This is a genomic window from Pseudomonas sp. DCB_BI (assembly GCF_026240995.1).
Taxonomy (GTDB): Bacteria; Pseudomonadota; Gammaproteobacteria; order Pseudomonadales; family Pseudomonadaceae; genus Aquipseudomonas.
Window position 1 is genome coordinate 57,672 of sequence record NZ_JAPFCG010000015.1, and the last position, 55,674, is coordinate 113,345.

The following is a 55,674-nucleotide window of genomic DNA, read 5'->3' on the forward strand; positions in this document are numbered from 1 at the left end:
CGGCACAGCCGACCGTTGCGAGAAACATTAATCAGCGGGCGCAGGTGACGCAATTCACCGGGAGCGACACTGTGCGTTTATCGCACAGAGATGGCTTTTACCTGTTCTATTTTGGGGCCGCTTTGCGGCCCCGGCCAGATCAACCAAACAATTGATGGCAAAGGTCGCGGCTGGCCGCCAGCAGAATCGGCAGGAAGCGCTGCTCCAGCTCGCTGCGCGTTACCCGCCCAACATGGGTGCTCACGTTCAACGCCGCCAGTACCTGCCCCGAAGCGTCATACACTGGTACTGCAATCGACCGCAGCCCCTGCTCCAGTTCCTGGTCCACCACGCACCAGCCCTGGGCACGCACCTGCTGAATGCAGGCAAACAGCGACTCAGGGTCATGCAGGGTACGGCTGGTCCGCGCCTTCAGGTCGGCGCGCTCCAGATACTCGCGCAAGCTGGTGTCATCCAGCGCCGCCAGCAGGATGCGCCCCATCGACGTGCAATAGGCCGGCAGGCGCCCGCCCACCGACAGGTCCACCGAAATCAACCGCTCGACCGTGGCCGATCGGGCTATATAAAGGATGTCATCGCCTTCGAGGGTGGCCATGTTGGCCGCCTCATGCAATTGGTCGCTGATACGGTCCAGGTAAGGCTGGGCCGAAATCGCCAGGGGCGTCGACGACAAGTAGGCATGCCCCAAGGTCAGCACTTTCGGCAACAGCGAATAAGTACGCCCATCGGTGGTGGCATAGCCGAGCTTGATCAACGTGTGCAGGCAGCGGCGCACGGCGGCACGCGGGATTTCCGTGCGATGGCTGATCTGGGCGATGGTCAGGTGGCGCTTGCGCTCCTGGAAGGCCTGGATGACGGCCAGCCCACGCGCCAGCGATGTCATGAAGTCCGGATCGCCGGTAAAAGCCTGGATGCGCTTGGCCGGGGAGGCCACGATTGGCGGCGCCATGGCCGCAGACGCAGGTCGCCCCGCCTCCGGATTGGCGGAATCGTTGTCCACGGTTTGGTCACTCATCGCACACCTCAAAAAAAACGCCGGTTCGTGCGATTATCGAACAAACGGCCGATAATCGCAATTGACCGCTGACACTTTTGCTTATACCTTTCTCATGCCACTTGTGGCTTCTTTGGAGAGACTGGTCAGGTACCCACCGTAGAAGTCCCCAGGCAACGGCCTCGCCTTGCGGCGAGGCCGTTTTTCATAACTACCCCGCCCGTACATTTCAGCGAACTTTTATCCGCGTTGCCTTTCCAAGTTGTACGAAAGGCCCAAATTGTTTGCGGGCACCTTCTACTCGTTATGTCAGGCGATGTCAGGCGATGTCAGGCTTGGTTAAATAACGCTGTTCGGCGATTTATCGATTGCTATAATCAAGTGCACAGGCCCCACTGTACGTAGTGGCAGTGCAACCTTGTGGTCATGAAGCCGTTGCGGCCTGCGAGGGGTGTGCGTACTGCACATCGCCTGACATTAGCCATTACTCTTAATTCAGGTACTGCATGTGACGAAAGATGAACTGCGCGCAGAACTCGAGCGCCAGGCTGAACGTTACAAGGATGTTTACGGCGGCGAAGTGACCACTTATGCCGCGCAACCCGATCCGGAACGCAAACCTTGGCGCAAACGCGCCAGTGTGCGCGACCAGGCCTTCAGCCAGGAACTGGAACGTATTGAAAAGGAACTGCGCAGCGACGCTCCCTGACCCGGGACCACGCCAGCGCGTCGTCGCCCGGCCAGCCCGGGCGCGGTCGATCTTTACTGCTCGGCCGATGATGAAATGGAATTACACAAATTTCATACGACCGTTTGAATCTCGATGGCACTGTTTTTTTTGGCATTTTTTGCCTAGTTTCGGCATTTTTCGCGCTTTTTGAACGATTTTTACCTGCCTGAACGCCCCGCCTTGCACCACGCCTTGCGGCCATGAAGATTGCCATCGGTCTGTAGCGGGTGCATCGATTGCCAAGGTTTTCTGGCATAATCCCGCCCCCCTATGACCGCCAGACAACCTTCATGATCGATTTATTCAGCGGACTGGATGCCTGGGTGTTGGTGAGCTTGCTGCTCGCCTTGACCTTCGTACTCGCCTTCGAGTTCATCAATGGCTTTCATGACACCGCCAACGCGGTAGCTACCGTCATCTATACCAAAGCCATGCCGCCGCACCTCGCCGTGTTCTTCTCCGGCGTGTTCAACTTCCTTGGCGTTCTGCTGGGCGGTGTCGGGGTGGCCTATGCCATCGTGCACCTGCTGCCGGTAGAGCTGCTGATCAATGTGAACACCGGACACGGCCTGGCCATGGTTTTCTCGCTGCTGGCTGCGGCCATCACCTGGAACCTGGGCACCTGGTACTTCGGTATCCCCGCCTCCAGTTCGCACACGCTGATCGGCTCCATCCTTGGTGTCGGCCTGGCCAATGCGCTGATCAACGACATTCCGCTGGGCGACGGCGTCAACTGGCAGAAGGCGATCGACATCGCCATGTCGCTGGTGGTCTCGCCGATGGCCGGCTTCGCCGTTGCAGCCCTGGTACTGATCGGCCTGAAATGGTGGCGCCCGCTGTCGAAGATGCACAAAACCCCCGAGCAGCGCCGCAAGCTCGACGACAAAAAGCACCCGCCGTTCTGGAACCGCATGGTGCTCGTGGTCTCGGCCATGGGCGTCAGCTTCGTGCACGGCTCCAATGACGGTCAGAAAGGTATCGGCCTGATCATGCTGGTGCTGATCGGTATCGTCCCGGCCAAGTTCGTCCTCGACCTGAACAGCACCACCTACCAGATCGAGCGCACCCGCGACGCCACCCTGCACATGAGCCAGTTCTACCAGCGTAACGCCGCTACCCTGGGCGACTTCCTGGCCCTGGGCAAGGCCAAGGCCAGCGACCTGCCGGAGCAGTTCAGCTGCAACCCGCAGCAGACCGAGCCGACCATCGCCGCGCTGCAGTCCTCGCTGCAGGGCGTAACCGACTACCACAGCCTGGATACCGAAAAGCGCATCGAAGTACGCCGCTACCTGCTGTGCCTGGATGACACGGCGAAGAAGGTTGGCAAACTGCCTGGCCTGGATGCCCGCGAAAAGGCCGACCTGGAAAAACTGCGCAAAGACCTTACCGCCACCACCGAATACGCCCCGTTCTGGGTAATCGTGGCCGTCGCCTTGGCCCTGGGCCTTGGCACCATGGTTGGCTGGAAGCGCGTGGTGCTGACCGTTGGCGAGAAGATCGGCAAGCAGGGCATGACCTATGCCCAGGGCATGTCGGCACAGATCACCGCAGCCTGCGCCATCGGCATGGCCAACGTGTTCGCCCTGCCGGTGTCGACCACTCACGTGCTGTCGTCCGGTGTGGCCGGCACCATGGTCGCCAACAAGAGCGGCCTGCAAGGCGGCACCGTGAAGACCATCCTGCTGGCCTGGGTCCTGACCCTGCCGGCCTCGATGGGCCTGGCTGCTGGTCTGTTCTGGCTGGCGTCCAAAGCCATTGGCTGAGTGACACCGCTATTGAAAAAGGCGCCATCGGCGCCTTTTTCATTGGTGTAACCCCTGCACCGGCACTACTTCTTCTTGCTCCCCAACAACGACCCCATCAAGCCTCGCATCAACTGCCGCCCCAACTGATTGGCCGCCTGGCGCACCGCCGACTTGATCGCCTGCCCCGCCGCGCTCTGCAAGAAATCACCGGCCTTGTCGGCAAAGCTCTCTTCATCGACCTTCGGTTGCGGCGCCGGCTCCACCGCCTGGCCTTTACGCTGAGTCAGCATTTCATAGGCCGACTCACGGTCCACCGGTTTGTCGTAACGCCCCGCCAACGGCGAAGCGGCCAACCGTGCACCGCGCTCCGCAGCACTCAACGGCCCGATTCGCGATTGCGGCGGTGCAACCAGTACCCGCTGCACCATGGCCGGCGTGCCCTTCTCTTCCAAGGTACCCACCAGCGCCTCGCCGATCCCCAGCTCGGTGAGCACTGCCAGGGTGTCGAATGCCGGGTTGGGCCGGAAACCATCAGCCACAGCCCGCAACGATTTCTGCTCCTTGGCAGTGAACGCCCGTAAGCCATGCTGAATGCGCAAGCCCAGCTGGGCCAGCACTGCATCCGGCAAGTCGCCGGGTGACTGGGTAACGAAGTACACGCCAACCCCCTTGGAGCGGATCAGCCGCACCACCTGCTCCAGGCGGTCCTGCAAGGCCTTGGGGGTACCGTTGAACAGCAGGTGCGCTTCATCGAAGAACAACGCCAACACCGGTTTGTCGGCATCGCCGCGCTCGGGCAACTGCTCGAACAACTCGGCCAGCAGCCACAAAAGAAAGGTCGCGTAAACCTTGGGCGCCTCATGCACCAGCCGGGTGGCATCAAGCAGGTGGATACGGCCTCGGCCATCCGCGTCGGGGCGCAGCAAGTCCTCAAGTTGCAACGCCGGCTCGCCAAACAGCGCCTCGGCGCCCTGCTGCTCCAGGGTCGCCAGCCGCCGCAACAAGGCCTGGGTAGAAGCCGTAGTCATCAACGCGCTGTCTTCGCCCAGCAGCTGTGGGTTGTCCTTCAGGTGCGCGAGCAGTGCCTTGAGGTCCTTGAGGTCGAGTAGCAGCAGGCCCTCGCGATCGGCCACCTTGAACGCCGCATACAACGCCGCCTGCTGGCTGTCGGTCAGCTCCAGCAAGTTGCCCAGCAGCAGCGGCCCCATTTCGCTGAGTGTGGTGCGCAACGGGTGGCCGGACTGCCCGGCGATATCCCACAAGCTGACCGGATAGGCCTGCGGCACATGCCCCAGCCATGGCATGCCGGCGATCCGTTCCGCCACCTTGCCCTGTGGCGCACCGGCAGCACCCAGGCCGCAGAGGTCCCCTTTGACGTCGGCGGCAAACACTGCCACCCCGGCGTCGCTGAACACTTCCGCCAGGTGTTGCAGGGTGACGGTCTTGCCAGTACCCGTCGCACCCGCCACCAAGCCGTGACGGTTGGCAAGTCGCATGGCCTGCCCGACTGGCTGGCCATCCGGGCCAGCACCTACAACGATGGTCGAAGTTTCCGGCATCTCATCAATCCTCTGCTCAAGCTTTAACTAAATTCGGCCGATACCTTTGGGTGATATTCGCCTTAATAGAGAGGAACAACCGAAAAGGGACTTTTCGGGATGTTGCACTGGCTACAGCTCCACTCGTGCGAACGCCTGATATAAAACCTTAGCGGAACCGATTACGCCATGAACAAAAGCCTTCGTTTCAGCCACAAGATTCTATTGGCAGCATCACTGATCGTGATACTCGCCTTCAGCCTTTTCACCCTCTACAACGATTACCTCCAGCGTAATGCGATCCGCGAGAACCTGGAAAACTATCTGGCTGAAATGGGCACCTCCACTTCCACCAATATCCGCAACCTGTTCGAAGGCCGGATCAAACTGGTGGAAAACCTGGCGCAGAACATTGCCCAAGACCCGGCCAACGCCGAGACCCTGATGGGCCAGAATGCACTGGTTTCCAGCTTCCTCACCGTCTATCTGGGCAAGGTCGATGGCGGTTTCAGCGTGCGCCCTGATTCGAAGATGCCGGACGGCTACGACCCGCGCACCCGCCCTTGGTACAAAGATGGCATGAATGCCAGCGGGGCGACCCTGACCGAGCCGTACATCGACATGACCACCAACAAGATGGTCATCGGCATCCTCAGCAAGGTCTCCAGCAGTGTTGGCGTAGTCGGTGGCGACCTGGCCCTGGACGGCCTGGTGCAGATCATCAACTCGCTGAATTTCGGCGGCATGGGCTACGCCTTCCTGGTCAACGACCAAGGCAAGGTTCTGGTGCATCCGGACAAAGACCTGGTGATGAAGTCGCTGTCGGACCTGTTCCCGCAGCACACGCCTAAATTGACCGGTGAGCTGACCGAAGTACACAGCGATGGCCAGACCCGCCTGCTGACCTTCAGCCCCATCACTGGCCTGCCATCGGCCAACTGGTACATCGGCCTGTCGGTGGACAAGGACAAGGCCTTCTCGATGCTCAGTACTTTCCGCACCTCGGCGGTGATCGCCACGGTGGTGGCGGTGGTAATCATCATCGGCCTGCTCGGCCTGCTGATCCGCGTGCTGATGCAGCCGCTGCACACCATGACCCGTGCCATGGAAGACATCGCCGAGGGTGAAGGGGACCTGACCAAGCGCCTGCGCATCCACAACCACGATGAATTCGGCATCCTCGGCAACGCCTTCAACCGCTTCGTCGAACGCATTCACAGCAGCATCAGCGAAGTTTCCTCGGCCACCGAGCAAGTCAACGAAGTGGCCCTGCGGGTCATCAGCGCTTCCAACTCGTCGATGACCAACTCCGACGAGCAGTCCAACCGCACCAACAGTGTTGCCGCCGCCATCAACGAACTGGGCGCCGCAGCCCAGGAAATTGCCGGTAATGCCGCCCAGGCTTCGCAGCACGCCAGCTCGGCACGCCTGCTGGCTGAAGAAGGCCAGCAGGTGGTCGAGCGCAATATTGCAGCCATGAACCGCCTGTCGGACCTGATCGTCACCTCCAGCGAGCACATCGAAACGCTGAACAGCAAGACCGTGAACATTGGCCAGATCCTCGAAGTGATCACCAGCATTTCCCAGCAGACCAACCTGCTGGCGCTGAACGCCGCCATCGAAGCGGCCCGCGCCGGGGAAGCCGGGCGAGGTTTTGCCGTGGTCGCCGATGAAGTGCGCAACCTGGCACATCGCACCCAGGAATCGGCGCAACAGGTACAGACCATGATCGAAGAACTGCAGGTCGGTGCCCGCGAATCGGTCGAGACCATGGACCAGAGCCAGCGCCACAGCCAGGACAGCATGCAGATCGCCAACCAGGCCGGCGAACGCCTGGACAGCGTGACCGTGCGCATTGGCGAGATCGACGGCATGAACCAGTCGGTGGCCACGGCCACTGAAGAACAGACCGCCGTGGTCGAGGCGATCAACATGGACATCAACGAGATCAACATGCTCAACCAGGAAGGCGTCGAGAACTTGCAAGCCACCCTGCGTGCGTGCGCCGACCTTGAACAACAGGCCGGGCGCCTGAAGCACTTGGTGGGCAGTTTCCGCATCTGACAGGCACTCCACCGCCCCCCTGCAGGAGCAGCCTTGTGCTGCGAGCGGGCACTTCAGCCTAAACAGCTGTACTGCCCGTTCTGGCCCTTCGCAACACACGGCTGCTCCTGCAGAACAACGGGTCTCCTTCCCGTTACACCCCGCCCAACCCCGATCGAACAAACTATCCTTCACAAAGGTCAACCTTTAGGCGTGTCATCGCCGGCAATCCAGCGCCGGATGACAGACCCGAAGACGATCCCGGAGGGATGCTGATCGTGCACATCGCCGACATCACCATGTTCTACGCCCCGGCCAGCGGGGGCGTACGTACCTATCTTGATGCCAAACACCGCCGCCTCGACGCCATCCACGGCGTACGCCACAGCCTGTTGATTCCCGGCCCCAGCGCCCAGCACGCTGATGGCGTCTACCAGGTACCCGCCCCCCCTCTGCCGTTTGGCAAGGGGTACCGCTTTCCGGTACGCCTGGCCCCGTGGTGCAAGACACTGCGCACCCTCAAGCCCGACCTGATCGAAGTCGGCGACCCTTATCTGACCGCCTGGGCAGCGCTGGAGGCACGGCGCCAGCTCGATGTCCCGGTGATCGGCTTCTACCATTCCGATCTGCCGCTGCTGGTCAGCAACCGTATGGGCAACTGGTTCACCCCCAATGTCGAAGCCTATGTCAGCAAGCTTTACGGCAATTTCGACCGGGTGCTGGCCCCCAGCCAGGTCATGGCCGACAAGCTGCGCCGCCTGGGTGTACGTGACGTCCACGTGCAGCGCCTGGGTGTCGACCTGGCCACCTTCCACCCCGAACAGCGTGACCCGGGCCTGCGCGCGCAACTGGGCATTGCCGACACCAGCCGGCTGCTGATCTACGCCGGTCGCGGCTCGCGGGAGAAGAACCTGCCGGTTCTGCTCGACTGTATTCAGCAGCTTGGTCAGCCCTACCACCTGTTGCTGGTGGGCTCGAACATGCCGGCCAATGTGCCGCACAACGTCAGCGTGATCGACCACTTCTGCCCCGCAGCAGAGGTCGCCCGGCTGATGGCCAGCGCCGACCTGCTGGTGCATGCAGGTGACCAGGAAACCTTCGGCCTGGTCATTCTCGAAGCCATGGCCAGCGCCACCCCTGTGGTCGCAGTGCGCGCCGGTGCGTTTGGTGAAATCATCAACGAGCAGTGCGGCCGCCTGTGTCGCCCCAACGATGCCCAGGCCATGGCCACGGCAGTGCGCGAGGTATTCGAAACCGGAGTAGACGAACTCGGCGCACAGGCCCGTCGACATGTAGAACAGCACTACTCCTGGGAGAATGTGGTCACCGGCCTGCTGCAGCACTACCAGGCTGTGCTTGGCCACCAACCGCAGGTACTCGCCCATGGTTGAGCCACTACCGGCATCGCGCAGCCTGATGCTGGTGCTGCACGATGTCGCGCCCGAGACCTGGCCCGACTACCAGCCCTTCGTCCAGGCCGTCGATGCCATCGGCGGCGTGCCCATGACCTGGCTGGTGGTACCGGACTTTCACCAGCGCAACCCGCTGCTGCGCTCACCGGGCTTCTGCAGCCTGCTGGAGCGGCGCCTGGCCCAAGGCGATGAGTTGGCCCTGCACGGTTATCACCATGCCGACAATGGCCCGCCGCCGCGCACCCCCGGCGAATACTTCATGCGCCGTATTTACACCCACGAAGGCGAGTTCTACGGCCTCGACCAGCAACAGGCGCTGCAACGCCTGAAACACGGCCTGGCGCTGTTCGACCAGCAGGGCTGGCCGGTGGCCGGCTTTGTCGCGCCGGCCTGGCTGATGAGCGAAGGTACCCGCCAGGCCCTGCGCCAGCTGCCCTTGCGCTACACCAGCACACCGCAGCATCTGTACCGCCTGCCGGAGTTCACCCCGATCAAAGCCCCCGGGCTGGTATGGAGCGCCCGCAGTGCCTGGCGCCGCGGGCTGTCGAGGGCGCTGTGCGACTGGCAATGCCGGCGCTGGCAGAATGCCGAAACCTTGCGCCTGGGCCTGCACCCGGTGGACATGCGCCACCGCACCTCCCGTGAATACTGGCTAAGCACCTTGCGCAGCCTCATGGCACAAGGCCGCGAGCCACTGACCAAGTCGGCCTGGCTGGACCGCCAGGCCAGCGCATGAATCGCCTGGCCTGGCTCGGCCTGGCGCTGATCGGCGCCGTGCTGGTGCCAACCTTGCTCGGCGGCAGCGAGCTGCTGCCCAGGCTACAGCGCTTCGACCCCGGGCTGATGCTGACGCTGCTGGGCATGATCCTGTTGTGCTGGGTAATCAACGCAATGCGCCTGCGCTTGCTGCTCGGCCAGCAGGGCTCAAGGCTTGGACGCATTCGGAGCCTGGGCGTGGTGATGGCCACCGAGTTCGCCATCTGCACGACCCCCGGCGGGAGCGGTGGGCCACTGACCCTGATGGCCCTGCTGGCGCGTGAGCGTATCGGCCCCGCGCGCAGCGGCGCGGTATTCGCCATGGACCAGCTGAACGACCTGGTGTTTTTCTTTTGCGCCATGCTGGCAATCGCCGGCTATGCGTTGTTCCACAGCCTGGGGCGTAGCCAGGAAAGCATGTTGCTAGGCAGTGCACTGCTGCTCTGCAGCGCGTTGGCTGGCGTGATCGGGTTGTTGCGCTACCGACGCCCGCTGATGCGTCTGAACGGCAAGCTACTGCAACGCCTGGGCGTAGGCCACCCGCGCAAACGCCGCTGGGCGCGCAAGGTGTTGCATTTCATCGACGCGCTGGCACAGACCTGGGGGCTGCCTAAACGCACGCTGACAACGGTGTTCATCCTCACCTGCGTCCACTGGGGGCTGCGCTACAGCGTGCTGTATCTGGTATTGCGCGGGTTGGGCGTGGACCTGGCGTGGATCCCCAGCTTCCTGGTGCAGATGGTGTCGCTCAGTGCCGGCCAGTTCAGCTTGCTACCCGGCGGAGCAGGTGCTGCCGAGCTGACCTCGGCCAGCCTGCTGACGCCACTCGTGGGCAGTTCCACAGCAGCTGCTGCGATCCTGATATGGCGAGCGGTTACTTATTACTTCTACCTGTTGGCCGGTGGGCCGGTGTTCGTATGCCTGCTGGCGCGTCCGTTACTGGAGCGCTGGCGGCGTCAGGCGGGTTGAGCTGTTGCCAGAGCTCGGCAGCACCGGGGAAGTCGGTGCCGTCGGTGTCGGCCAGGGCTTCGGGGTCATAGCGGGCAAGGCAACCTTCGCCCAGGGTGGGAGGGGGTGAGGCATGGGGTTGGTTGCGCCGCTTGGCCATCGGGATCTCCCTCAAGGTTGCCGGGGGCCCTTCCCACCCCAACCGCCGGCAAGCCAGGTGCAATACCTGTGAAAGCTTGCCGACGCTGGGCTGCAAGGCAGCCCCCTACACCATCAATCAAACACCACAGTCTTGTTGCCATGCACCAGTACGCGGTCTTCCAGGTGATAGCGCAAGCCACGAGCCAGCACCATCTTCTCGACATCGCGGCCAAAGCGGACCATGTCCTCGATGCTGTCGGCATGGCTGACACGTACCACGTCCTGTTCGATGATCGGGCCGGCGTCCAGCTCTTCGGTGACGTAGTGGCAAGTTGCGCCGATCAGTTTCACGCCACGCAGCGAGGCCTGGTGATAAGGCTTGGCGCCCACGAACGACGGCAGGAAGCTGTGGTGAATGTTGATCACCTTCTCGGCATAGTCCCGGCACAGTTGTGGCGGCAGAATCTGCATGTAGCGGGCAAGCACTACAACGTCGGCAGCATGCTCCTCGACCAGGCGCGACACTTCGGCAAAGGCCGGGGCCTTGTCCTTGGGGTCGACCGGTACATGGAAGAACGGAATACCGTGCCACTCGACCATGCTGCGCAGGTCGTTGTGGTTGGAGATCACACAGGGAATCTCGCAATCCAGCTCATCGGTGTGCCAGCGGTGCAGCAGGTCGGCCAGGCAGTGCGATTCACGGCTGGCCATCAATACCACGCGTTTTTTTTGCGCCGAGTCGGTAACACGCCACGTCATCGAGAACTCTTCGGCGATGGGGGCAAACGCCTCGCGGAAGGCTTCAATACCGAACGGCAGCGATTCAGCGCGGATTTCATGGCGCATGAAGAACCAACCGCTCTGCTCATCGGAGTGGTGGCTGGCTTCGTTGATCCAGCCATTGTACAAGGCCAGAAAATTACTGACTTTCGCCACGATGCCTACACGGTCGGGGCAGGCGATCACCAGACGATAGGTGCGCATGAATGAGACTCCAGAACTTCGCAAAGGCGCCTATTCTAGCGGCCCGCCAGGAAAAACGCAGTATCGATTGCAGCAGCCGGGCCGGAGTGGCGAAGGCGACGTACTGTAGCCGTGTGTGACAGACATGACCAAACACAGGGCTTTATGTAAATTTTTGTTCACCTGAGAAATATTGTCACAGCTTAATTAACAGTTAACTGGCCAATATTAGGTTTACTTGCGAGTATCGCGTGTCTATTATTGCCTCACACATTTTCCGAACACGCATTAAGGAACACTCCATGTCCCTGATCAACGAATACCGCGCTACCGAAGAAGCCATCAAGGAACTTCAGGCCCGCCTGGCCAACCTGTCCCAGGATGACAAGCTGAAGAAAGAACTGGAGTTCGAAGGCAAACTGCGCAACCTGATGGGCGAGTACTCCAAGTCGCTGCGTGACGTGATTGCCCTGCTGGACCCAGAGTCGAAACTGAGCAAGGGCCCGCGTGGTGCAGTCAAGGCTGTTGCCACCAAGCGTGCGCGCAAGGTCAAGCAATACAAGAACCCGCACAACGGTGAAGTGATCGAAACCAAAGGCGGCAACCACAAGACCCTGAAAGAGTGGAAAGCCAATTGGGGCGGTGATGTGGTTGAAAGCTGGGCTACCCTGCTGGACTGATTGTCCGCCTACGCCCTTGCTTATCGCAGCAACAACGCCGGCACATTGCCGGCGTTGTTGTTTCTGGCCTTCAGCCAATTGCAAACTGCTGCTGCAACTGCCGGGCATGCACTTGCCAGGCCTCCAGCACACGCCGGCCCGCCTCGTCGGCGCCCTCCCAGGCTTGCTGGCGCGCCTGTTCGAAGTCGCCCAGCGTGTTTGGCGCGCCCCATTGCGGCTCGCTCAGGCGCTGCCGACAGAAGCCATGCCAGCGTTGCCGCTCTTCGCCACTTAGGGTCTCGGGGAAGTTGCGCGCCCGATAGCGGAACAACAGTTCCGGCAATCGCGGGTCGTCGAACATCCAGTGGCCGTGGCTCAACTGCGCCGGTTCCAGGCCCCGAACTTGCTCGCACAAACGGCGGTCACGGTCACCGATAAAACCGTCATACAACTGCTGTTCAGGATCTTCACTCGGGGCGAAGTCTTCCGTGCAGTAGATGTGTTCCAGCTTGTCTTGCCATTGCGCCTGTTGATTGGCCAACTGTTCGCCACGCAATTGTAACAACGTCAAGTCCAGGCCTAACCGTTGTTGATCGGCTGGTCGTAATACCGACAGCGGCGCCAGTACCGGGCAGCGGTTGATCTGTACCAGTTTCAACGGTACCGGTAATTCCCCGTCGGCCAATTCATCATGCCGGGTGTACAAACGCTGGCGCAAAACTTCGGCACTTTCCCTCAGTAACGGTAGGGTTTCCTGATGCAGATCGCACACAATCAATGCATTGCGATTGCGGGGGTGCCACGCCAGTGGCAATACGACACCCAGGTAATTACGTGCTGCTGAAAAGCGCCCGGAAATATGCACCAGTGGCTGCAATAAACGGATCTGCTCCATCACTTTGTGCTTGCTGCGCAACTGGAACAGCCAGTCATACAACTTGGGCTGCTTCTGGCGGATCAGGCGGGCCAGTGCAATGGTTGCCCGCACGTCGGAAAGCGCTTCGTGGGCATGGCCGTGGTCAATGCCATTGGCCTTGCTGAGCAATTCCAGGCGCAGGCTGGTGCGCCCGTCCTGCTGCGGCCATTGAATGCCGTCGGGGCGCAAGGCATAGGCGGTGCGCACGATGTCAATCAGGTCCCAGCGGCTGTTGCCGCCCTGCCATTCACGGGCATAGGGGTCAAAAAAGTTGCGGTACAGACTGTAGCGCGTCACTTCGTCATCGAAGCGCAGCGTGTTGTAGCCAGCGCCACAGGTACCCGGCTGCGCCAGCTGTGCGTGCACCCGGGTCATGAACTCGGCTTCGCACAGGCCCTTTTCGGCCAGCAGCTGCGGAGTGATGCCAGTGACCAGGCACGCCGCCGGGTGCGGAAGGATGTCGTCGGAGGGGCGGCAATAAAGGCTGATCGGCTCATCGATCTCGTTGAGGTCGAAGTCAGTGCGCACGCCGGCCACCTGCAGCGGCCGGTCGCAGCGCGGGTTGATGCCGGTGGTTTCGTAGTCGTGCCAGAAAATGCTGGAGGTCACGGGGTCGTCCTGTATCAAGGTCGACCCGATTCTAGCGCGATTCCTAGCGAACCAAGGCTCAGACGGAGGCGTTGGCGGGGCGGAAGCTGAAATAGTCGCGCAGCGAATGCACGAAATCATCGTACTCACGGGGCGCTTGCAGCAGCATGAAGCCCGAATCGTAATGCCCTGGCGTCTGGTCTTCGCTGCACCACAGGCAACTGGCGGTAAGGTTGACGAACTGATGGCCGCCGCCAACCAACGGCATGCGTAATTGCAGCTCGTAGTCGGGCCCGACCAGCACAGGTAGCTGGCTGATGACCATCAGGCCGTCTTCGGAGGCATTGCCCAGCTGGCCGATCTCCTGACCGGTAAAGCGGTTGAACACCTTGAGGACGCAAGGCAGCTGATGGCGTTCGATGTGGCGCTTGTTGAACATGATCGCGAGTGTATTCCGTACCTGATGCCAGGAATACAAGGTACTGGCGGTTGTTGTAACAGCTGAGTTACAGATTAGCGCAGGGCGCGCGGCAAATCCCGTGAAATAAATCACACCTTGGCATTAACGCCAAGGTGCACTCGTCACCGGGCTGGCCACGGCAGCTTCGCCGCGACGGTAATGCCCCAGTTTCTCGAGGGTCTGCAGGCGTGCCTGGGCGCGGTAGGCGTATTCGTTGCCCGGGTATTTCTGGATCAAGTACTGGTAGGTCTGCGCGGCATCAACGTACAAGGCCTGCCGCTCGAGGCATTGGCCGCGCAGCAGCGACACCTCGGGGTGGATGAACGGCCGCGCACGGCTGGTGCGGTCGACTTGCGACAGCTCAAGCATGACCCGCGCACAATCGCCACGGTCGTAGGCGCGATAGGCATTGTTCAGGTGGTGGTCCATGGACCAACGGGTGCAGCCGACAGCGCTGGCGGCCAGGGCTAAAACGATCAGGGCTCGCATGGGGATCTCCTTTGATACCAGTGTATCGGCGTTTGCATGCAAATCTTCACACCCTTTTGCCAGGATACCTTGCCCGTTCAAATGCCACCCTGCCTTGGTCGCAGGTAGTGCAACGGAACAATGACTACAGCGCAATTGAGGAGTAGCCTTTCGCTGCGCTTCACTATAGGAGTCTGTGCATGAGCATCCGCCGTACCAAAATCGTCGCCACCCTTGGCCCCGCCAGCAACTCGCCGGAAGTGATCGAACAGCTGATCCTCGCCGGCCTGGACGTGGCACGCCTGAACTTCTCCCACGGCACTCCGGACGAGCACAAGGCCCGCGCGCGCCTGATCCGTGACATCGCCGCCAAGAACGGCCGCCATGTTGCACTGCTGGGCGACCTGCAGGGTCCCAAGATCCGCATCGCCAAGTTCGCCAACAAGCGCATCGAACTGAAGATCGGTGACAAGTTCACCTTCTCCACCGCTCATCCGCTGACCGAAGGCAACCAGGACATCGTCGGTATCGACTACCCCGATCTGGTCAAGGACTGCGGCGTCGGTGACGAACTGCTGCTCGACGATGGCCGCGTGGTCATGCGCGTCGAGACTGCCACCGCAGACGCCCTGCACTGCGTGGTGATCATCGGTGGCCCGCTGTCGGACCACAAAGGCATCAACCGCAAAGGTGGCGGCCTGACCGCACCGGCCCTGACCGAAAAAGACAAGGCCGACATCAAGCTGGCGGCGGAAATGGACCTGGATTACCTGGCCGTATCCTTCCCGCGCGATGCCAGCGACATGGAATATGCCCGCAAGCTGCGTGACGAGTCCGGCGGCAGCGCCTGGCTGGTGGCCAAGATCGAACGCGCCGAAGCGGTAGCCGACGACGAGACCCTGGACAAGCTGATCCTCGCTTCCGACGCCGTCATGGTTGCCCGTGGTGACCTGGGCGTGGAAATCGGCGACGCCGAGCTGATCGCCATCCAGAAGAAGATCATCCAGCACGCTCGCCGCAACAACAAGGCGGTGATCGTGGCGACCCAGATGATGGAGTCGATGATCCAGAACCCGATGCCGACCCGTGCCGAAGTGTCCGACGTGGCCAACGCCGTGCTGGACAACACCGACGCGGTAATGCTGTCGGCCGAGAGTGCTGCCGGTTCTTACCCGATCGAAGCCGTACAGGCCATGGCCCGTATCTGCTCCGGCGCCGAGAAGCACCCGACCAGCCAGAAGTCCAGCCACCGCCTGCACACTACGTTCGAGCGCTGCGACGAGAGCATTGCCCTGGCGGCCATGTACACCGCCAACCACTTCCCGGGCGTGAAAGCGATCATCGCACTGACCGAAAGCGGCTACACCCCGTTGATCATGTCGCGCCTGCGTTCGCACGTGCCGATCTTCGCCTTGTCGCCGCACCGCGCTACCCAGGCCCGTGCCAACATGTTCCGTGGCGTCTACCCGATTGCCTTCGACCCGGCCTCGTTGCCGGCCGACAAGGTCAGCCAGGCAGCCGTCGACGAACTGCTCAAGCGCGGCCTGGTGGAGCAAGGTGACTGGGTGATCCTGACCAAGGGTGACAGCTACCACACCATCGGTGGCACCAACGGCATGAAAATCCTGCACGTCGGTGATCCGCTGGTCGGTTGATAGCGCCGAGGGGCCGCGTTGCGGCCCAATCGCCGGCAAGCCAGCTCCCACAGGCTCAGGCCTGATGCAATCCTGTGGGGCTGGCTTGGCGGCGATCAGGCCAGACTCATCACCCCCAATGCCTCAGGCATGCTCAACGAACACATCTGCGTACACCTGCCCCCGCGGCACCCCGGCAATGAACAGCCGCCGGGCAAACCGCTCTACACTCCCCGGCGCGCCACAGAGCAACGCTACCGTCTGCCGTGACGACGGGCGCAAGCTGGCAAGCGCTTCATCCAGCTGATCCGCCAGCACCAGCTCTACATTCACCCCGGGCAACGCCTGCAGCGCCTGCGCCAAATAATGCCCTGCCTGATCCCGCGCTACATGCAGCAGCCGAATCTCCCCCCGGTGCCCCTGGCGCAATGCATCGCGCAAGATGCCCCACAACGGCGCCAGCCCGGTCCCCGCTGCCAATAACCAAAGCGGCCGCTCCTGCCAGTCCGGGTCGTAATGCAAGGCTCCGCCCCTCAGCTCACCCAGGCGCAGCTCATCGCCAACCTGTAACCCCCGCGCCTTGTCACAAAAGGCACCCGGGCGCAGGCAATCGATATGAAACTCAAGGTGATCATCCTCACCCGGCAGGCTGGCCAGGGAATAAGGCCGGGCAACCTCGCCCAGCCACAGCACCACATGCTGACCCGCCTGATAACGCAGCGCTCGCTCGGGCTTTAAGCGTAAACGCAACACATCGCCGAACCAGTCCAGTGCAGTGACCTTGGCCGGCACACCATCCTGCCGAGGGTCGAACAGTGCCACGTGCACGTCTTCGACCACCCGGCACTGGCAGGCCAGGCGCCAGCCTTGGGCATGCTTGTCCAGGGCCAGGGCCTCGGGCATGGCGTCCAGCAGCTGCCCGCCCTGGCAATGCACCAGGCAGGCATGACAGCTACCGGCGCGGCAACTGTACGGCACATTCAACCCGGCCTCGTTCAAGGCATCGAGCAGGTTGCTGCCGGTCGGCACCGCCCAGCGGCGCTCGCCCACGCAAAGTTCGGGCATGTTCAGGTATCTCTTCCACTGCAGGTTGTTGGGGGCGCAAAAGAGCCACCAGAGATTTTAAGGCCAGTCACAAGTGTCAGCAGCAAAAAGGATGCCTGCCCCCCAACCGACCATGGTCCAGACCACTCGCAGGTGTTTCACGCCGTGAGGCACGCTATACTGCCGCGCCCTTTTGCGTCGGCCATGCTGCCGGCGCGCCTTTGCAAGGCGTTTCGACATGCTGGTCGGCACCGTCGAGCGTCTCTATGAATGTTCCCGTCTTTAAGAGGAGCGCGCTGCATGACCGTGATCAAGCAAGACGACCTGATTCAGAGCGTCGCCGACGCCCTGCAATTCATCTCGTACTACCACCCCGTCGATTTCATCCAGGCCATGCACGAGGCCTATCTGCGTGAGGAGTCGCCTGCTGCACGCGATTCCATCGCCCAGATCCTGATCAACTCGCGCATGTGCGCCACCGGCCACCGCCCGATCTGCCAGGACACCGGTATCGTCACCGTGTTCGTGCGCGTGGGCATGGACGTGCGCTGGGACGGCGCCACCCTGAGCGTCGACGACATGATCAACGAAGGTGTGCGCCGCGCCTACAACCTGCCTGAAAACGTCCTTCGCGCTTCGATCCTGGCCGACCCGGCAGGTGCCCGCAAGAACACTAAAGACAACACTCCGGCAGTGATCCACTACTCCATCGTCCCTGGCGACAAGGTCGAGGTCGATGTCGCAGCCAAGGGCGGCGGCTCGGAGAACAAGTCGAAGATGGCCATGCTCAACCCGTCCGACTCGATCGTCGACTGGGTGCTGAAGACTGTGCCGACCATGGGTGCTGGCTGGTGCCCGCCTGGCATGCTCGGCATCGGCATCGGCGGTACCGCCGAGAAGGCCGCGGTCATGGCCAAGGAAGTGTTGATGGAGTCCATCGACATCCACGAACTCAAAGCGCGTGGCCCGCAGAACCGTCTGGAAGAAATCCGCCTGGAACTGTTCGAGAAGGTCAACCAGCTGGGCATCGGCGCCCAGGGCCTGGGTGGCCTGACCACCGTGCTCGACGTCAAGATCATGGACTACCCGACCCACGCCGCTTCCCTGCCGGTGTGCATGATCCCCAACTGCGCAGCCACCCGCCACGCTCACTTCGTGCTCGATGGCTCCGGCCCGGCCGAGCTGGAAGCGCCGTCGCTGGACGCCTACCCGGAAATCGTCTGGGAAGCGGGCCCAAGCGCCCGTCGCGTCAACCTCGACGACATTACCCCGGAAGAAGTCGCCAGCTGGAAGCCGGGCGAAACCATCCTGCTCAACGGCAAGATGCTGACCGGTCGCGATGCCGCGCACAAGCGCATGGTCGAAATGCTCAACCGTGGTGAAGCGCTGCCGGTGGACCTGAAAGGCCGCTTCATCTACTACGTCGGCCCGGTCGACCCGGTCGGTGACGAAGTGGTAGGCCCAGCCGGCCCGACCACCGCCACCCGCATGGACAAGTTCACTCGTCAGATCCTCGAGCAGACTGGCCTGCTGGGCATGATCGGCAAGTCCGAGCGTGGCCCAACCGCAATCGAAGCGATCAAGGACAACAAGGCCGTGTACCTGATGGCCGTGGGTGGCGCTGCCTACCTGGTGGCCCAGGCCATCCGCAAGTCGAAGGTCCTGGCCTTCGCCGAGCTGGGCATGGAAGCGATCTACGAGTTCGAGGTCAAGGACATGCCGGTGACTGTTGCCGTAGACAGCAATGGTGAGTCGGTGCACATCACTGGCCCTGCCCTGTGGCAGAGCAAGATTGCCGAAAGCCTGGCCGTCGAAGTGAAGTAACCTGATGTAACTGCGGCAGCTGCTTCGCGGGCAAGCCCGCTCCCACAGGTAACGCGTAGCCTTCTGGCTTGCGCTGTCCTTGTTGGAGCGGGCTTGCCCGCGAAGGGGCCGCCACTGTCATTAAAGGACTCTCTCAAACTGCTCCGGCCAGTCCCGCCAGGTAAACACCTGCCCCTCCCGCCTCACCCGTCGCACTTCCTCCAGGTCCACCTCACACACCAGCCACTGGCTGCAGTCCGGGTTCAACTGCTCACTCAACGCCACCACGCCATCGCCCGGCATGCCGTGATCCGGCGGCACGAACAAGCCTGCCCGGCCGATATTCTCGTCCAACGCCGGCGACCAGGGCGCCACCCCCACCGTAGGGCTCTGCAACACAGCAATCTGGTTCTCCAGGGCTCGTGCCTGAGCGCCAATCCGCACCCGGTGGTAGCCGGCCTCGGTATCGGTACAACTCGGCGCCAGGATCAGGTCGGCACCACCCTCGGCCAGGCGCCGGGCCAGCATCGGGAATTCGTTGTCATAGCAGATCAGGATCCCCAGGCGGCCCAGTTCGGTCTCGAACACCTGCAGTCCCTGGCCCGCCGCGATGTCCCACTGTTCCCGCTCGAAGCGGGTCATCATCAGTTTGTCCTGGTAACCCAGCATACCCTTGGGCCCGAACAACCAGGCCCGGTTGCGGTAGCGCCCGTCGCTGTCCAGCACCGGCACGCTGCCCGGTTGCAGGTAGATCCCCCAGCGCCGGGCAAGGCTTTTACACAAGGCTTTCCACGGTTCGATCAGCGGCTGGATACCGGCAATCGACGCCTGCAGGTCACCGCGCAGTTCAACGCTCAACTGGCCGCTGAGCACCAGCCCGGCGTACTCCGGCAACAGCAGCAAGCGGGCACCCGCCTCCACGGCTTCAGCGCACAGGCCTTGCAGGTGGTCGGCGTAAGACTCCCAGGTTTCATGCAGCTCGACGGCATACTGGCAGGCCGCCAGGCGGATCATATCGGCAGTTCCTTGAGCCAGAACGACATCAGCTTGTCGGAGCTTTCTGCTTCGTCAATGTCGCGCCAGGCATAACGGGTACGCAGCGATGGGTCGTGCAGGAAGCCGCGGTTGCGCCAGAAGCCATGCAAAGGCTTGTAATCGGCGGGCCGGCGTGGGTGCACACCCGGCCGCTCGACCGCGCAGAACGCGCAGTAGTCGAACTCGGCCAGTTTGTGCGCGTAGGATTCGCGCTCGATGAAGAACCGCACCCCCAGGCCCTGGCCGCGGTATGCCGGCAGTACCAGGGACTCACCGAAGTAGTAAACGCTGGCCGGGTCGCGCCCCTGAGCCACGAAGGGCTGCTGGAATTCAGGCGCTACGTCCACCAGCGGCAGGCCGGTGGAGGCGCCGACCACCTCGCCGTCATCCAGTGCCAGCACCACCAGGCTGCGCCCGGAACGGGCGTAGCTGGCGAGGTAATCAGCTTCGTACTCCGGGGTGCCGTCGTAAAGGTAGGGGAACTCGCGGAACACACTGAGGCGCAGGCGAGCGAGGTCATCGATGTAAGGCGCGATAGCGGCGCCGTGCAACAGGCGTATTTCCATGCTTGGCGGTCGTTTTGTCGATGTGGATGACGCGCTCGGCTAAGCCGGGCTTGAGGGGAAACCCTATCATCCGTCGCAACGACCCGCCTTTTCCCTACACGACAGGTATTGTTCCATGACCGCTACCGAACTGGTAAATGCTTACTACGCCGCCTTCAACGCTGGCGACATGCAGGCCTTCCTGGCGCTGCTCAGCGAGGACGTGATCCACGATATCAACCAGGGCGAGCGGCAGATGGGCAAGGCCAGGTTCGCCGCGTTCATGGACAAGATGAACCGCTGCTACCGCGAGCGCCTGGCCGATATCGTGGTGATGCAGAACGCCGACGGCAGCCGTGCAGCGGCAGAATTCACGGTGCAGGGTGAATACCTGGCCGATGACGAAGGGCTGCCGGCGGCCAACGGGCAGACCTACGTGCTGCCGGCGGGGGCATTCTTCTATATCCACTGCGGCAAGATTGCCCGGGTGACCAACTACTACAACCTCACTGACTGGGTTGAGCAGGTAGCCTGAAGCCTGTTTGAGCCGTGTTGGCTGCACTGGCCTCTTCGCGGGTAAACCCGCTCCCACAGGGACCCACTGAACCTGAGAAGTGTGATGTACCCGCGAAGAGGCCCTGTCAGGCGATGCGGGTGCCCAGCACCTTCAGGAATGCCGCCAGCCAGGCAGGGTGAGCCGGCCAGGCCGGCGCGGTGACCAGGTTGCCATCCACATGCGCCTGGTCCACCGCAATATCGATGAACGTGCCGCCCGCCAGGCGTACCTCCGGTGCACACGCCGGGTACGCACTGCATTCGCGCCCCTCCAGCACGCCAGCCGCCGCCAGCAGTTGTGCGCCATGGCACACCGCCGCAATCGGCTTGCCGGCCTGGTCGAATGCCCGCACCAGCTCCAGGACCTTCTCATCCAGGCGCAGGTACTCCGGCGCGCGGCCACCCGGGATCAGCAGTGCGTCGTAACCCTCGGGCCGCACCCGCACAAAGTCATAGTTCAGGGCAAAGTTGTGCCCAGGCTTTTCGCTGTAGGTCTGCTCACCCTCGAAATCGTGAATCGCGGTGCGCACGGTCTGCCCCGCCAGCTTTTCAGGGCACACTGCATGCACCGTGTGGCCGACCATGCTCAGCGCCTGGAAGGGCACCATCGCTTCGTAATCCTCGACGTAATCGCCAACCAGCATCAAAATCTTCTTCGCCGTCATCGCACCCACTCCTTCGATTGCCTTGGGACAGTCACTGCACGATAGCCGCTCTCAGTCGCGACGGTCGAGCAAGTTCACCACCAGGCGATCGAGCCAGCCCCACACCCGCTGCTTCACCCGCCGCCACAACGGCCGGGCATGCCAGTGAGCCAGGTCGATTTCCTCGCTCAGGGCAAAGTCGCGCTCGAAGCTGGCGACCACGGCGGCCGTCAAAGGCGGGTCCAGTGCCTCGATGTTGGCCTCAAGATTGAAGCGCAGGTTCCAGTGGTCGAAGTTGCACGACCCCACACTCACCCAGTCGTCCACCACCGCCATTTTCAGGTGCAGGAAGCACGGCTGGTATTCGAATATCCGCACCCCCGCGCGCAGCAGGCGTGGATAGTAACGGTGCCCGGCATACCGCACCGAAGGGTGGTCGGTGCGTGGGCCGGTCAGCAACAGCCGCACGTCAAGCCCTTTGCTGGCCGCACGGCGTAACGAGCGGCGTACGCTCCAGGTGGGCAAGAAGTATGGCGTTGCCAGCCAAACCCGCTGCTTGCCACTGTTCAGCGCCCGTACCAGCGCATGCAGGATGTCCTGATGCTGACGGGCGTCGGCATAGGCTACCCGGCCCATGCCCTGCCCCTGCGCAGGTACCTTGGGCAGGCGCGGCAAGCCAAAGCCCTCGGCCGGGCGCCAGGCGGTGCGGCGGTTGTTTGCCTGCCACTGGCGGTCGAACAGCAGTTGCCAGTCAGTCACCACCGGGCCTTGCATCTGCACCATGACCTCGTGCCAGTCGCTGCTCGGCTCACCCGGCGTCCAGAACTCGTCGGTAACCCCTGTCCCGCCCACCACGGCCCAGCGCTCATCCACCAGCAACAACTTGCGGTGATCGCGGTACAGGTTGCGCAACCCGCGCTTCCAGCGCAGGCGGTTGTACCAGCGCAGGTACACGCCCGCGTCCAGCAGGCGCTGGCGCAATTTGCTGTTGAACGCCAGCGAACCATAGTCATCGAACAGGCAGCGTACCCGCACGCCACGCCGGGCGGCCTGCTCCAGCGCCTCGACCACTGCATCGGCACAGGCGCCAGCCTCTACCAGGTACAGCTCCAGATCGACCTGGAACTCGGCGCGCACAATCGCCGTGAGCATCCGCGGAAAGAACTCGGGTCCGTCGATCAGCAGTTCGAACTGGTTGCCATCCCGCCAGGGGAAGACCGGCCCCGGCATGTCAGCGAGCGGTGAAGATCAGCACCGCATTGACCGGTACCGACGGGTTGATGGATTTGAGCTTGGCGAATTTACGCAGGCTTTCCAGCCCCGGCAGCAGGCCGAAATCCTCGGCACGCAGCACCAGTGGCTCAAGTGTCACCACCTGGAACCGCCGCGCATCCAGACGGGTGGCCAGCAACAGCGCATTGTAGCTGTGCGATTGGCCATGCAGGGTAACTGTCAACGGCAGGCGCAACTCGATCTGCGCGCCGTCGGCCAGGTCGTTGATCGGCCGCAGGTCGATGTGCGCCCGCACGGTCGCCTCGGCAAAACGCTCGACCTCGAACAGGCTGTCGCGCATCTGCTCATCGCGCAGCGGAATACCACTGCTGACCGAATCCATCTCGATCCGCAGCCCGGCCGTGCCCTTGCGATCGACACTGCCGTGCAACACCAGAAAACGATGGACTTCGGCGGTATCACCGTTCTTGCCGGTCACGAACGACAGGCGCGAAGACTCGCCATCAAGATGCCAGTTGGCATGGGCGGGCAGGCACAAAGCCAGCAACAGGGCGGGTAGCAGGCGGGGCAACTTGAACATGACTGATCTCGTGAAACCAAGCCGCCAACCTTACCCGCCCACCTTCACGGCAGCAAGCGGCAGCCCTCGCGAGGGCCTTGCCAGGCAGCCTGGTTGCGCTGGCCAAGGCCCTCGGCGGTAACCAGACGCTGCAGGCTGTTTTCCTCCAGCCGGCGCAACGGCAGCCATTGCTTCACGTAGCCCCGGCAGTACGCCTCGTCGAAGCCCATGACGAAGCGGCACGAGCAGTACTCCTTGGCCGAGTAAGCCGAGAGAATGCCCGGGAAGTCTGCCAGCGCCTGGCGCTCCAGCCACGCCCAGCCGAGCAAGGCGAGCATGGCCAGCAACAGCGCACGCCTCATGCACCCTCCTTGGGTAACGCCGCCAACACCCGCTTCAGCAGTTCGTCATGACGGTAGCTGCCGTCACGGTCATCGCCGTAACGCACGATAACCAGCTTCTGCGAAGGCAGCACATATAGCGCCTGGCCCCAATGACCCAGGGCGGCGAAGGTATCGGCGGGCGCACTCGGCCAAGGCCGATCGGCGCCGGTCAGCGGTTGGTTGAGCCACCAGTGGCCGCCGGGGTTGGCCTCGCCGGGCAGCGCTTCGGCCTGGGCAAAGGCTGTACGGTTGAAGGCCACCCAAGCCCGGGGCAACAGTTGTTGGCCCTGCCAGCGCCCGTCGCGCTGCATCAGCAAGCCAATGCGCGCCAGGTCGCGGGCGGTGAGGTACAGGTAGGAAGAACCGACATAGGTGCCTGCCCGGTCACGCTCCCACACGGCACTGTCGATACCCAGTGGGTGGAACAACGCCTGCCAGGGGTAGTCAGCATACTGCCCGGCGTCAAGCATGCCGCGCAGTGCGGCGGCCAGCAGGTTGCTGTCGCCGCTGGAGTAGAGGAAGCGCTGACCGGGGCTGGCCGCCGTACCCCGCGCAGCGGTGTAGGCGGCCATGTCCTCGCGGCCGCGGGTATACAGCATGGCCACCACCGAAGACTTGAGCGGGGCATATTCGTAGTCTTCCTGCCAACTCAAGCCACTGGCCCAGTGCAGCAGGTCGACCATGCGTACGTCCGGGTGGGTGCGCATGGCCGGGTAGAAGCGGCTGACCGGGTCTTGCAGCTGGAACCGGCCCTGGCCCTGAGCCACGCCCAGCAGCGTGGCCAACACGCTCTTGCTGATCGACCAGGTGAGGTGCGCGGTGGCAGCGCTGGTGGGGGCGCTGTAGCGTTCGTGGAGAATACGGCCGTCGCGGATGATCAACAGGGCGTCGGTACGGATGCCTTTGCGCTCTGGCACGGAGGTTGCGGGGAACGCGTAGGCGTCAACGGCTTGAAAGTCGAGGCTGGCAGGGTCGATCAGCCAGTCCGGCTGGGGCCAATCTTCTGCCCAGGCACACCCCGTAACCAGCGCCAGTGTCAGCAGGAGTGCCTTCATCGTGTTCGCCTTCTTTGGGGCCGCTTTGCGACCCCGGGGTTCATCGAATCACAGCAAACTATCAGGCATTCATGACAATCCCGCAGCAGCCCAAGCCTTGCTCAGCCGCTTCTCTCGCGCCGCCATGGCCAGCGCCATCACCCCCTGGTCACGCTGCCAAAGCTCGGCCCAATGTGCCGGCCCCGCCGCCAACGCTGCGTCGATCTCCCCCCGCAGCGCCTGAAACTGCGCAAACAACCCGCCCAGCAGCAAATGGCAGCCCGGGCTGTCGGCACACTGCCGGCTACCCTCGGCACACCCGGCCAACAGCCCCAGCAGTTGCAGGCGCAAACCCTGCGGCCAGCCACACGCCTGCCCCACGCCATACAACCAGGCCGTCAGCGCCGTAAGTACGTACAAGTCCTCCAGCGAGCGGAACGGTTTAACGTAGGCATCCCAACCGTCACCGGCCAGCAGCTCGCACGCGGCCTGTTCCAGCAGCAGCCGGCCGTGGCCCACTTCCGGCATCAGCGGCAAGGTCGGCAGCGGCTCCAGCGTCACCCCCGGCTCGCCGGGGTAAACCACTGCAAGTTTCAAGCGCGGCGCCGCACCTGCCGGCTCGCTGCGCGCCGCCACCAGCAGCCACTCTGCCTCAAGCCCAGCGGTGACGAAATCCTTGCTACCCGTCAGCCGCAAACCGTCCAGCCGCGTGTGCATGTCGGCCGGCCGCACGCTGCGCCGCTCCGTGGCACACAACGCGCCAAGGCTGGGCGGCGCACTGGGCCACAGCACGCGCAAGGCCGCCTGGTAACCCACCAGGAAGGCCAGGCCCGGGGTGGGCATCGCGCGCCCGCCCAGTACCGCCAGTTCGAGCGGCGCAACCGGGCCAAGGCGCTCTAGAAGCGCGGCATAGGTTTCGCCCAGGGTGCCCGCCAGCGCTTGGCGTAGCGGGTCGTTGAGTCGTTGCAACCAGGCCATGAAACAGCTCCTTGCCGGGGGGCATTCGATGAAGGCTCAGGGGGTGTCACGCAAGCATCACCAAAGGTTCACAGGGGTGACACCGCGTCTACCTAGGCTGACTTTGCACAACAAAGCCGACCGGCCGCAACCCTTCATGGCTGGCTTATGGAGACTCGTAATGACTCGGATCGCTCACGCTGGCGACAACAGCACCGAACGCCGTCTGCAAGCCGAACGCCTGGTTGGCGCCGCGGCGCTGCAAGAGGCCCAGGCCCTGCGCTACAAAGTGTTCAGCGCAGAATTCAAGGCCAAGCTCAAAGGTGCCGAACATGGCCTGGACATGGACGACTACGACGTGCACTGCCGCCATATTGGTGTACGCGACCTGAGTACCGGCAAGCTGGTTGCCACCACCCGCCTGCTCGACCACCAGGCGGCCAGCAGCCTTGGCCGCTTCTACAGCGAAGAAGAATTCAGCCTGCACGGCCTGGTGCAACTGCAAGGCCCGATCCTTGAACTGGGCCGCACCTGCGTGGCCCCCGACTACCGCAACGGCGGCACCATCGCCGTGCTCTGGGGCGAACTGGCCGAGGTCCTCAACGAAGGCCGCTACAGCTACCTGATGGGTTGCGCCAGCATCCCCATGCAGGACGGTGGCGTGCAGGCCCATGCCGTGATGCAGCGCCTTCGCGAGCGCTACCTGTGCACCGAACACCTGCGGGCCGAGCCGAAGAAGCCGCTGCCGAACCTCCCGCTGCCCAGTAACGTCATCGCCGAAATGCCACCGCTGCTCAAGGCCTACATGCGCCTGGGCGCCAAGATTTGCGGCGAGCCGTGCTGGGACGAGGACTTCCAGGTGGCCGACGTATTCATTCTGCTCAAGCGCGACGAGCTGTGCCCACGCTACGCCCGCCACTTCAAGGCGGCGGTCTGATGGCCAAGCTGCGGGTACTGGCCCGCCTCTGCAGACTGATGCTGGTATTGCTGCTAGGCATGCTGATGGCCAGCGTTATCGCCGTGGGCGAGCGGCTGGGCATCAAGGCGCCGATCGAGCGACGCCAGCGCTGGAGCTGCCTGTTCATGAAACGCCTGGTCGCCGCCCTGCCCTTCGATGTGCGGGTAGTCGGCGAGCTGCCTCAGCGCCCTATGCTGTGGGTCAGCAACCATGTTTCCTGGACCGACATTCCGCTGCTGGGCATGCTGCTGCCGCTGTCGTTCCTGTCCAAGGCCGAAGTACGCCATTGGCCAGTGGCCGGCTGGCTGGCGGAAAAGGCCGGCACCCTGTTCATTCGCCGTGGTGGTGGTGACAGCCAGCGCTTGCGCGAGCAAATTGCCGGGCAATTGGGCCTGGCCCGCCCGTTGCTGATCTTCCCCGAAGGCACCACCACCAGCGGTCGCACCCTGCGTACCTTCCATGGTCGCCTGCTGGCAGGCGCCATCGACCGTGGCGTGGCGGTGCAGCCGGTGGCTATCCAGTATTTGCGTGACGGCCAGATCGACCCGGTTGCGCCGTTCATCGGTGATGACGACCTGGTGTCACACCTGCTGCGCCTGTTTGCCCAGCCCCGCGGCGAGGTGTGCATTCACCTGCTGGCGCCGATTGGCAGCGTGGGCAAGGAGCGCGCGGCGCTGGCGGTGCAGGCGCAGCAGGCGATCCACCGGGCGCTGTTCGGGGAGGACGACGTCGAGTTTGCCCCACGGCGGCAGGCTCGAGCTGCCTGAGCTTTTTGCACTGTCCGTGCAGGCTTGGGGTTGTCAGGTGTTCGCCATGGCATCTTCAGCGCCTGTGAAATCGAGCGCCGCCCGCGCGGCGCTCGATCTCACAGGCGCTGCATACCTTATGACCAGAACCTGTCAGCCCTGATGCGATCCCTTTGCGGCAAGCCCGCGAAAAAGGGCAATACAAAACTAACGGCCAGACACCCGCCGTGCCGCCGCAAACGCCTGCAACTGCGGGTAAAACTCGCGGAAATCCGCCATCAGCGGCTCATACAGCCGTTCCAGCTCAGTCATGACCCCAGCCATCCCCTCGGGCCGCGACAACCTTCGGGCAATGCCGTTGAACACCTGCTCCAGCGTGGCGAACTCGCCATACGCCCCTAACCAGTCATCCGCTGCCATGAAGGGCGCAATCCGCGCCAGCCGCCCCGGCAAATCCGGCTCCGCCAGCAGCACCCGATAAAAATCCCCGGTGAACTGATCCAGCGGCTGCTCGGCATAGTCGCCCCAGTGCCGCGCCAGGCAATGATCGAAGAACACATCCAGCACGATCCCGGCAAACCGCCGCCGCTCGCGCGGAAAACGCGCCAGCGCCGCCAGTACCAAAGGGTGTTGGTCGGTGTAGCTATCGATATGCCGGTGCAGCCGAATGGCCGCCTCCAGCGCAGGCGGAAAACGCCCAGCCAGCGAACCTTTGACGAAGTCACCATACAGGCTGCCCAGCAGTTGTTGCGGCGCCGGGCCGCCCAGGTGCAAATGTGCGAGGTAGTTCATGTGGGCATTCTAGCATCGCCCCTGTCTATATCGTTGTAACGCGATATAGCGATTCGTACTCAGCTCAGAACCTCTTCATATTTGTATATCGGAATTCTACGATTTATATTTCGTCCTATCGCGATATACCGCTACAACGAGCCAACCCCATGCCACTCGATCTCGACGAAATCATAAAAGCGCTGGCCCATCCGGTCAGGCGAGAAATCCTCAGCTGGCTGAAAGACCCGGCAAACCAGTTCCCCGACCAGTACCACAGCACCGAAAACGGTGTGTGTGCCGGGCAGATCGACCAGCGCTGCGGCCTGTCGCAGTCGACCGTTTCTGCCCACCTGGCCACCTTGCAACGCGCCGGGCTGATCAACAGCCAGAAGATTGGCCAATGGCACTTCTTCAAACGCGACGAAGCCACCATCCAGGCGTTCCTCGAACAACTGCGCCAAGCGCTTTGACCAGCAGGTAACCGATATGACCACGCTTTTCGATCCGATCACCCTGGGCGACCTGCAATTGCCCAACCGCATCATCATGGCCCCGCTCACCCGCTGCCGCGCCGACGAAGGCCGCGTGCCCAATGCGCTGATGGCCGAGTACTACGTTCAACGCGCCAGTGCCGGGCTGATCCTCAGCGAGGCGACTTCGGTCAGCGCCATGGGCGTCGGCTACCCGGACACCCCCGGCATCTGGAACGATGAGCAAGTGCGTGGCTGGAACAACGTGACCAGGGCCGTACACGCCGCTGGCGGGCGCATCTTCCTCCAGCTGTGGCACGTTGGCCGCATTTCCCACCCCAGCTACCTCAACGGTGAGCTGCCAGTGGCCCCCAGTGCGATCCAGGCCAAGGGCCACGTGAGCCTGGTGCGCCCACTGAGCGACTACCCCACCCCGCGTGCTTTGGAAACCGAAGAAATCCTCGACATCGTCGAGGCTTACCGCAGTGGTGCCGAGAATGCCAAGGCTGCTGGCTTCGATGGCGTGGAGATCCATGGCGCGAACGGTTACCTGCTCGACCAGTTCCTGCAAAGCAGCACCAACCAGCGCACCGACCGTTATGGCGGCTCGCTGGAAAACCGTGCGCGCCTGCTGCTGGAAGTGACCGATGCGGCCATCGAAGTGTGGGGCGCCAACCGCGTAGGCGTGCACCTGGCGCCGCGCGCCGATGCCCACGACATGGGCGATGCCGACCGCGCCGAAACCTTCACGTATGTCGCCCGCGAACTGGGCAAGCGTGGCATCGCCTTCATCTGCTCGCGCGAGCGGGAAGCTGACGACAGCATTGGCCCGCTGATCAAAGAAGCGTTTGGCGGCCCGTACATCGTCAACGAGCGCTTCGACAAGGCCAGTGCCAATGCGGCCCTGGCCAGTGGCAAAGCCGATGCGGTGGCGTTTGGCGTACCGTTCATCGCCAACCCCGACCTGCCGGCGCGGCTGGCGGCGGATGCGCCGTTGAACGAGGCACATCCCGAAACCTTCTATGGCAGGGGGCCGGTGGGTTACATCGATTACCCGCGGTTGTGATCGAGGGCCATTCGCGGGCGTGCCCGCGAATGAAGCTCAGGTGATGTCACGGCCGGGCACTGATCTGCTGCTGCAGGTTCTGGATCTGGCTCTGCAAGGTATTCAGGTTCCGGGTCATCTGCGCCCGGAACGCATCGAACTCCTGCACCGAGGCGCCACCCGCCGACGAAGCAGCCGGGCGGTTGTCGATCTGGCTCTTGAGCACGACCATGTCCTGCTCCAGGCTCTGGATAGCCGCACTCGGGTTACCCTGCTTCTTCAGCGCTGCCACTTCGCTGCCCAGGCTCTTGAGCTGGCCGTCCAGCTTGCCGCCATCCACCTGCGCAGCCTTCAGTGCGGCAACCTGTTCATTCAGAGCCTTGAACTGGCCGTCCAGCTTGCCACCATCGACCTGCCCCGAGCGCAACGCAGCCAGTTCACCATTCACCAGTTTCAACTGCGCCTGCAACTGGCTTTGCAGCTCGGTCACGGCTTTCTGCTGTTCGCGGGTATCGGCCAGCACCTGCTCCAGGCGCTTGCCCAGGTCGCCGGTCTGCCCGGCCACACCCTTCTGCAACTCGCGCAGCTGCAACTTCAGGGCCTCGCTGCTGGTAGTCGCACCAGACTCGCTGGCCGCCACCTTGCCACTGATCGCCTGCAGGCGCCCGGCTGCTTCTTCACTGATACGGGCAAAGCTTTCCTGGGTCGCCACCAGTTGCTGCTCCATCAGCGAGATCTGCTGGAAGCTCCACCAGCCCAGCCCAGCCAAGGCAATGAACGAAGCCACGAGCAATGCCCACAGTGGTGCCGTGCTGGCGCCACGGGCGGCTTTCTGGCGGCTGCGCACCACGTGCGCTGGCATCAGTTCGTCATCATCAACGGTGCCCGCCCGCAAGGTGGGCACGTCGTCGTAGTCATCGTGAGCATGGTTACGCATGGATACATTCAACCGCGGTAGTCGCAAAGAGGCACGAGTATAAACCGCCAGCGCGGCGCATTGATGACCATTGTCGGGCTGGCACGATCAGTGCCCTTGCGGCAGGTGCTTCCACCAGCCACAGAATTCATCCAGCGCAGTCCACAGGCTGACCTTGGGCTGGTAGTCCAGGTACTGCCGGGCGCGGCTGATATCCAGGGTGAAATCCCGGCTCATCACCTGCATGCCCAGACGCGACAAGGTCGGTTGCGGGCGCCCCGGCCAAAGCATGCAGGCCGCTTCGTTCAGCGCCGCCAGGCTGTAGGCCAGGCCGTATGGACGGTAGCGGGTAACCTGGGGCAGCTGCATCTGGCGCATCACGTAGTTGACCACGTCCCACAAGGGCAGCGGCTGGCCGTTGCTGATGTTGTAGGCCTGGCCCAACGCCCGGTCTTCGGCGAACAGCGCACTGAGCAGCGCGTCGTTGAGGTTGTGCACGCTGGTGAAATCGACCTTGTTCAAGCCATTGCCAATGATCGCCACCCGGCCTTTGCGCTGCATCTGCATCAGCCGCGGAAAAATGCTGGCATCGCCGGCACCGGTAACGAAGCGCGGGCGCAGGGCCAGCACTTCAAGGCCAAACTCCTGGGCGCCGAACACCTTCTGCTCGGCCAGGTGCTTGGTTTGCCCGTAGTGGTCATGGAAGCGACGCGGTACCTGGTCTTCGCGGATATCCAGGCGCGAGCGGCCATTGAAGTAGATCGACGGCGACGACAGGTGCACCAGGCGCCGCACGTGCTCTTTAAGGCAACCCTCGACCACGTTCTCGGTGACCACCACATTGCCCTGATAGAAGTCCTGGTAGCGCCCCCAGTTACCGACTGCGCCAGCACAATGCACCACCGCCTCGACGCCCTGGCACAGGCGCCGGGCCAGTTCGGCGTCGCCCAGGTCGCCGGGAATGAACTGGGCGCCGCGCTTGACCAGGTGCTCGACCCCTTCGGCACGACGGCCGCTGACCCGCACGTCCAGGCCCTGCTCCAGGGCGAAGCGCGCAAAGCGTCCACCAATGAAGCCACTCGCGCCGGTGACCAGAATTCGCATGTATCACTCCGTCTTGCCAGATTTCAGATGCAACTGACGCCAGCCGCAGCTACAAGGGCACCAACCATTGCCGTGCGCGATGCCGCAGGTGGTCGGTCAGTTGCGCGAGCAGTTGCCCGCCATTGCGCCAATGATGCCAGTACAGCGGCACATCGATGGGGGTATCGCTGCAGATTTCCACCAACTGGCCGCCGGCCAGTTGCTCGCGAGCCTGCAGTTCGGGTACCAGGCCCCAGCCCAGCCCGGCCTCGGTCATGCGCAGGAAACCTTCCGAGGACGGGCACAGGTGATGCAGGAAACCGTCCTCGATACCCAACGAGGCCAGGTAGCGGTGCTGCAGGAAGTCGTCAGGCCCGTACACGATCGCTGGCGTACGAGCCAGGCGGCTGGCGACGAAGCCTTCGGAAAAATGCCGTGCCATGAACCCGGGGCTGGCCAGCGCCCGGTAGCGCATCGCGCCCAATGGCAGGCTGCGTGCCCCGGCCACCGGCCGTTCGCTGCCACACAGGCAAGCCGCCACTTCGCCAGCGCGCATGCGCTTCAGGCCGACTTCCTGATCTTCTACCACCAGGTCGGTGAGCACGTTCTGCTGCGCGCAGAAGTCGCCCACCGCACCGGCCCACCAGGTGGCCAGGCTGTCGGCATTGAGGGCGATGCGCAGGCGCTCCGGCATGCCTTCTTCATCAAGGGCCGGCACCTGGCGCTGCAGGTCGCGCTCCAGCAAGCGTACCTGCTGCACGTGGTTCAGCAACTGGCGGCCGACATCGGTCGGGCTGGGCGGCGTAGCACGCACCAGCACCGGCTGGCCTACGCGTGCTTCAAGCAGCTTGATGCGCTGGGAAATGGCCGATTGCGACAAGCCCAGTACCTGCGCAGCACGTTCAAAACCACCCTGTTCGATCACCGCGGCGAGGGCGGCCAGCAGCTTATAGTCGAACATCGATTTTCCTAATGCCTGATCAGCTTTATTGGTTTTTCTTATACAACCCATAACCGCACAATAGCCAGCATCTTTTATGCGCTTTTTGGAGAATTCGGCCATGTGGCAAAGCTATCTCAACGGCATGCTGGTGGCTTTTGGCCTGATCATGGCCATCGGCGCGCAGAACGCCTTCGTTCTGGCCCAGAGCCTGCGCCGCGAACATCACCTACCAGTGGCGGCACTGTGTATCGTCTGTGACGCCATCCTGGTGGCCGCCGGCGTGTTCGGCCTTGCCACCGTGCTGGCCCACAACCCCACCTTGCTGGCCGTGGCCCGTTGGGGCGGCGCGGTGTTCCTGATCTGGTACGGCGCCAAAGCCCTGCGCAGCGCCTGTTCCAAACAAAGCCTGCAACATCAGCAGGGCCAAGGCACACGTTCGCGGCGTGCGGTGCTGCTGAGTGCCTTGGCAGTGACCCTGCTGAACCCCCACGTGTACCTCGACACGGTGCTGCTGATCGGCTCGCTTGGCGCCCAGCAGACTGAGCCCGGGGCCTACGTGGCGGGAGCGGCCAGTGCCTCCCTGCTGTGGTTCTCGACCCTGGCGATTGGCGCAGCCTGGCTTGCACCTTGGCTGGCACGGCCGGCGACCTGGCGCATGCTCGACCTGATGGTGGCGGTGATGATGTTCGCGGTAGCGGCGCAGTTGATCTTCAACTGACCTGGGTTCGGCATGGCATGTTTATCGCCTGGGAGATCGAGCGCGGCGCTTCGCGGGGCAAGCCCGCGCCCACAGGCACCCCACAGGCTTGAGGCTGATGCAGTACCTGGCGAAACAACTGGCTTGATCAAAACCTGAAAGCTGGCGCGATCATGGTTGGAGCAACTGTCTTGCTCAATGTCTGGAATCTGACGCGGTCCACCTTGTGGGAGCGGCCTTGTGCCGCGAAGCGCCGCACTGGCGGCGCTCGGTTTCACAGGCGCTACAAGTGTTAAGGCAAACACCACCGGTCGGCACAGCCGAACCGCTCCGGAACCTCTATTCCCTATGTTTGTTGCGTGGTTATGCGCCGGGCCCGGTGCTATGATCCAGCCCTTGCGTCGCAAAGAGTACAAACTCGCCGACGCTTATCGGGCCGCCCGTGATCGGCCTTGCGCAAACCGCAAACAGACCTGAATCAGGAGATCCACCATGGCTTTTGAATTGCCGCCGCTGCCGTACGCCCACGATGCCCTGCAGCCGCACATCTCCAAGGAAACCCTGGAGTATCACCACGACAAGCACCACAACACCTATGTCGTGAACCTGAACAACCTGGTCCCAGGCACCGAATTCGAAGGCAAGACCCTCGAAGAAATCGTCAAGGCCTCTTCGGGCGGCATCTTCAACAACGCCGCTCAAGTCTGGAACCACACCTTCTACTGGAACTGCCTGTCGCCAAACGGCGGCGGCCAGCCTACCGGTGCACTGGCTGACGCCATCAACGCCGCTTTCGGTTCCTTCGACAAGTTCAAGGAAGAGTTCACCAAGACTTCGGTTGGCACCTTCGGTTCCGGCTGGGGCTGGCTGGTGAAGAAAGCTGACGGTTCCCTGGCCCTGGCCAGCACCATCGGCGCCGGCTGCCCACTGACCAGCGGCGACACCCCGCTGCTGACCTGCGACGTCTGGGAACACGCCTACTACATCGACTACCGCAACCTGCGTCCGAAGTACGTCGAGGCGTTCTGGAACCTGGTCAACTGGGCCTTCGTTGCCGAGCAGTTCGAAGGCAAGACCTTCAAGGCCTGAGTCATCCAGCCTTGATCCAAAAAACCCGGCCTCGTGCCGGGTTTTTTGTGCCTGCGCGCTGCCACAGGGATGCAGCAGGGCCACAAGCAGCGCCGTATCCATGGGCGCAGGGTTACCCGCCATGGGCAGGCACGGTTTTGCTTGCTCAGCCCGCATAGCGCGCTAACATCAAACCTCTGGAAGATTGATACAGCGCATTCAAGTTGCGGGGTCAGGCAACCGATACACTGCTCATGGTCGGGCGGTAGTGTATCGTCATCGTTGATGGCAAAATGATGCCATGCGCATGGATTAAGGAAACCCCATTGAAGCTGGAATTGCGGAACAGCTTGTCGGTCAAGTTGCTCAGGGTCGTGCTGTTGTCGGCGTTGGCGGTCGGCGTCGTGCTCAGCTGTGCGCAAATCGTCTACGACACCTACAAGACCCGCCAGGCCGTGAACAACGATGCCCAGCGCATTCTCGACATGTTCCGCGACCCATCCACTCAGGCGGTGTACAGCCTCGACCGCGAAATGGGCATGCAGGTGATGGAAGGCCTGTTCCAGGACGAATCAGTGCGCATGGCGTCCATCGGTCACCCCAACGAAACCATGCTGGCTGAAAAGTCGCGCCCGCTGCGGGACACGTCGATGCGCTGGCTGACCGACCTGATCCTTGGCCAGGAACGCACCTACACCACGCAACTGGTCGGCCGTGGCCCCTACAGCGAGTACTACGGCGACCTCAGCATCACCCTCGACACGTCGTCCTACGGCGAAGGCTTCCTGATCAACGCGGTGATCATCTTCATCTCCGGTGTGTTGCGGGCCTTGGCCATGGGCCTGGTGCTGTACCTGGTCTACCACTGGCTGCTGACCAAGCCGCTGTCGAAGATCATCGAGCACCTCACCCAGATCAACCCCGACCGCCCCAGCCAGCACCAGTTGCCGCTGCTCAAAGGCCACGAAAAAAACGAACTGGGCCTGTGGGTGAACACCGCCAACCAGCTGCTGGCTTCGATCGAGCGCAACACCCACCTGCGCCATGAAGCAGAAAACAGCCTGCAACGCATGGCCCAGTACGACTTCCTCACCGGCTTGCCCAACCGCCAGCAATTGCAGCAGCAACTGGACAAGATCCTCGTCGACGGCGGCCGCCTGCAGCACCGCGTGGCTGTACTGTGCGTGGGCCTTGACGATTTCAAGGGCATCAACGAGCAGTTCAGCTACCAGGTCGGTGATCAGCTGCTGCTGGCCTTGGCCGACCGCCTGCGTGCCCACAGCGGCCGCCTGGGCGCCTTGGCACGGCTGGGCGGCGACCAGTTTGCCCTGGTGCAGGCCAATATCGAGCAGCCCTACGAGGCCGCCGAACTGGCGCAAAGCATTCTGGATGACCTTGAAGTACCGTTCGACCTCGACCACCAGCAAATCCGCCTGCGCGCCACCATCGGCATCACCCTGTTCCCCGAAGACGGCGACAGTACCGAGAAGCTGCTGCAGAAAGCCGAACAGACCATGACCCTGGCCAAGGCCCGTTCGCGCAACCGCTACCAGTTCTACATCGCCAGCGTCGACAGCGAGATGCGCCGCCGCCGCGAGCTGGAAAAAGACTTGCGCGAAGCGCTGCCGCGCAATCAGCTGTACCTGGTGTACCAGCCGCAGATCAGCTACCGCGACCACCGCGTGGTGGGTGTCGAGGCGCTGCTGCGCTGGCAGCACCCGGAGCTGGGCATGGTGCCGCCCGACCAGTTCATCCCGTTGGCCGAACAGAACGGCAGCATCATCAGCATCGGCGAATGGGTGCTCGACCAGGCCTGCCGGCAGTTGCGCGAATGGCACGACCTGGGTTTCAGCGACCTGCGCATGGCGGTCAACCTGTCCACCGTGCAGCTGCACCACAGCGAGCTGCCGCGGGTGGTCAACAACCTGCTGCAGGCCTACCGCCTGCCGCCGCGCAGCCTGGAGCTGGAAGTCACCGAAACCGGCCTGATGGAAGACATCAGCACCGCCGCCCAGCACCTGCTGAGCCTTCGCCGCTCCGGGGCGCTGATAGCCATCGACGACTTCGGCACCGGCTACTCGTCGCTCAGCTACCTGAAGTCACTCCCGCTGGACAAGATCAAGATCGACAAGAGCTTCGTCCAGGACCTGCTCGACGACGATGACGACGCCACCATCGTTCGCGCCATCATCCAGCTGGGCAAGAGCCTGGGCATGCAGGTAATCGCCGAGGGCGTGGAAACCGCCGAGCAGGAAACCTACATCATTGCCCAAGGCTGCCACGAGGGCCAGGGCTACCACTACAGCAAGCCGCTGCCGGCGCGGGAGCTGAGCCACTTCCTCAAGCAAGCACAGCGTAACCAGGTTTCGATGCTCTAGGCCCACCTGCGCGGTTACAGCCTGTAGCCGGCATTTGAATGAATTGCACGTCAGCCCCTTTACAGCAAATGCAAATCTTTCGCATGATGTTGCGGTTTCGCGTGCCTCGGCGCACTGTCCAACCACACGACGCAGGAAAACCAATAATGATTCGAATGCCCCTGGCCTCCGCCAGTCTGCTGGCCATCGCCATCGCCCTCGCCGGTTGCGGCGAAAAAGATGACAAGGCTGCCGCTCCGCAAGCCCAGGCTCCTGCTGCTGCCGCCAGCACCACCGCTGCGGCACCCGGGGCTGTCGACGAAGCCGCCGGCAAAGCCGTGGTCAAGCATTACGCCGAAATGGTCTACGCCGTATACAGCGACTCGCTGAGCACCGCCAAAACCCTGCAGACCGCTGTCGACGCGTTCCTCGCCAAGCCCAGCGATGAAACCCTGAAGGCCGCCAAGGAAGCCTGGTTCGCCGCACGCGTTCCTTACCTGCAGAGCGAAGCCTTCCGCTTCGGCAACACCATCATCGATGACTGGGAAGGCCAGGTGAACGCGTGGCCGCTGGACGAAGGCCTGATCGACTACGTAGACAAGAGCTACGAGCATGCCCTGGGCAACCCGGCCGGCAGCGCCAACATCATCGCCAACACCGAGATCCAGGTTGGCGAAGAGAAAGTCGACGTCAAGGACATCACCCCTGAGAAGCTGGCCAGCCTGAACGAACTGGCAGGTTCCGAAGCCAACGTCGCCACTGGCTACCACGCCATCGAATTCCTGCTCTGGGGCCAGGACCTCAACGGCACCGGCCCAGGCGCTGGCGCCCGTCCGGTTTCCGACTACCTCGAAGGCCAGGGCGCCACGGGTGGCCACAACGACCGCCGTCGTGCCTACCTGAAAGCAGTCACCCAGCTGCTGGTCACCGACCTCGAAGAAATGGTCGGCAACTGGGCGCCGAACGTCGCCGACAACTACCGCGCCAAGCTGGAAGCCGAGCCGGTCACCGACGGCCTGCGCAAGATGCTGTTCGGCATGGGCAGCCTGTCGCTGGGTGAACTGGCGGGCGAGCGCATGAAGGTTTCGCTGGAAGCCAACTCGCCAGAAGACGAGCAAGACTGCTTCAGTGACAACACTCACTACTCGCACTTCTACGACGCCAAGGGCATTCGCAACGTCTACCTGGGCGAGTACACCCGTCCGGACGGCACCAAGGTCAGCGGCCCGAGCCTGTCGTCGCTGGTAGCCAAGGTTGACCCGGCGGCCGACGCTACCCTCAAGGCCGACCTGGAAGCCACCGAAGCCAAGATCCAGGTGATGGTCGACCACGCCCTCAAAGGCGAGCACTACGATCAACTGATCGCCGCCGACAACGCTGCCGGCAACCAGATCGTACGTGACGCCATCGCCGCCCTGGTCAAGCAGACCGGTTCGATCGAGCAGGCGGCGGGCAAGTTGGGTATCGCCAACCTGAACCCGGACACTGCGGATCACGAGTTCTGATCCGGTAACCGCGCCTCACCCCAAACGCCCGGCCTTGTGCCGGGCGTTTTCGTTTGCACGGCAGGGGCTGCAATTCCCGCTGCCTGGCATGCGCCGCGATAGTCATCCTGCTGACCTTCATTGGATCAACAAGCAGGAGGCACAGTGCTGCAGGTTCTTGATGTCTGGGGCGAAGGCCGAATCGTCCAGCGGGTGAAAGGGAAGGACCTCGTTACTGGGTTCCGTGACGCCTACAACCTGAACAAAGCCGGCCAACGGATTTCCAACGGCCCCTTCACGGGCGAGCACATTCCCAACCTGATTCTCGTCTACGAGTACGACGCCCCCGACTTCCCCCTGGACGATCGCGCGATTCCCCATGTGACCCTGATGGGTGCTCCCATCACTTACCACGTGGCCCTGGAGATGTGCAGGGTGGTTGCCCGCCCCGGCAAGATCTACCTGTATGACCCCAATGAAACCGACCGCAGGATGTTCGAGGCCGTTGCCTTTACCCAAGGGCTGCAGCTACTGGGGCGCTTTGACCCCGCCGAACTCGACCCGCCCTTCAACGAGATCACCCTGCTTGCAGCGTACGTCTACCGCAGCCCAAGCAGCCCGTTGCCACGCCCAGACAACCGACCGTAAAAGGACCCTCACATGGCCAGCGTCACCTACTTGCGCTCCATCGCCAACAACACGCCCTACACCTTGACCGTGATCGACGGTGAAAACCGCAGCCATAGCCTGGCAATCGGCGCCCAGCACGCCTGGAATGGCTCGCTGGCCGTTCCGTGGATCGGTAAATCCAGTGAAAACCACAAAGCCTTGCGCTTGATCCTCGGCCCGGCGGCCGGTACCAGCATCTGGCTCTACCAGGATTACTGGCAACCCGCGCACGAGGACGCGATCAAACAGCTCACTGCCAGCACCATGGAATATGCCAGTGAAGAGGCTGTCGAGGTACCCGGCGACAATCGCAATGGCGGCAACAAGAACCTGATCATCAACCTGGTCAATCGAGAGTTCACGCTTTACATGGCGTGAGTGCCTCGAAAGGCGACGATTTCATCGAGCAAACGCAAATTGCTCTTATTCAATGATCCTGGGCCTGCTAAGCTTGCACGCCGGTTTTTTGCTCAAGCCCAGGATCCTTGATGTCCTTGTCGCTGTCTCGACTTTCCCCCGTGCTGCTGGCCTTCGCCCTCGCCGCCTGTGATGACGCCCCGCGTTTCACCCAGGCCGAGCCCGGCGAAGCCTTGTCGGCTGGCAAGGCGACCGTGCAGCGTGCCGACCGTAACGCCTATTCCCTGCCCTCGGCCAACCTCTCGCCCGAGCGCCGTCTGGATTTCGCCGTAGGCAACAGCTTTTTCCGCAACCCGTGGGTGATTGCCCCATCCACCACCACCGCCCGTGACGGCCTTGGCCCGCTGTTCAACACCAACGCCTGCCAGAACTGCCACGTGCGCGATGGCCGCGGCCACCCGCCAGAGCCAGGCGACAGCAACGCAGTAGGCATGCTGGTCCGCCTGTCGATCCCCGACCAACCCTACCTGGCCAAGGTGATCGAACGTCTCGGCGTGGTACCGGAGCCGGTCTACGGCACCCAACTGCAGGACATGGCCATCCCCGGGGTCGCTCCGGAAGGCAAGCTACGGGTGAGCTACACCAGCGAAACGCTCACATTCAGGGACGGCCAGCAGGTCGAGCTGCGCAAGCCGGCCCTGCAGATCACCCAGCTCGGCTATGGCGTGATGCACCCTGACACACGGTTTTCGGCACGCGTGGCGCCGCCGATGATCGGCCTGGGCCTGCTCGAAGCCATCCCTGAGGCCGACCTGCTGGCCAACGAAGACCCGGACGACCGCAACCGCGACGGCATTCGCGGGCGGGCCAACCGGGTGTGGGACGACGCTCAGGGCAAGACCGTGGTCGGCCGCTTCGGCTGGAAAGCCGGCCAGCCCAACGTCAACCAGCAGAACGTGCACGCCTTTGCCGGCGACATGGGCCTGACCAGTACCCTGCAGCCCAAAGACGACTGCACCCCGGCCCAAACCGACTGCCTGGCCGCGGCCAATGGCGATGGCGCGGATGGTGAGAAGGAAGTCAGCGACAACATCCTGCGCCTGGTCACCTTCTACACCCGCAACCTGGGCGTGCCGGCCCGCCGCGACGTGGGCTCGCCACACGTACTGGCTGGGAAGAACCTGTTCTACCAGGCAGGCTGCCAGGGTTGCCATACCCCGCAATTCACCACCGCCGCCAATGCCGCCGAGCCGGAACTGGCCAACCAGGTCATCCGCCCCTACAGCGACCTGTTGCTGCATGACATGGGCCCGGGGCTGGCTGACGAGCGCACCGAATTCGCCGCCAATGGCCAGGACTGGCGTACCCCGCCACTGTGGGGCATCGGCCTGAGCGAAACGGTCAGCGGCCACAGCCAGTTCCTGCACGACGGCCGCGCCCGCAACCTGCTTGAAGCCGTGCTCTGGCACGGGGGCGAAGCCGAGGCGGCACGCAACTTCGTACTCACTTTCGATGCCGAGCAGCGCACTGCGTTGCTGGCGTTCCTGAACTCACTTTAAAACGCGCTAAGGAGCCGGGCATGTTCCGACCCAAACTGTTGTTCACCAGCCTCGCCGCACTCGCCCTCGGCGCCTGCTCGCCGCAGGACCCGCAAGCCGTGACCTCCGCCGCCATCGCCAAGCAGGTGATCCTGCCCACCTACAGCCGCTGGGTCGAAGCCGACCGCATGCTGGCGGCCAGCGCTCTGGCCTACTGCGAAGGCAAGGAAGACCTGGACAAGGCCCGCACCGACTTCCTCAACGCGCAAAAAGCCTGGGCCGAGCTGCAACCGCTGCTGGTCGGCCCGCTGGCCGAAGGCAACCGCGCCTGGCAGGTGCAGTTCTGGCCCGACAAGAAGAACCTGGTCGGTCGCCAGGTCGAGCAACTGGTCAACGGTGACAAGCCAGTCGATGCCGCGGCCCTGGACAAGGCCAGCGTGGTAGTGCGCGGCCTGTCCGCCTACGAGTACATCCTGTTCGACAGCAAACCGGACATCGCCACTGCCGAGCAGAAAGCCCGCTACTGCCCGCTGCTGGTGGCCATCGGTGAGCACCAGAAGGCCCTCGCCGAAGACATCCTCAAGAGCTGGAACAGCACCGACGGCATGCTCTCGCAGATGACCAAGTTCCCTAACCAGCGCTACGCCGATTCCCACGAGGCAATCGCCGACCTGCTGCGTTCCCAGGTCACCGCCCTGGATACCCTGAAGAAGAAGCTGGGTGCGCCAATGGGCCGCCAGAGCAAGGGCATCCCGCAACCGCTGCAGGCTGAAGCCTGGCGCAGCCACAACTCGATGAAGAGCCTGGAAGCCACCCTCAAGGCGGCCGAAACCGTCTGGGTCGGGGTCGACAACCAAGGCTTGCGCGGCTTGCTGCCCAGCGATCAGAAAGCGCTGGCAGACAAGATCGACGCCGCCTACGCTGCCTCGCTCAAACTGCTGGCCGATAACCAGAAGACCCTTGGCGAGCTGCTGGCCGACGACGCTGGCCAGCAAACCCTCAACCAGATCTACGACAGCCTCAACGCCGTCCACCGCCTGCACGAAGGCGAGCTGGCCAAGGCGCTGAACATCCAGCTGGGCTTCAATGCCAACGACGGTGACTGATCATGCTGCGACGCCAGGCCCTCAAACTCGGTAGCGTATTGCTCAGCGCCCTGACGCTGGGCGGCTGGAGCCTGTTCCGCAACAAAAGCAGCGAGCCCCTGCTGCTCTCGGCGCGTGACGATGGCGACGGCAAGCACTATGCCGTCGGTTTCCGCCTGGACGGCACCCAGGTGTTCAGCACCGAGGTCGCCCAGCGTTGCCATGCCATCATCCACCACCCCGAGCAGCCGATCGCCCTGTTCGTCGCCCGCCGCCCGGGTACCGAAAGCTACCTGGTCGACTTGCGCGACGGGCGCCTGCTGCAAACGGTGGCCTCGCAACCGAACCGACACTTCTACGGTCATGCCGTGGTGCACAAAGGCGGCGAATGGCTGTATGCCACCGAGAATGACACCAGCGACCCGGGACGGGGCGTGCTTGGGGTGTACCGTTTCGAAGGCGAGCGCCTGGTGTACACCGGCGAAATCCCGACCCATGGTATCGGCCCCCACGAGGTTGCCTGGCTACCCGACGGCGAAACGCTGATCGTGGCCAACGGCGGTATTCGTACAGAAGCCGAAAGCCGGGTCGAGATGAACCTCGATGCGATGGAGCCAAGCCTGGTGCTGATGCAGCGCGACGGCACCCTGCTGAGCAAGGAAACCCTGGCCCAGCAGATGAACAGCGTGCGCCACCTCGCGGTGGGCAGCGATGGCACTATCGCTGCCTGCCAGCAGTTCATGGGCGATGCTGACGAAACGGCCGAGTTGCTGGCAATCAAGCGCCCGGGCGAGCCATTCAAGGCTTTCCCGGTGCCGGAACGGCAGCTGCAGGCCATGGCCCAGTACACCGCCAGCGTCGCCATTCACAGCGAGCTGCGCCTGGTGGCGTTGACTGCACCCCGGGCCAACCGCCTGTTCGTCTGGGACCTGGACAGCGGCGAGGTGCGGCTGGATGCACCGATGCCCGATTGCGCAGGGGTGGGTGCGGTGAAAGACGGTTTTGTCGTCACCTCCGGGCAGGGCCGTTGCCGCTTCTATGATTGCACCAAGGCCGAACCGGTGGGGCAACCGATGAACCTGCCGTCCGGCTTCTGGGACAACCACCTGCATCTCGTCTGATTTTTCTGTTACCTGAACCTGCCTTATCGCCGGCAAGCCAGTGGCTCCTCTAAGCGCGCTGGCTTGTCGGCAATAGGGCCGGTAGAGACAATTCACCCTCCTCCCCCGAAAAACAGTCAATACTTCCCCCATTCACACGTGGGCAGGATCGCCCGTTGTCGTGTCCAGACGAATAACAACCGAATCCAAGGAACCGGACCTATGCTGCGCCGGCGCATGCTCATCATGTTGGCCGTGGTTCTGCTGATCGTGCTGGCCCTGGGGGGTTACAAGGCCTTCTCGATCTACCAGCAGATCCAGATGTTCACTGCCCCCAAGCCGCCCATCACCGTGGCAGCGGCCTTGGCTGAACAGCGCCAGTGGCAACAGCGCCTGCCCGCCGTCGGCAGCCTTAAAGCGCTGCAGGGTGTCGAGCTGAGCCTGGAGGTAGAGGGCATCGTCAAGACCCTGCATTTCGACTCCGGCCAGCAGGTAAAAGCCGGGCAACTGCTGCTGAGGCTCAACGACGACCAGGAGACGGCGCTGCTCGGCACTGCCGAGGCGGACCTGGGCCTGGCCAAGGTCGACTTTGGCCGCGGCCGGCAACTGGTGGGCGACTCGGCAATTTCCCGTGGCGAATACGACCGCCTCAATGCTCAGTACCTGCGCAACCAGGCGGTGGTCGACCAGCTCAAGGCATCGAAGACCAAGAAGAGCATCAGCGCCCCGTTCACCGGCACCATCGGCATCCGCCAGGTGGACGTTGGCGATTACCTGGCCCCCGGCACGGTGATCGCTACCCTCCAGGACACTTCCAGCTTGTATGTCGACTTCAACGTGCCGGAGCAGGCCCTGCCAAACCTGAGCCTTGGCCAACAGGTGCTTGTGCAGGTGGCGGCCTACCCCGGCCAGACCTTCCCCGCCAGCCTCAGCGCCATCAACCCCAAGGTCGAGGAAACCACGCGCAACCTGCTGGTGCGCGCGACCATGGCCAACCCGGACGGCAAGCTGCTGCCCGGCATGTTCGCCAGCCTGCTGATCCTGCTGCCCAACCCTCAGCCGCAAGTGGTGGTACCGGAAAGCGCCATCACCTACACCCTGTATGGCAACTCGGTGTATGTCGCCACGCCGAAAAAGGACAAGGACGGCAAGCCGGAAACCGACGAAAAAGGCCAACCGCAGCTGGTCGCCGAACAACGCACGGTGCAGACCGGCGAGCGCCGTGACGGTGTGGTGGTGGTCAACAAAGGCTTGCAGCCGGGCGAGCAGGTAGTCACGGCCGGGCAGCTGAAGCTTACCCCCGGCGCCGCGATCCGCATTGGCCAGGACAAGGCCCTCAAGCCCGCACAGGGCGCAGCGACCCAGGACTGACAGGAGGCTGGCATGGCGTTCACCGACCCGTTCATCCGCCGCCCGGTGCTGGCCAGCGTGGTCAGCCTGCTGATCCTGCTGCTGGGTTTCCAGGCCTGGAACAAGCTGCAGATCCGCCAGTACCCGCAAATGGAAAACGCCCTGATCACGGTGACTACCGCCTACCCCGGGGCCAACGCGGAAACCATCCAGGGCTACATTACCCAGCCGCTGCAGCAAAGCCTGGCCAGCGCCGAAGGCATCGACTACATGACGTCGGTGAGCCGGCAGAACTTCTCGATCATTTCCATCTACGCGCGCATTGGTGCCGACAGTGACCGGCTGTTCACCGAGCTGCTGGCCAAGGCCAACGAAGTGCGCAACAAGCTGCCGCAGGACTCCGAAGACCCGGTACTGAGCAAGGAAGCCGCCGACGCCTCGGCGCTGATGTATGTCAGCTTCTACAGCAAGGAAATGAGCAATCCGCAGATTACCGACTACCTGTCGCGGGTGATACAGCCCAAGCTGGCCACGTTGCCGGGCATGGCAGAGGCGGAGATCCTCGGTAACCAGGTGTTTGCCATGCGCCTCTGGCTCGACCCGGTCAAGCTGGCCGGTTTCGGCCTGTCGGCCAGCGATGTGACCAATGCCGTGCGCCGCTACAACTTCCTTTCCGCCGCTGGCGAGGTGAAAGGCGAATACGTGGTGACCAGCATCAATGCGAATACCGAGCTGAAGTCGGCCGAAGCCTTCGCGGCGCTACCGGTCAAGATCGACGGCAACAGCCGGGTGCTGCTGGGCGATGTCGCGCGGGTCGAGATGGGCGCGGAAAACTACGATACGGTCAGCTCGTTCGACGGCACCCCGTCGGTGTACATCGGCATCAAGGCCACCCCCGCCGCCAACCCGCTGGACGTGATCAAGGAAGTGCGGCGGATCATGCCCGAGCTGGAAAGCCAACTGCCCTCGGCGCTCAAGGTATCGATCGCCTACGACGCCACGCTGTTCATCCAGGCCTCCATCGACGAAGTGATCAAGACCCTCGGCGAAGCGGTGTTGATCGTCATCGTGGTGGTGTTCCTGTTCCTCGGTGCCCTGCGTTCGGTACTGATACCGGTGGTGACCATTCCGCTGTCGATGATCGGGGTACTGTTCTTCATGCAGATGATGGGCTACTCGCTCAACCTGCTGACCCTGCTGGCCATGGTGCTGGCCATCGGGCTGGTGGTGGACGATGCCATTGTCGTGGTGGAAAACATCCATCGGCACATGGAGGAAGGCAAGGCGCCTTTTGACGCGGCCCTGGAAGGTGCGCGCGAGATCGCCATGCCGGTCGTGTCGATGACCATCACCCTGGCTGCGGTGTATGCGCCGATCGGCTTTCTGACCGGGCTTACCGGCGCGCTTTTCAAGGAGTTCGCCCTGACCCTGGCCGGCGCGGTGATCATCTCCGGCATCGTCGCACTGACCTTGTCACCGATGATGTGCGCCCTGCTGCTGCGCCCGGAACAGAACGCCAGCGGCCTGGCCCACCGCCTCGATCAGTTGTTCGATCGGCTGAAGGTCCGCTACCAGCGGCTGCTGCACGCCACCCTCGACAGCCGGCCGGTGGTGCTGGTGTTTGCGGTGATCATCCTGTGCCTGATCCCGGTGCTGCTCACGTTCACCCAGAACGAACTGGCGCCCAACGAGGACCAGGGGGTGATCTTCATGATAAGCAGCTCGCCGCAACCGGCCAACCTCGACTACCTCAACGCCTACACCGACCAGTTCACCCCGCTGTTCAAGGACTTTCCCGAGTACTACTCGTCGTTCCAGATCAATGGCTTCAACGGCGTGCAGAGCGGTATCGGCGGCTTCCTGCTGAAGCCGTGGAACGAACGCGAGCGCACGCAGATGGAATTGCTGCCGCTGGTGCAGGCCAAGCTTGAGGAAATCGGCGGCCTGCAGATCTTCGGTTTTAACCTGCCATCATTGCCCGGCACAGGCGAGGGCCTGCCGTTCCAGTTCGTCATCAATACCGCTGGCGATTACCCAGCCTTGCTGGAGGTGGCCCAGCGCATCAAGGCCCGCGCCCAGGCGTCAGGCAAGTTCGCTTTCCTCGATATTGACCTGGCCTTCGACAAGCCCGAGGTGGTGGTGGATATCGACCGGGCCAAGGCGGCGCAGATGGGGGTGTCGATGGACACCCTCGGCGGTACCTTGGCGACCTTGCTGGGCGAGGCGGAAATCAACCGTTTCACCCTTGAAGGGCGCAGCTACAAGGTGATTGCCCAGGTCGAGCGACCATACCGCGACAACCCCGGCTGGCTGAACAATTACTATGTGAAGAACGATCAGGGCCAGTTGCTGCCACTGTCGACCTTGATCACCCTGGCTGATCGCGCCCGCCCGCGCCAGCTCAACCAGTTCCAGCAGCTGAACTCGGCCATCATCCAGGGCGTGCCCATGGTCAGCCTGGGCGAAGCGCTGAAGACCGTGCAAGACATTGCCCGTGAAGAGGCGCCAGAAGGTTTCGCCTTCGACTATGCCGGCGCGGCCCGCCAGTACGTGCAGGAAGGCAGCGCGTTGTGGGTCACCTTCGGCCTGGCCCTGGCGATCATCTTCCTGGTGTTGGCAGCGCAGTTCGAGAGCTTCCGCGACCCGCTGGTCATCCTGGTGACCGTGCCCTTGTCGATTTGCGGTGCGTTGCTGCCACTGTTCCTGGGCATATCGAGCATGAACATCTACACACAGGTAGGGCTGGTGACGCTGATAGGGTTGATCAGCAAGCACGGCATCCTGATCGTCGAGTTCGCCAACCAGTTGCGGGCAGAGCGGGGCCTGAGCGTGCGCGAGGCGATCGAAGAGGCGGCGGCGATTCGCTTGCGGCCAGTGCTGATGACCACGGCGGCGATGGTGTTTGGCATGGTACCGCTGATCCTGGCAACCGGGGCCGGGGCGGTCAGCCGCTTTGACATCGGTACGGTGATTGCGACCGGGATGTCCATTGGTACGCTGTTCACTTTGTTTGTGCTGCCTTGCATCTACACCTTGCTGGCGCACAAGACGGTGGCCAAGGTACCTGTCGTTGCGTGATCCGGGCTCTTCGCGGGCTCACCCGAGCAGGCCCGGCCAGGCAGATGCAAAAAAGCCAGAGGCCCCGCTATTGCGGGGCCTCTGGTATTTCTAGCTCACACCGGGCTCAACCGAACGGCCGTAATCCCTGGCGCATACCGAACAGGAACAGCAACAGGTCATGATCCGGCTGGACCTTGGCCTGCTGCTGCGGTTTCGCTTCCCGCGGCAGCGCGCACTGGTCGGCCATTTCAGCCTTGCTGAACACCGTCGGCTTGGGCTCCTCCCAGGCAGCGACCGCCACAGTGGTGACCGCCAGACCTGCTATCAGGAACAAAGCTCGAGCTATTTCTAGTTTCATCACCCTAACCCTTTGACAGCGCTGCCAAACGCCATCTTGTAAAAGTAGAGCAGCGTTTGCCATTCCGCGTCATTGAGCGACGAATGGCGGCGCAGCTGGCGCAGGTCGTTGCCCGCCGCACGCTGGCAGCTGATGCGCCGCCGGCACTTTTCCAGGTCGAGCAACGCCACCTCGACACGGGCCTGCTCGCCCTCGCCAATCACCTTGATGAACACATGCTTGCCGTACAGGCAGCCATGCTGCCAATGGCCCAAGTGCATGCGCGCCAAGTTGTCCGCCAGGTCCTTGAGCATGCGCTCATGCACCACCTGCGGGTACCGCTCGCGAGCACCTTCGGCATGCCAGGTGTCGAGTTCGACAAAACCGTCCAGCGCTTCGCTGACCAGCAGCGCACGCCACTGATGGTCAGCATCACGCTCGGCACCACAAAAGACGATGCGTGGCACACGCACCCCGAGTTGCTCGAAGCTGTTGAGCGCATCCAGCTCACGCAATACGGTCGGCCGGCCGAAAGGGTGCAGCAGGCTACGGTAGATATGCCCGACCTGGCGCTTGGCATACAGCAGTTTGCCGTCGGCATCGTTCAGGCGTTGCACACCACTCTCGCCACCGCGGCGCTGGTTAGGCTCCTCGACCCACTCGCCTTGCTGGCGCCAGTAAAAATCGAACCGCGACTCCCCTCTCTGGGCTACAGCCATCAAACACTACCCCTTACGCAATACGTAGACCCGCCACATGGCATAGAACGGCAGGAAGTCGAGGCGTTCCTGGATTCTGAAGCCGGCGGCCGTGAATTCTTCTTCGACCGTTTCAGCCGGTAACACGAAACGGTTCTGGTAATTATCCTGATCGGCCCTGGCACTGCGGCGCTGCTCGAGCTTTTTCCGCCGCCAGGCCTTGAAATTGCCGTCCACCCACAACGACAGGATCACACTATCACGGCTAACTCGCTGAAATTCCGACAGAATGGTTTTTCTGTGTGCCGATTCGCCAATGTGGTGGAACAGGCGCATGCAGAAAATGCTGTCCACCGAATTGTCCGGCAAATCGATGGCAAATGCCGAAGTCTGCAAAGGCCGTACCCGTGCCACCACTTCTGGCGGTTGCGCGGCGCAGGCTGTCTCGATCATCGCCTCGGAGTTGTCGGCACCGATGATGACCCGGTTGGGTTTTTCCGCCAGCAGCGGCCAGAAGCGGCCGGCACCGCAAGGCAAGTCCAGTACCAGGCCAGGCTCGCCGGCCAACGCCAGAGCGCGCCGGGCCAATTGTTCATCTCGCTTGTGGGAAAGGCGTCGCGCCAGGCCGTCCTGATGCTTGAGGAAGTACTCGCGGGCATGGTCTTTGTCGTACTTCTCGGAAAATTCAAGCTTGATGGGGCTACGCATTGGGCATCTCCTGACTCATTGCGCCCACACTAGTCGTGCAAGCGTTGGAATCAGGTCATGCCGATGTGAAAAATATGTTTAGCGCCCAGGCACCTGTTACAACAGATTACTCAACCAGGGTGTCCAGGTCGTTCTTGGTCGTGGTGTTGGTCAGGTCCACGTGGAATCGGCAGCCGTGCGGCAGCGTTGATGTAAGGGTGACATGCCAACCCTGGTCGTCACAGATCCGCTGCACCAGCGACAGGCCCAGGCCCAGGCCCTCGCCTCGCCGCTCATCGCCCCGCACGAACGGTTTGAACATCGCCTCGCGCTGCTCCTCGGGAATGCCCACCCCGCTGTCCTCGACGCTGAAGCCGTTGGCCTCCAGGCTCAGGCGGATATAGCCAGCGTCGGTATAGTGCGCGGCATTGCGCAGCAGGTTGCCCATCACAGACTGCAGGAAGGTGGCGTTGTACAGGACCGGGCTGGCGCTGATGCGGCCATCGAAGTACAGGGTCAGGCCTTTCTGCTCGATGGTGTCGCGCCACACCCCAATGAGCTCGTCGGCCACCTCGCGCAGGGTCGCTCGCGACGCCACCGCGCCCTCGTCACGCTGCGCCCGGGCCAGCATGAGGAAGGTCTTGACCAGTTCGCGCATTTCTTCGGTAGCCCGCGCCACTCGCTCTACCTGGCTGCGTGCGCGGGTATCGAGATTGGGGTTTTCCATCAGCAGTTCGCAGGAGGTCGCCAGCACCATCAGCGGCGTGCGCAGCTCGTGGCTGACGTCACTGGTAAACAGCCGCTCGCGGGTCAGGGCGTCGCGCAGGCGGCCCAGGGTATCGTCGAACGCCACCGCCAACTGGCCGACTTCGTCCGCCGCATAGTCCGGCGCCAAAGGTGGGGCCAGGCCCAGCAACTGGTCGCGATGACGCACCTGGCGCGCCAGGCGGATCACCGGTGCCATTACCCGGCGCGCGACCAGCCAGCCGAGAATTACCGCCAGCACCAGGCTGAGCACGAAGCCCACCACTACCACTGCGAACAGCACACGCTCGCGCTCTTCGAAGTCGCTTTGGTCCTGCAGCAGCACATAGCGGCGGCCATCGACGATCTCGACCATGGCGTGGTAAGACAACTGGTCGCGAAACACTTCGTGGAAGCCCCGCTCGAGGTGGCGCAGGTCCTTTGGCAGCTCGAAGTCATCCCGGCCGCCACTGAAATAGAACAACTGGTCGGGACGGGGCCGATGACTCCAGTCGCTGACACTGTCCATACGCAACAGACGCTGCAGGTCGCCACCCAGCACCGAGGAAATCAGCCGCTCTTCGACCAGGTGCACGGTGCCGACGATACCGAAGGCGAACGCCCCGGCCACCAGCGCGCTCATCAGCGCAAAGGCAATGATGATGCGCTGGGCAAGGCTTTGCTTAAACTCCATCGCGGCCCTCGGCGAGGCGATAGCCGACGCCATGGACGGTATGCAGCAGCGGTTTTTCAAATGGCTTGTCGATCACCTGGCGCAGCTGGTGCACGTGGCTGCGCAGGCTGTCGCTGTCAGGGCAGTCGTCGCCCCACAGGGCCTCTTCCAGCACCTCGCGGCGCAATACGTGCGGGCTTTTCTGCATCAGCACCGCCAGCAGCTTCAGGCCGACCGGGTTGAGTTTGAGCAAGCGGCCCTGACGCGTCACCTCGAGGGTGTCAAGGTCGTAGCTGAGGTCGGCTACCTGCAACGTACGGCGCCCACCGCCCTGGGCACGGCGCAGCACTGCTTCGATGCGTGCGGCCAGCTCGGACAGGGCGAACGGCTTGAGCAGGTAGTCGTCGGCACCGGAGCGGAAGCCCTGTAGCCGGTCGTCCAGCTGGTCACGCGCGGTGAGCATGATCACCGGGGTGTCACGGCGGGCGTCTTCGCGCAGGCGCTTGCACAGGGTGTAGCCATCGATGCCGGGCAGCATGATGTCGAGCACGATCAGGTCGTAGTGCTCGGTGGCGGCCAGGTGCAGGCCGGACAGACCATCCTGGGCGCAGTCGACGGTGTAACCCTTCATGCCCAGGTAATCGGCCAGGTTGGCCAGGATATCGCGGTTGTCTTCAACCAAAAGAATGCGCATCGGTTTCTCCTGTGCGGCGCTTCTCGCTGTGGTGCGCGGCAGGCGCAGCTTAAGGCCTATGCCTGCACGGTGCCAGCCCCGTAGAAAATTCACCGCAGTTGACGGTTTTTTCACTGATCCTTCACGGACACAGGATAGCGGGCGGCCGACAATGCCCGATCTTTTCCGCGCCCTGGAGCCGCCATGCAGCAACGCACCCGCCCACGTCCGATCAATTACTGGCTGTACCTGGGAGTTCCCCTGGCGACCGCGCTGGCCTTGATCCTGCTGGAACTGACCTCGGTCGACATGGACGTCGCCAACCTGTTCTTCGACCCCGCCGCCGGGCAGTTCATTGGACGCCACAGCTACCTGCTGGAGAACATCCTGCATGACCGGGTGAAGCAGGGGGTGATCCTGCTGGGTATTTTGTCGCTGCTGACCTTTGCCGCGAGCTTTTTCTGGCGGCGCTTGTTCGGCTGGCGCCGCGAGCTGGGCTGCCTGGTGCTGGCCCTGGGCCTGTCGACGGCATTCGTGACGCCGCTGAAAAAGGTGACCCAGGTGCAGTGCCCCTGGAGCCTGACCCAGTTTGGCGGTACCGAAACCTACAGCAAGCTGCTGGAACCGCGGCCGCCAACCGACAAGCCAGGGTTGTGCTGGCCGGGTGGCCATGCGGCGACCGGGTTCTGCCTGTTCGGGTTGTTCTTCATGCTGCGTGATCGCAAGCCGCGGCTTGCGCGCTTAGCGTTCGTAGTGGCGTTTGTAGCAGGGTCGGTACTAGGTGTGGGGCGGATGATGCAAGGGGCGCACTTCTTGTCGCACAACGTGTGGACGGCCGTGTTCTGCTGGTTGATCGGGTTGGGGTCGTATTACCTGGTTCTGTATCGGCGTGGGCTGGCGGAAGTGCCAGTCACCGAGCGCAGCGTAGCCTGATTCGCGGGTAAACCCGCTCCCACCGGTACCGCACCAGTTTTCAGATCCGGTGCATGAGCTGTGGGAGCGGGTTCACCCGCGAAGAGGCCCTTGCAGCTAAACCAAAAAGCCCCGGTTCTCACGAACCGGGGCTTTCTGATGGTGCAGGGGGTAAGGCTGGCTTACATCATGCCGCCCATGCCACCCATGCCGCCCATGTCAGGCATGCCAGCAGCTGGCTTGTCTTCTGGCAGGTCAGCAACCATGGCTTCGGTGGTGATCATCAGACCGCCGATCGAAGCAGCAGCTTGCAGCGCCGAACGGGTGACCTTGGCTGGGTCCAGGATGCCCATCTCGATCATGTCGCCGTATTCGCCGGAAGCAGCGTTGTAACCGAAGTTACCCGAACCTTGCTTGACCTTGTCAGCAACAACGCTTGGCTCGTCGCCGGCGTTTGCAGTGATCTGGCGCAGCGGGGCTTCTACAGCGCGACGCAGCAGGGCGATACCGACGTTCTGGTCTTCATTGTCGCCTTTCAGGTCAACAATGGCTGCCAGGGCGCGAACCAGGGCAACACCACCGCCAGGTACCACGCCTTCTTCAACGGCTGCACGGGTAGCGTGCAGGGCGTCTTCAACGCGGGCTTTCTTCTCTTTCATTTCAACTTCGGTGCCGGCACCGACCTTGATCACGGCAACACCGCCAGCCAGCTTGGCCAGACGCTCTTGCAGCTTCTCACGGTCGTAGTCCGAGGAAGTTTCTTCGATCTGGGCACGGATCTGCTTGACGCGTGCTTCGATCTCGGTGTCAGCGCCAGCACCATCGATGATGGTGGTGTTTTCCTTGGACAGGATCACGCGCTTGGCGTTACCCAGGTGCTCCAGGGTAGCGGTTTCCAGGGACAGGCCGATTTCTTCGGAGATGACCTGGCCACCGGTCAGGACGGCGATGTCCTGCAGCATGGCCTTGCGGCGGTCGCCGAAGCCCGGTGCCTTGACCGCAGCAACCTTGACGATGCCGCGCATGTTGTTGACTACCAGGGTAGCCAGCGCTTCGCCTTCAACGTCTTCGGCAACGATCAGCAGTGGGCGGCCGGCCTTGGCAACGGCTTCCAGCACTGGCAGCAGCTCACGGATGTTGGAGATTTTCTTGTCGACCAGCAGCAGCAGCGGGCCTTCCAGCTCGGCAACCATGGTGTCCGGCTTGTTGACGAAGTATGGCGACAGGTAGCCACGGTCAAACTGCATGCCTTCTACGACAGACAGTTCGTTTTCCAGGCCCGAGCCTTCTTCAACAGTGATCACGCCTTCTTTACCGACTTTTTCCATGGCTTCGGCGATGATTTCACCGATGGAGTTGTCGGAGTTGGCGGAGATGGTGCCTACCTGGGCGATGGCCTTGGAGTCGGCGCATGGCTTGGACAGGTTCTTCAGCTCGGCAACAACGGCAGCAGTGGCCTTGTCGATACCGCGCTTCAGGTCCATCGGGTTCATGCCGGCAGCGACGGCTTTCAGGCCTTCGTTGACGATGGCCTGGGCCAGGACGGTAGCGGTGGTGGTGCCGTCACCGGCAGCGTCGTTGGCCTTGGAAGCGACTTCCTTGACCAGCTGGGCGCCCATGTTTTCGAAAGCGTCTTTCAGCTCGATTTCTTTGGCGACGGAAACGCCGTCCTTGGTGATGGTTGGCGCGCCGAAGCTCTTGGCCAGTACCACGTTACGGCCTTTCGGGCCGAGGGTCGCTTTTACAGCGTCAGCCAGTACGTTGACACCAACCAGCATTTTTTTACGAGCGGAATCGCCAAACTTTACGTCTTTAGCAGCCATGATCGTTTAATCCTTGAATTTCTTTGGAGTAACGGGAAGTCGGGGAAATCAGCCTTCGACAACGGCGAGGATTTCGTTCTCGGCCATGACCAGCAGGTCTTCGCCATCGACTTTCACGGTGTTGCTGCCCGAGTAAGGGCCGAAGACCACTTTGTCACCCACTTTCACGGCCAGCGCGCGAACTTCGCCGTTGTCCAGGATGCGACCGGTGCCGACGGCTACAACTTCGCCGCGGTTTGGTTTTTCAGCGGCCGAACCCGGCAGGACGATACCGCCAGCGGTTTTCGATTCTTCTTCGCTGCGACGGATGACTACGCGGTCATGCAGAGGACGAAGCTTCATTGTCGATCTCTCCCAAATTGTGGTTTTCATCGGCCGGTATCGACACCGGCGGGTTGATGCTGTCCGGCGTTGCCGGGAAGTGGCCCGCGATGGGCGAACCACTTGTGTAATGTCTGGCGTTGCCGCCAGAAACCTTGCGGTGACCACATACATGAGGCCGCCATATTCAATTACAAGGCTAGGTACACAAAATTTTTCATCAGGCCGAAAAAGACCGGGGCCGCTTATGCGGCCCCGGTGCGTTTCACTTATCGCGGCGCTCGTACTCGCCTTCGATCACGTTCGGCCGATGGCCGCCCTCACGGGGCTGCGCCTGGAACGGGTCGTCCTGGAACGCACGCTGGCGCATGGCCTGGGCCTCGGCACGCTCACGCATCTTGCGCGCAGCCAGGTGACGGGTGAACGGCAGCAGGCACAGCAGGCCGAGCACGTCGCTGATGAAGCCTGGCAGCAACAACAGGCCACCACCGACCGCCAGCATCATGCCCTGGAACATGTCCTCGGCGGGCAGTTCACCGCGCTGCAGGCTCTCACGGGCACGCAATGCGGTCGCCAGCCCGGCCACCCGCATCACCAGCACGCCCAGGGCCGAGCCGGCGATGATCAGCAGCAGCGCCGGGAAGAACCCGATCGCGGCACTGACCTTCACGAAGACGAACAGCTCCAGCACGGGAAACAGCAGAAACAACAGTAGAAAAGCACGCATCAAAGCAATCCTCGTTGGAAGACAACCTTCCTGTGAGACCTACAGATGGATGCAGATGCTCGTTTTTTCAACCCTCGACCTGTGCCGCAGTCGGCCACTGGTCAGCGCGCGCCAGCAATACCAAGGCTTCGCGGACTTGTGTCGGCGTATTGCAAATACTGGGGAAAGGCAACCAGTGCACCGCCTGGCCAATACGCAGGTGCATGCCTTCGCTGTCCACTCCGACCATCTGCGCCTGCGCATGGCTTGGCAGGTCGGTCAGCGCCACGTAGTGAGCGATTGCGTTAGCGTGGTCGCTGTTCATGTGTTCGACCATGCTCGCCTCGGCCTTGCCGGCGAACGGGTTGGCCAGGGTCACCTGGTCCAGCCAGTGAATTGCGCCGAAACCGCCAATGTAGCGGTGCCGCACCGGCTGCAGCACCCAGAAGTCGAAGTCGTGGGCCTTGTGGTAGTTGGCCGCGTCGGGGAAGTAGCGGTAGTAGCGCTCGGCGGCGGCCTCGATGGCCGCATCGTCGACCAACTTGTGCGCCTCGGCCATCACGGTCAGGCGGCCCACCGCCTGCACATCCTCTGCCTCCCGCTCCCCCACCAG

General features: G+C 62.8%; 53 protein-coding genes and 2 pseudogenes (1 of these 55 cut by a window edge). 27 read left to right on the top strand and 28 right to left on the bottom strand.

Annotation, left to right across the window (positions count from 1 at the left end; genetic code table 11):
• Nucleotides 1–139: 139 nt before the first annotated feature.
• Complete coding sequence (pcaR, locus tag OO258_RS17190) at nt 140–1,015, bottom strand: pca regulon transcriptional regulator PcaR (protein WP_110742673.1); 876 nt, start codon at nt 1,013–1,015, stop codon at nt 140–142.
• 487 nt (nt 1,016–1,502) lie between these two features.
• On the opposite strand from pcaR, the gene OO258_RS17195 reads away from it, so the two are divergent.
• Entirely contained in the window at nt 1,503–1,703 is a 201-nt protein-coding gene (locus OO258_RS17195) for a hypothetical protein (RefSeq protein WP_110742672.1), read from the top strand.
• Nucleotides 1,704–2,014: 311 nt separating this feature from the next.
• On the top strand, nt 2,015–3,487 hold the full coding sequence (locus OO258_RS17200) for an inorganic phosphate transporter (RefSeq protein WP_110742671.1): 1,473 nt from the start codon (nt 2,015–2,017) through the stop codon (nt 3,485–3,487).
• Between the two features lie 65 nt (nt 3,488–3,552).
• On the opposite strand, the gene OO258_RS17205 is transcribed toward OO258_RS17200, so the two are convergent.
• Complete coding sequence (locus OO258_RS17205) at nt 3,553–5,028, bottom strand: helicase HerA-like domain-containing protein (protein WP_266031830.1); 1,476 nt, start codon at nt 5,026–5,028, stop codon at nt 3,553–3,555.
• Nucleotides 5,029–5,196: 168 nt separating this feature from the next.
• Here OO258_RS17205 and OO258_RS27710 point away from each other — a divergent pair.
• The 5 genes and pseudogenes from OO258_RS27710 to OO258_RS17225 all read left to right on the top strand — a co-directional run.
• A pseudogene (locus tag OO258_RS27710) lies at nt 5,197–6,213 on the top strand (cache domain-containing protein); the annotation flags it as partial.
• 261 nt (nt 6,214–6,474) lie between these two features.
• Nucleotides 6,475–7,071, top strand: a pseudogene (locus tag OO258_RS27715) (methyl-accepting chemotaxis protein); the annotation flags it as partial.
• A 248-nt stretch (nt 7,072–7,319) separates the two neighbouring features.
• On the top strand, nt 7,320–8,441 hold the full coding sequence (locus tag OO258_RS17215) for a glycosyltransferase family 4 protein (RefSeq protein ID WP_266031832.1): 1,122 nt from the start codon (nt 7,320–7,322) through the stop codon (nt 8,439–8,441).
• Nucleotides 8,434–9,198, top strand: a complete 765-nt coding sequence (locus tag OO258_RS17220) for a DUF2334 domain-containing protein (protein ID WP_266031833.1) — start codon at nt 8,434–8,436, stop codon at nt 9,196–9,198. Before OO258_RS17215 ends, OO258_RS17220 begins: the two co-directional genes overlap by 8 nt.
• Nucleotides 9,195–10,187, top strand: coding sequence for a lysylphosphatidylglycerol synthase transmembrane domain-containing protein (locus tag OO258_RS17225; protein ID WP_266031834.1), 993 nt, complete (start codon nt 9,195–9,197; stop codon nt 10,185–10,187). Before OO258_RS17220 ends, OO258_RS17225 begins: the two co-directional genes overlap by 4 nt.
• Before the next feature lie 252 nt (nt 10,188–10,439).
• Here OO258_RS17225 and purU read toward each other — a convergent pair whose 3' ends face one another.
• Nucleotides 10,440–11,291 (bottom strand): formyltetrahydrofolate deformylase, encoded by an 852-nt coding sequence (gene purU / locus OO258_RS17235; protein ID WP_110742665.1) that lies wholly within the window; start codon nt 11,289–11,291, stop codon nt 10,440–10,442.
• A 281-nt stretch (nt 11,292–11,572) separates the two neighbouring features.
• Here purU and mvaT point away from each other — a divergent pair, with 281 nt between their 5' ends.
• Nucleotides 11,573–11,950, top strand: coding sequence for a histone-like nucleoid-structuring protein MvaT (gene mvaT, locus OO258_RS17240; RefSeq protein ID WP_110742664.1), 378 nt, complete (start codon nt 11,573–11,575; stop codon nt 11,948–11,950).
• Nucleotides 11,951–12,020: 70 nt separating this feature from the next.
• Here mvaT and sbcB read toward each other — a convergent pair whose 3' ends face one another.
• From sbcB to OO258_RS17255, 3 genes are all read right to left on the bottom strand, one after another.
• The gene (sbcB, locus tag OO258_RS17245) at nt 12,021–13,454 is read right to left on the bottom strand and encodes an exodeoxyribonuclease I (RefSeq protein ID WP_266031835.1); all 1,434 of its coding nucleotides are present in this window, start codon (nt 13,452–13,454) and stop codon (nt 12,021–12,023) included.
• Between the two features lie 58 nt (nt 13,455–13,512).
• A complete protein-coding gene (locus tag OO258_RS17250; protein ID WP_110742662.1) occupies nt 13,513–13,872 on the bottom strand; it encodes a PilZ domain-containing protein in 360 nt (119 codons plus the stop codon).
• A gap of 123 nt (nt 13,873–13,995) precedes the next feature.
• A complete protein-coding gene (locus OO258_RS17255) occupies nt 13,996–14,382 on the bottom strand; it encodes a tetratricopeptide repeat protein (protein ID WP_110742661.1) in 387 nt (128 codons plus the stop codon).
• Between the two features lie 179 nt (nt 14,383–14,561).
• Between OO258_RS17255 and pyk the strand changes: the two genes are divergently transcribed.
• Nucleotides 14,562–16,016, top strand: coding sequence for a pyruvate kinase (gene pyk, locus OO258_RS17260; protein WP_110742660.1), 1,455 nt, complete (start codon nt 14,562–14,564; stop codon nt 16,014–16,016).
• 123 nt (nt 16,017–16,139) lie between these two features.
• Here the strand turns inward: pyk and OO258_RS17265 are convergent, their stop codons facing one another.
• Nucleotides 16,140–17,060, bottom strand: coding sequence for an iron-sulfur-binding ferredoxin reductase (locus OO258_RS17265; RefSeq protein ID WP_266031836.1), 921 nt, complete (start codon nt 17,058–17,060; stop codon nt 16,140–16,142).
• Nucleotides 17,061–17,339: 279 nt separating this feature from the next.
• Here OO258_RS17265 and OO258_RS17270 point away from each other — a divergent pair, with 279 nt between their 5' ends.
• Complete coding sequence (locus OO258_RS17270) at nt 17,340–18,863, top strand: fumarate hydratase (RefSeq protein WP_016488901.1); 1,524 nt, start codon at nt 17,340–17,342, stop codon at nt 18,861–18,863.
• Between the two features lie 120 nt (nt 18,864–18,983).
• Here the strand turns inward: OO258_RS17270 and OO258_RS17275 are convergent, their stop codons facing one another.
• Together OO258_RS17275 and OO258_RS17280 are read right to left on the bottom strand one after the other, a co-directional pair.
• Nucleotides 18,984–19,856, bottom strand: coding sequence for a carbon-nitrogen hydrolase family protein (locus OO258_RS17275; protein WP_266031837.1), 873 nt, complete (start codon nt 19,854–19,856; stop codon nt 18,984–18,986).
• Nucleotides 19,853–20,443: a GNAT family N-acetyltransferase gene (locus tag OO258_RS17280; protein WP_266031838.1), complete on the bottom strand. Its 591-nt coding sequence runs from the start codon at nt 20,441–20,443 to the stop codon at nt 19,853–19,855. The genes OO258_RS17275 and OO258_RS17280 overlap by 4 nt, the downstream gene beginning before the upstream one ends.
• Before the next feature lie 115 nt (nt 20,444–20,558).
• Between OO258_RS17280 and OO258_RS17285 the strand changes: the two genes are divergently transcribed.
• Nucleotides 20,559–20,957, top strand: coding sequence for a nuclear transport factor 2 family protein (locus tag OO258_RS17285; RefSeq protein ID WP_266031839.1), 399 nt, complete (start codon nt 20,559–20,561; stop codon nt 20,955–20,957).
• Between the two features lie 106 nt (nt 20,958–21,063).
• Here the strand turns inward: OO258_RS17285 and OO258_RS17290 are convergent, their stop codons facing one another.
• The 6 genes from OO258_RS17290 to OO258_RS17315 form a co-directional block, all read right to left on the bottom strand.
• The gene (locus tag OO258_RS17290; protein WP_266031840.1) at nt 21,064–21,642 is read right to left on the bottom strand and encodes a DJ-1/PfpI family protein; all 579 of its coding nucleotides are present in this window, start codon (nt 21,640–21,642) and stop codon (nt 21,064–21,066) included.
• Between the two features lie 51 nt (nt 21,643–21,693).
• Nucleotides 21,694–22,851: a phospholipase D-like domain-containing protein gene (locus OO258_RS17295; protein ID WP_110742654.1), complete on the bottom strand. Its 1,158-nt coding sequence runs from the start codon at nt 22,849–22,851 to the stop codon at nt 21,694–21,696.
• Nucleotide 22,852: 1 nt separating this feature from the next.
• Complete coding sequence (locus tag OO258_RS17300) at nt 22,853–23,434, bottom strand: YceI family protein (protein WP_266031841.1); 582 nt, start codon at nt 23,432–23,434, stop codon at nt 22,853–22,855.
• Nucleotides 23,435–23,478: 44 nt separating this feature from the next.
• On the bottom strand, nt 23,479–23,775 hold the full coding sequence (locus OO258_RS17305) for an amidase (protein WP_266031842.1): 297 nt from the start codon (nt 23,773–23,775) through the stop codon (nt 23,479–23,481).
• A complete protein-coding gene (locus OO258_RS17310; RefSeq protein WP_266031843.1) occupies nt 23,772–24,851 on the bottom strand; it encodes a serine hydrolase domain-containing protein in 1,080 nt (359 codons plus the stop codon). The genes OO258_RS17305 and OO258_RS17310 overlap by 4 nt, the downstream gene beginning before the upstream one ends.
• 69 nt (nt 24,852–24,920) lie before the next feature.
• Complete coding sequence (locus tag OO258_RS17315) at nt 24,921–25,808, bottom strand: acyl-CoA dehydrogenase (protein WP_266031844.1); 888 nt, start codon at nt 25,806–25,808, stop codon at nt 24,921–24,923.
• A 160-nt stretch (nt 25,809–25,968) separates the two neighbouring features.
• On the opposite strand from OO258_RS17315, the gene olsB reads away from it, so the two are divergent.
• Together olsB and OO258_RS17325 are read left to right on the top strand one after the other, a co-directional pair.
• Nucleotides 25,969–26,724, top strand: a complete 756-nt coding sequence (olsB, locus tag OO258_RS17320) for an L-ornithine N(alpha)-acyltransferase (protein WP_266031845.1) — start codon at nt 25,969–25,971, stop codon at nt 26,722–26,724.
• A complete protein-coding gene (locus OO258_RS17325; RefSeq protein ID WP_266031846.1) occupies nt 26,724–27,512 on the top strand; it encodes a lysophospholipid acyltransferase family protein in 789 nt (262 codons plus the stop codon). The genes olsB and OO258_RS17325 overlap by 1 nt, the downstream gene beginning before the upstream one ends.
• A gap of 186 nt (nt 27,513–27,698) precedes the next feature.
• Here the strand turns inward: OO258_RS17325 and OO258_RS17330 are convergent, their stop codons facing one another.
• A complete protein-coding gene (locus OO258_RS17330; RefSeq protein ID WP_266031847.1) occupies nt 27,699–28,283 on the bottom strand; it encodes an ACP phosphodiesterase in 585 nt (194 codons plus the stop codon).
• Between the two features lie 149 nt (nt 28,284–28,432).
• Between OO258_RS17330 and OO258_RS17335 the strand changes: the two genes are divergently transcribed.
• Together OO258_RS17335 and OO258_RS17340 are read left to right on the top strand one after the other, a co-directional pair.
• Nucleotides 28,433–28,735 carry an ArsR/SmtB family transcription factor gene (locus tag OO258_RS17335; protein ID WP_110742646.1) on the top strand — a complete coding sequence of 101 codons (303 nt, stop codon included), beginning with the start codon at nt 28,433–28,435 and terminating at the stop codon, nt 28,733–28,735.
• 16 nt (nt 28,736–28,751) lie between these two features.
• Nucleotides 28,752–29,801 (top strand): alkene reductase, encoded by a 1,050-nt coding sequence (locus OO258_RS17340; RefSeq protein WP_110742645.1) that lies wholly within the window; start codon nt 28,752–28,754, stop codon nt 29,799–29,801.
• A gap of 46 nt (nt 29,802–29,847) precedes the next feature.
• On the opposite strand, the gene OO258_RS17345 is transcribed toward OO258_RS17340, so the two are convergent.
• The 3 genes from OO258_RS17345 to OO258_RS17355 form a co-directional block, all read right to left on the bottom strand.
• Nucleotides 29,848–30,717 carry an ATPase gene (locus OO258_RS17345; protein WP_266031848.1) on the bottom strand — a complete coding sequence of 290 codons (870 nt, stop codon included), beginning with the start codon at nt 30,715–30,717 and terminating at the stop codon, nt 29,848–29,850.
• 87 nt (nt 30,718–30,804) lie between these two features.
• The gene (locus OO258_RS17350; RefSeq protein ID WP_110742643.1) at nt 30,805–31,800 is read right to left on the bottom strand and encodes an NAD-dependent epimerase/dehydratase family protein; all 996 of its coding nucleotides are present in this window, start codon (nt 31,798–31,800) and stop codon (nt 30,805–30,807) included.
• 49 nt (nt 31,801–31,849) lie between these two features.
• Nucleotides 31,850–32,740: a LysR family transcriptional regulator ArgP gene (locus tag OO258_RS17355; protein ID WP_266031849.1), complete on the bottom strand. Its 891-nt coding sequence runs from the start codon at nt 32,738–32,740 to the stop codon at nt 31,850–31,852.
• A gap of 100 nt (nt 32,741–32,840) precedes the next feature.
• Between OO258_RS17355 and OO258_RS17360 the strand changes: the two genes are divergently transcribed.
• The 11 genes from OO258_RS17360 to OO258_RS17410 all read left to right on the top strand — a co-directional run bounded on the left by OO258_RS17360 (nt 32,841) and on the right by OO258_RS17410 (nt 47,505).
• The gene (locus OO258_RS17360) at nt 32,841–33,440 is read left to right on the top strand and encodes a LysE/ArgO family amino acid transporter (protein ID WP_266031850.1); all 600 of its coding nucleotides are present in this window, start codon (nt 32,841–32,843) and stop codon (nt 33,438–33,440) included.
• A gap of 471 nt (nt 33,441–33,911) precedes the next feature.
• Entirely contained in the window at nt 33,912–34,508 is a 597-nt protein-coding gene (locus tag OO258_RS17365) for a superoxide dismutase (RefSeq protein ID WP_060508514.1), read from the top strand.
• 305 nt (nt 34,509–34,813) lie between these two features.
• On the top strand, nt 34,814–36,865 hold the full coding sequence (locus OO258_RS17370; protein WP_177410694.1) for a putative bifunctional diguanylate cyclase/phosphodiesterase: 2,052 nt from the start codon (nt 34,814–34,816) through the stop codon (nt 36,863–36,865).
• Between the two features lie 146 nt (nt 36,866–37,011).
• The gene (locus tag OO258_RS17375) at nt 37,012–38,349 is read left to right on the top strand and encodes an imelysin family protein (protein ID WP_110742639.1); all 1,338 of its coding nucleotides are present in this window, start codon (nt 37,012–37,014) and stop codon (nt 38,347–38,349) included.
• Between the two features lie 144 nt (nt 38,350–38,493).
• On the top strand, nt 38,494–38,976 hold the full coding sequence (locus OO258_RS17380; RefSeq protein ID WP_266031851.1) for a hypothetical protein: 483 nt from the start codon (nt 38,494–38,496) through the stop codon (nt 38,974–38,976).
• Between the two features lie 12 nt (nt 38,977–38,988).
• Complete coding sequence (locus tag OO258_RS17385) at nt 38,989–39,375, top strand: hypothetical protein (RefSeq protein ID WP_266031852.1); 387 nt, start codon at nt 38,989–38,991, stop codon at nt 39,373–39,375.
• A 110-nt stretch (nt 39,376–39,485) separates the two neighbouring features.
• Nucleotides 39,486–40,913, top strand: coding sequence for a di-heme oxidoredictase family protein (locus OO258_RS17390; RefSeq protein ID WP_266031853.1), 1,428 nt, complete (start codon nt 39,486–39,488; stop codon nt 40,911–40,913).
• 20 nt (nt 40,914–40,933) lie between these two features.
• Nucleotides 40,934–41,998, top strand: a complete 1,065-nt coding sequence (locus tag OO258_RS17395) for an imelysin family protein (RefSeq protein ID WP_266031854.1) — start codon at nt 40,934–40,936, stop codon at nt 41,996–41,998.
• Nucleotides 41,999–42,000: 2 nt separating this feature from the next.
• Nucleotides 42,001–43,098 (top strand): DUF1513 domain-containing protein, encoded by a 1,098-nt coding sequence (locus OO258_RS17400; protein WP_266031855.1) that lies wholly within the window; start codon nt 42,001–42,003, stop codon nt 43,096–43,098.
• A 201-nt stretch (nt 43,099–43,299) separates the two neighbouring features.
• Entirely contained in the window at nt 43,300–44,448 is a 1,149-nt protein-coding gene (locus OO258_RS17405; RefSeq protein ID WP_266031856.1) for an efflux RND transporter periplasmic adaptor subunit, read from the top strand.
• Between the two features lie 12 nt (nt 44,449–44,460).
• A complete protein-coding gene (locus OO258_RS17410; RefSeq protein WP_266031857.1) occupies nt 44,461–47,505 on the top strand; it encodes a multidrug efflux RND transporter permease subunit in 3,045 nt (1,014 codons plus the stop codon).
• 106 nt (nt 47,506–47,611) lie between these two features.
• Here the strand turns inward: OO258_RS17410 and OO258_RS17415 are convergent, their stop codons facing one another.
• The 5 genes from OO258_RS17415 to colR form a co-directional block, all read right to left on the bottom strand.
• Nucleotides 47,612–47,845 (bottom strand): hypothetical protein, encoded by a 234-nt coding sequence (locus tag OO258_RS17415; protein WP_110742631.1) that lies wholly within the window; start codon nt 47,843–47,845, stop codon nt 47,612–47,614.
• Entirely contained in the window at nt 47,845–48,543 is a 699-nt protein-coding gene (locus tag OO258_RS17420; protein WP_110742630.1) for a lipopolysaccharide kinase InaA family protein, read from the bottom strand. The genes OO258_RS17415 and OO258_RS17420 overlap by 1 nt, the downstream gene beginning before the upstream one ends.
• A gap of 6 nt (nt 48,544–48,549) precedes the next feature.
• Entirely contained in the window at nt 48,550–49,230 is a 681-nt protein-coding gene (locus OO258_RS17425) for a class I SAM-dependent methyltransferase (RefSeq protein ID WP_110742629.1), read from the bottom strand.
• Nucleotides 49,231–49,336: 106 nt separating this feature from the next.
• The gene (locus tag OO258_RS17430) at nt 49,337–50,647 is read right to left on the bottom strand and encodes a sensor histidine kinase (RefSeq protein ID WP_266031858.1); all 1,311 of its coding nucleotides are present in this window, start codon (nt 50,645–50,647) and stop codon (nt 49,337–49,339) included.
• Nucleotides 50,637–51,320: a two-component system response regulator ColR gene (gene colR, locus OO258_RS17435; protein WP_003255215.1), complete on the bottom strand. Its 684-nt coding sequence runs from the start codon at nt 51,318–51,320 to the stop codon at nt 50,637–50,639. Before colR ends, OO258_RS17430 begins: the two co-directional genes overlap by 11 nt.
• Before the next feature lie 183 nt (nt 51,321–51,503).
• On the opposite strand from colR, the gene OO258_RS17440 reads away from it, so the two are divergent.
• The gene (locus tag OO258_RS17440; protein ID WP_266031859.1) at nt 51,504–52,232 is read left to right on the top strand and encodes a phosphatase PAP2 family protein; all 729 of its coding nucleotides are present in this window, start codon (nt 51,504–51,506) and stop codon (nt 52,230–52,232) included.
• 161 nt (nt 52,233–52,393) lie between these two features.
• Here the strand turns inward: OO258_RS17440 and groL are convergent, their stop codons facing one another.
• The 4 genes from groL to OO258_RS17460 all read right to left on the bottom strand — a co-directional run.
• Nucleotides 52,394–54,034, bottom strand: a complete 1,641-nt coding sequence (gene groL / locus OO258_RS17445) for a chaperonin GroEL (RefSeq protein WP_110742626.1) — start codon at nt 54,032–54,034, stop codon at nt 52,394–52,396.
• Between the two features lie 48 nt (nt 54,035–54,082).
• Nucleotides 54,083–54,376: a co-chaperone GroES gene (locus OO258_RS17450; RefSeq protein WP_016488938.1), complete on the bottom strand. Its 294-nt coding sequence runs from the start codon at nt 54,374–54,376 to the stop codon at nt 54,083–54,085.
• A gap of 244 nt (nt 54,377–54,620) precedes the next feature.
• Complete coding sequence (locus tag OO258_RS17455) at nt 54,621–55,082, bottom strand: FxsA family protein (protein WP_096426721.1); 462 nt, start codon at nt 55,080–55,082, stop codon at nt 54,621–54,623.
• A gap of 67 nt (nt 55,083–55,149) precedes the next feature.
• Nucleotides 55,150–55,674 carry the 3' portion of a HugZ family protein gene (locus OO258_RS17460; RefSeq protein ID WP_266031860.1) on the bottom strand. The gene runs 207 nt beyond the window's last position, so the window shows 525 of its 732 coding nt (coding positions 208–732); its start codon lies off the right edge, out of view; it ends in the stop codon at nt 55,150–55,152.

What these genes read in the sequence shown, in the direction of transcription:
- OO258_RS17390 (WP_266031853.1), top strand. Translation starts at nt 39,486, where the DNA reads ATGTCCTTGTCGCTGTCTCGACTTTCCCCCGTGCTGCTGGCCTTCGCC.
- OO258_RS17430 (WP_266031858.1), bottom strand. Translation starts at nt 50,647, where the DNA reads ATGGAGTTTAAGCAAAGCCTTGCCCAGCGCATCATCATTGCCTTTGCG.
- OO258_RS17385 (WP_266031852.1), top strand. Translation starts at nt 38,989, where the DNA reads ATGGCCAGCGTCACCTACTTGCGCTCCATCGCCAACAACACGCCCTAC.
- OO258_RS17305 (WP_266031842.1), bottom strand. Translation starts at nt 23,775, where the DNA reads ATGAGGCGTGCGCTGTTGCTGGCCATGCTCGCCTTGCTCGGCTGGGCG.
- OO258_RS17440 (WP_266031859.1), top strand. Translation starts at nt 51,504, where the DNA reads ATGCAGCAACGCACCCGCCCACGTCCGATCAATTACTGGCTGTACCTG.
- OO258_RS17420 (WP_110742630.1), bottom strand. Translation starts at nt 48,543, where the DNA reads ATGGCTGTAGCCCAGAGAGGGGAGTCGCGGTTCGATTTTTACTGGCGC.
- OO258_RS17450 (WP_016488938.1), bottom strand. Translation starts at nt 54,376, where the DNA reads ATGAAGCTTCGTCCTCTGCATGACCGCGTAGTCATCCGTCGCAGCGAA.
- OO258_RS17360 (WP_266031850.1), top strand. Translation starts at nt 32,841, where the DNA reads ATGTGGCAAAGCTATCTCAACGGCATGCTGGTGGCTTTTGGCCTGATC.
- OO258_RS17365 (WP_060508514.1), top strand. Translation starts at nt 33,912, where the DNA reads ATGGCTTTTGAATTGCCGCCGCTGCCGTACGCCCACGATGCCCTGCAG.
- OO258_RS17375 (WP_110742639.1), top strand. Translation starts at nt 37,012, where the DNA reads ATGATTCGAATGCCCCTGGCCTCCGCCAGTCTGCTGGCCATCGCCATC.
- OO258_RS17425 (WP_110742629.1), bottom strand. Translation starts at nt 49,230, where the DNA reads ATGCGTAGCCCCATCAAGCTTGAATTTTCCGAGAAGTACGACAAAGAC.
- OO258_RS17355 (WP_266031849.1), bottom strand. Translation starts at nt 32,740, where the DNA reads ATGTTCGACTATAAGCTGCTGGCCGCCCTCGCCGCGGTGATCGAACAG.
- OO258_RS17325 (WP_266031846.1), top strand. Translation starts at nt 26,724, where the DNA reads ATGGCCAAGCTGCGGGTACTGGCCCGCCTCTGCAGACTGATGCTGGTA.
- OO258_RS17225 (WP_266031834.1), top strand. Translation starts at nt 9,195, where the DNA reads ATGAATCGCCTGGCCTGGCTCGGCCTGGCGCTGATCGGCGCCGTGCTG.
- pyk (WP_110742660.1), top strand. Translation starts at nt 14,562, where the DNA reads ATGAGCATCCGCCGTACCAAAATCGTCGCCACCCTTGGCCCCGCCAGC.
- OO258_RS17265 (WP_266031836.1), bottom strand. Translation starts at nt 17,060, where the DNA reads ATGCCCGAACTTTGCGTGGGCGAGCGCCGCTGGGCGGTGCCGACCGGC.
- OO258_RS17330 (WP_266031847.1), bottom strand. Translation starts at nt 28,283, where the DNA reads ATGAACTACCTCGCACATTTGCACCTGGGCGGCCCGGCGCCGCAACAA.
- OO258_RS17255 (WP_110742661.1), bottom strand. Translation starts at nt 14,382, where the DNA reads ATGCGAGCCCTGATCGTTTTAGCCCTGGCCGCCAGCGCTGTCGGCTGC.
- OO258_RS17290 (WP_266031840.1), bottom strand. Translation starts at nt 21,642, where the DNA reads ATGACGGCGAAGAAGATTTTGATGCTGGTTGGCGATTACGTCGAGGAT.
- OO258_RS17300 (WP_266031841.1), bottom strand. Translation starts at nt 23,434, where the DNA reads ATGTTCAAGTTGCCCCGCCTGCTACCCGCCCTGTTGCTGGCTTTGTGC.
- OO258_RS17270 (WP_016488901.1), top strand. Translation starts at nt 17,340, where the DNA reads ATGACCGTGATCAAGCAAGACGACCTGATTCAGAGCGTCGCCGACGCC.
- OO258_RS17215 (WP_266031832.1), top strand. Translation starts at nt 7,320, where the DNA reads ATGCTGATCGTGCACATCGCCGACATCACCATGTTCTACGCCCCGGCC.
- OO258_RS17310 (WP_266031843.1), bottom strand. Translation starts at nt 24,851, where the DNA reads ATGAAGGCACTCCTGCTGACACTGGCGCTGGTTACGGGGTGTGCCTGG.
- OO258_RS17295 (WP_110742654.1), bottom strand. Translation starts at nt 22,851, where the DNA reads ATGCCGGGGCCGGTCTTCCCCTGGCGGGATGGCAACCAGTTCGAACTG.
- OO258_RS17275 (WP_266031837.1), bottom strand. Translation starts at nt 19,856, where the DNA reads ATGATCCGCCTGGCGGCCTGCCAGTATGCCGTCGAGCTGCATGAAACC.
- OO258_RS17400 (WP_266031855.1), top strand. Translation starts at nt 42,001, where the DNA reads ATGCTGCGACGCCAGGCCCTCAAACTCGGTAGCGTATTGCTCAGCGCC.
- OO258_RS17415 (WP_110742631.1), bottom strand. Translation starts at nt 47,845, where the DNA reads ATGAAACTAGAAATAGCTCGAGCTTTGTTCCTGATAGCAGGTCTGGCG.
- mvaT (WP_110742664.1), top strand. Translation starts at nt 11,573, where the DNA reads ATGTCCCTGATCAACGAATACCGCGCTACCGAAGAAGCCATCAAGGAA.
- OO258_RS17285 (WP_266031839.1), top strand. Translation starts at nt 20,559, where the DNA reads ATGACCGCTACCGAACTGGTAAATGCTTACTACGCCGCCTTCAACGCT.
- OO258_RS17315 (WP_266031844.1), bottom strand. Translation starts at nt 25,808, where the DNA reads ATGGCCTGGTTGCAACGACTCAACGACCCGCTACGCCAAGCGCTGGCG.
- OO258_RS17280 (WP_266031838.1), bottom strand. Translation starts at nt 20,443, where the DNA reads ATGGAAATACGCCTGTTGCACGGCGCCGCTATCGCGCCTTACATCGAT.
- OO258_RS17405 (WP_266031856.1), top strand. Translation starts at nt 43,300, where the DNA reads ATGCTGCGCCGGCGCATGCTCATCATGTTGGCCGTGGTTCTGCTGATC.
- OO258_RS17340 (WP_110742645.1), top strand. Translation starts at nt 28,752, where the DNA reads ATGACCACGCTTTTCGATCCGATCACCCTGGGCGACCTGCAATTGCCC.
- OO258_RS17350 (WP_110742643.1), bottom strand. Translation starts at nt 31,800, where the DNA reads ATGCGAATTCTGGTCACCGGCGCGAGTGGCTTCATTGGTGGACGCTTT.
- colR (WP_003255215.1), bottom strand. Translation starts at nt 51,320, where the DNA reads ATGCGCATTCTTTTGGTTGAAGACAACCGCGATATCCTGGCCAACCTG.
- olsB (WP_266031845.1), top strand. Translation starts at nt 25,969, where the DNA reads ATGACTCGGATCGCTCACGCTGGCGACAACAGCACCGAACGCCGTCTG.
- purU (WP_110742665.1), bottom strand. Translation starts at nt 11,291, where the DNA reads ATGCGCACCTATCGTCTGGTGATCGCCTGCCCCGACCGTGTAGGCATC.
- OO258_RS17410 (WP_266031857.1), top strand. Translation starts at nt 44,461, where the DNA reads ATGGCGTTCACCGACCCGTTCATCCGCCGCCCGGTGCTGGCCAGCGTG.
- OO258_RS17455 (WP_096426721.1), bottom strand. Translation starts at nt 55,082, where the DNA reads ATGCGTGCTTTTCTACTGTTGTTTCTGCTGTTTCCCGTGCTGGAGCTG.
- OO258_RS17200 (WP_110742671.1), top strand. Translation starts at nt 2,015, where the DNA reads ATGATCGATTTATTCAGCGGACTGGATGCCTGGGTGTTGGTGAGCTTG.
- OO258_RS17205 (WP_266031830.1), bottom strand. Translation starts at nt 5,028, where the DNA reads ATGCCGGAAACTTCGACCATCGTTGTAGGTGCTGGCCCGGATGGCCAG.
- groL (WP_110742626.1), bottom strand. Translation starts at nt 54,034, where the DNA reads ATGGCTGCTAAAGACGTAAAGTTTGGCGATTCCGCTCGTAAAAAAATG.
- OO258_RS17250 (WP_110742662.1), bottom strand. Translation starts at nt 13,872, where the DNA reads ATGTTCAACAAGCGCCACATCGAACGCCATCAGCTGCCTTGCGTCCTC.
- OO258_RS17220 (WP_266031833.1), top strand. Translation starts at nt 8,434, where the DNA reads ATGGTTGAGCCACTACCGGCATCGCGCAGCCTGATGCTGGTGCTGCAC.
- OO258_RS17395 (WP_266031854.1), top strand. Translation starts at nt 40,934, where the DNA reads ATGTTCCGACCCAAACTGTTGTTCACCAGCCTCGCCGCACTCGCCCTC.
- OO258_RS17345 (WP_266031848.1), bottom strand. Translation starts at nt 30,717, where the DNA reads ATGCGTAACCATGCTCACGATGACTACGACGACGTGCCCACCTTGCGG.
- OO258_RS17335 (WP_110742646.1), top strand. Translation starts at nt 28,433, where the DNA reads ATGCCACTCGATCTCGACGAAATCATAAAAGCGCTGGCCCATCCGGTC.
- pcaR (WP_110742673.1), bottom strand. Translation starts at nt 1,015, where the DNA reads ATGAGTGACCAAACCGTGGACAACGATTCCGCCAATCCGGAGGCGGGG.